45 protein-coding genes, 1 tRNA gene and 1 other RNA gene (2 of these 47 only partly in view) are annotated in these 57,671 nt (G+C 68.2%); 17 read left to right on the forward strand and 30 right to left on the reverse strand.

Annotated elements, in window-relative coordinates:
* The 5 genes from G510_RS15155 to ffs all read right to left on the reverse strand — a co-directional run.
* Positions 1 to 41 carry the 5' portion of a glycoside hydrolase family 65 protein gene (locus G510_RS15155; RefSeq protein WP_084644166.1) on the reverse strand. Its footprint begins 2,437 nt before the window's first position, so the window shows 41 of its 2,478 coding nt (coding positions 1-41); it begins with the start codon at positions 39 to 41; its stop codon lies off the left edge, out of view.
* Complete coding sequence (locus G510_RS0102790; RefSeq protein ID WP_036321708.1) at positions 38 to 778, reverse strand: HAD family hydrolase; 741 nt, start codon at positions 776 to 778, stop codon at positions 38 to 40. Before G510_RS0102790 ends, G510_RS15155 begins: the two co-directional genes overlap by 4 nt.
* Positions 779 to 836: 58 nt before the next feature.
* Positions 837 to 2,039 carry an acetate/propionate family kinase gene (locus tag G510_RS0102795; RefSeq protein WP_029152363.1) on the reverse strand — a complete coding sequence of 401 codons (1,203 nt, stop codon included), beginning with the start codon at positions 2,037 to 2,039 and terminating at the stop codon, positions 837 to 839.
* Positions 2,040 to 2,041: 2 nt separating this feature from the next.
* On the reverse strand, positions 2,042 to 4,147 hold the full coding sequence (gene pta, locus G510_RS0102800; protein WP_029152364.1) for a phosphate acetyltransferase: 2,106 nt from the start codon (positions 4,145 to 4,147) through the stop codon (positions 2,042 to 2,044).
* A gap of 48 nt (positions 4,148 to 4,195) precedes the next feature.
* An RNA gene (gene ffs / locus G510_RS17775) (signal recognition particle sRNA small type) lies at positions 4,196 to 4,292 on the reverse strand.
* A 50-nt stretch (positions 4,293 to 4,342) separates the two neighbouring features.
* Here ffs and G510_RS0102805 point away from each other — a divergent pair.
* Genes G510_RS0102805 through G510_RS0102815 form a run of 3 tightly spaced genes read left to right on the forward strand, consistent with a single transcriptional unit; the run spans position 4,343 to position 8,623 of the window.
* On the forward strand, positions 4,343 to 5,314 hold the full coding sequence (locus G510_RS0102805) for an AAA family ATPase (RefSeq protein WP_029152365.1): 972 nt from the start codon (positions 4,343 to 4,345) through the stop codon (positions 5,312 to 5,314).
* 7 nt (positions 5,315 to 5,321) lie between these two features.
* Positions 5,322 to 6,425 carry a DUF58 domain-containing protein gene (locus G510_RS17385; RefSeq protein ID WP_029152366.1) on the forward strand — a complete coding sequence of 368 codons (1,104 nt, stop codon included), beginning with the start codon at positions 5,322 to 5,324 and terminating at the stop codon, positions 6,423 to 6,425.
* A complete protein-coding gene (locus G510_RS0102815) occupies positions 6,422 to 8,623 on the forward strand; it encodes a transglutaminase TgpA family protein (protein ID WP_029152367.1) in 2,202 nt (733 codons plus the stop codon). Before G510_RS17385 ends, G510_RS0102815 begins: the two co-directional genes overlap by 4 nt.
* Before the next feature lie 36 nt (positions 8,624 to 8,659).
* On the opposite strand, the gene G510_RS0102820 is transcribed toward G510_RS0102815, so the two are convergent.
* From G510_RS0102820 to G510_RS0102830, 3 genes are all read right to left on the reverse strand, one after another.
* Positions 8,660 to 8,751 (reverse strand) — tRNA-Ser (locus G510_RS0102820).
* Positions 8,752 to 8,801: 50 nt separating this feature from the next.
* Positions 8,802 to 9,074 carry a DUF7218 family protein gene (locus G510_RS0102825; RefSeq protein ID WP_029152368.1) on the reverse strand — a complete coding sequence of 91 codons (273 nt, stop codon included), beginning with the start codon at positions 9,072 to 9,074 and terminating at the stop codon, positions 8,802 to 8,804.
* Between the two features lie 178 nt (positions 9,075 to 9,252).
* Positions 9,253 to 10,488 carry a PQQ-binding-like beta-propeller repeat protein gene (locus tag G510_RS0102830; protein WP_157560386.1) on the reverse strand — a complete coding sequence of 412 codons (1,236 nt, stop codon included), beginning with the start codon at positions 10,486 to 10,488 and terminating at the stop codon, positions 9,253 to 9,255.
* Between the two features lie 77 nt (positions 10,489 to 10,565).
* On the opposite strand from G510_RS0102830, the gene G510_RS0102835 reads away from it, so the two are divergent.
* A complete protein-coding gene (locus tag G510_RS0102835) occupies positions 10,566 to 11,555 on the forward strand; it encodes an aldo/keto reductase (RefSeq protein WP_029152370.1) in 990 nt (329 codons plus the stop codon).
* Between the two features lie 62 nt (positions 11,556 to 11,617).
* On the opposite strand, the gene G510_RS15165 is transcribed toward G510_RS0102835, so the two are convergent.
* Positions 11,618 to 13,201: an SPFH domain-containing protein gene (locus G510_RS15165; protein WP_245563216.1), complete on the reverse strand. Its 1,584-nt coding sequence runs from the start codon at positions 13,199 to 13,201 to the stop codon at positions 11,618 to 11,620.
* Between the two features lie 148 nt (positions 13,202 to 13,349).
* Between G510_RS15165 and G510_RS0102845 the strand changes: the two genes are divergently transcribed.
* From G510_RS0102845 to G510_RS0102855, 3 genes are all read left to right on the forward strand, one after another.
* Positions 13,350 to 13,715 carry a YrdB family protein gene (locus tag G510_RS0102845; RefSeq protein ID WP_029152371.1) on the forward strand — a complete coding sequence of 122 codons (366 nt, stop codon included), beginning with the start codon at positions 13,350 to 13,352 and terminating at the stop codon, positions 13,713 to 13,715.
* 138 nt (positions 13,716 to 13,853) lie between these two features.
* Positions 13,854 to 15,377, forward strand: a complete 1,524-nt coding sequence (locus G510_RS0102850) for a L,D-transpeptidase family protein (RefSeq protein WP_036321709.1) — start codon at positions 13,854 to 13,856, stop codon at positions 15,375 to 15,377.
* A 51-nt stretch (positions 15,378 to 15,428) separates the two neighbouring features.
* Positions 15,429 to 15,881: a GNAT family N-acetyltransferase gene (locus G510_RS0102855; RefSeq protein WP_029152373.1), complete on the forward strand. Its 453-nt coding sequence runs from the start codon at positions 15,429 to 15,431 to the stop codon at positions 15,879 to 15,881.
* Between the two features lie 109 nt (positions 15,882 to 15,990).
* On the opposite strand, the gene G510_RS0102860 is transcribed toward G510_RS0102855, so the two are convergent.
* From G510_RS0102860 to G510_RS18165, 13 genes are all read right to left on the reverse strand, one after another.
* Positions 15,991 to 17,805 (reverse strand): ABC transporter ATP-binding protein, encoded by a 1,815-nt coding sequence (locus G510_RS0102860; RefSeq protein ID WP_029152374.1) that lies wholly within the window; start codon positions 17,803 to 17,805, stop codon positions 15,991 to 15,993.
* Positions 17,802 to 19,649, reverse strand: coding sequence for an ABC transporter ATP-binding protein (locus G510_RS0102865; protein WP_029152375.1), 1,848 nt, complete (start codon positions 19,647 to 19,649; stop codon positions 17,802 to 17,804). Before G510_RS0102865 ends, G510_RS0102860 begins: the two co-directional genes overlap by 4 nt.
* Before the next feature lie 86 nt (positions 19,650 to 19,735).
* Positions 19,736 to 21,343 (reverse strand): bifunctional phosphoribosylaminoimidazolecarboxamide formyltransferase/IMP cyclohydrolase, encoded by a 1,608-nt coding sequence (purH, locus tag G510_RS0102870; protein ID WP_029152376.1) that lies wholly within the window; start codon positions 21,341 to 21,343, stop codon positions 19,736 to 19,738.
* A 29-nt stretch (positions 21,344 to 21,372) separates the two neighbouring features.
* Positions 21,373 to 21,951, reverse strand: coding sequence for a phosphoribosylglycinamide formyltransferase (gene purN / locus G510_RS0102875; protein WP_029152377.1), 579 nt, complete (start codon positions 21,949 to 21,951; stop codon positions 21,373 to 21,375).
* Positions 21,952 to 21,960: 9 nt separating this feature from the next.
* Complete coding sequence (locus G510_RS0102880) at positions 21,961 to 23,232, reverse strand: cell division protein PerM (RefSeq protein ID WP_029152378.1); 1,272 nt, start codon at positions 23,230 to 23,232, stop codon at positions 21,961 to 21,963.
* Positions 23,233 to 23,349: 117 nt separating this feature from the next.
* A complete protein-coding gene (locus G510_RS0102885; RefSeq protein WP_029152379.1) occupies positions 23,350 to 26,292 on the reverse strand; it encodes an immunoglobulin-like domain-containing protein in 2,943 nt (980 codons plus the stop codon).
* Positions 26,293 to 26,331: 39 nt separating this feature from the next.
* The gene (locus tag G510_RS17390) at positions 26,332 to 29,826 is read right to left on the reverse strand and encodes a family 43 glycosylhydrolase (protein WP_051216232.1); all 3,495 of its coding nucleotides are present in this window, start codon (positions 29,824 to 29,826) and stop codon (positions 26,332 to 26,334) included.
* A gap of 77 nt (positions 29,827 to 29,903) precedes the next feature.
* Complete coding sequence (locus G510_RS15175) at positions 29,904 to 31,625, reverse strand: Ig-like domain-containing protein (RefSeq protein ID WP_211219141.1); 1,722 nt, start codon at positions 31,623 to 31,625, stop codon at positions 29,904 to 29,906.
* Between the two features lie 86 nt (positions 31,626 to 31,711).
* On the reverse strand, positions 31,712 to 32,806 hold the full coding sequence (locus G510_RS15180) for a WxL protein peptidoglycan domain-containing protein (RefSeq protein WP_051216236.1): 1,095 nt from the start codon (positions 32,804 to 32,806) through the stop codon (positions 31,712 to 31,714).
* Between the two features lie 68 nt (positions 32,807 to 32,874).
* Entirely contained in the window at positions 32,875 to 33,519 is a 645-nt protein-coding gene (locus G510_RS0102905) for a hypothetical protein (protein WP_036321794.1), read from the reverse strand.
* Positions 33,520 to 34,001: 482 nt separating this feature from the next.
* Positions 34,002 to 34,904, reverse strand: coding sequence for a succinate--CoA ligase subunit alpha (gene sucD, locus G510_RS0102910; RefSeq protein WP_029152381.1), 903 nt, complete (start codon positions 34,902 to 34,904; stop codon positions 34,002 to 34,004).
* A 17-nt stretch (positions 34,905 to 34,921) separates the two neighbouring features.
* The gene (gene sucC / locus G510_RS0102915) at positions 34,922 to 36,088 is read right to left on the reverse strand and encodes an ADP-forming succinate--CoA ligase subunit beta (protein WP_029152382.1); all 1,167 of its coding nucleotides are present in this window, start codon (positions 36,086 to 36,088) and stop codon (positions 34,922 to 34,924) included.
* Between the two features lie 168 nt (positions 36,089 to 36,256).
* A complete protein-coding gene (locus G510_RS18165) occupies positions 36,257 to 36,430 on the reverse strand; it encodes a hypothetical protein (RefSeq protein WP_157560387.1) in 174 nt (57 codons plus the stop codon).
* 142 nt (positions 36,431 to 36,572) lie between these two features.
* On the opposite strand from G510_RS18165, the gene G510_RS0102925 reads away from it, so the two are divergent.
* Positions 36,573 to 37,802, forward strand: a complete 1,230-nt coding sequence (locus G510_RS0102925) for an acyl-CoA dehydrogenase family protein (protein ID WP_029152383.1) — start codon at positions 36,573 to 36,575, stop codon at positions 37,800 to 37,802.
* 84 nt (positions 37,803 to 37,886) lie between these two features.
* Here G510_RS0102925 and G510_RS0102930 read toward each other — a convergent pair whose 3' ends face one another.
* Positions 37,887 to 39,056 carry an SseB family protein gene (locus G510_RS0102930; RefSeq protein ID WP_029152384.1) on the reverse strand — a complete coding sequence of 390 codons (1,170 nt, stop codon included), beginning with the start codon at positions 39,054 to 39,056 and terminating at the stop codon, positions 37,887 to 37,889.
* 44 nt (positions 39,057 to 39,100) lie between these two features.
* On the reverse strand, positions 39,101 to 41,482 hold the full coding sequence (locus G510_RS0102935) for an ATP-dependent helicase (protein WP_029152385.1): 2,382 nt from the start codon (positions 41,480 to 41,482) through the stop codon (positions 39,101 to 39,103).
* Positions 41,483 to 41,580: 98 nt separating this feature from the next.
* On the opposite strand from G510_RS0102935, the gene G510_RS15185 reads away from it, so the two are divergent.
* Entirely contained in the window at positions 41,581 to 42,300 is a 720-nt protein-coding gene (locus G510_RS15185) for a GntR family transcriptional regulator (protein WP_051216238.1), read from the forward strand.
* Here G510_RS15185 and G510_RS0102945 read toward each other — a convergent pair.
* Positions 42,297 to 43,250, reverse strand: a complete 954-nt coding sequence (locus G510_RS0102945) for a glycerophosphodiester phosphodiesterase family protein (protein WP_036321796.1) — start codon at positions 43,248 to 43,250, stop codon at positions 42,297 to 42,299. The genes G510_RS15185 and G510_RS0102945 overlap by 4 nt on opposite strands.
* Before the next feature lie 111 nt (positions 43,251 to 43,361).
* On the opposite strand from G510_RS0102945, the gene G510_RS0102950 reads away from it, so the two are divergent.
* Positions 43,362 to 44,261: a Bax inhibitor-1/YccA family protein gene (locus G510_RS0102950; RefSeq protein WP_029152387.1), complete on the forward strand. Its 900-nt coding sequence runs from the start codon at positions 43,362 to 43,364 to the stop codon at positions 44,259 to 44,261.
* A gap of 238 nt (positions 44,262 to 44,499) precedes the next feature.
* On the opposite strand, the gene guaA is transcribed toward G510_RS0102950, so the two are convergent.
* A complete protein-coding gene (gene guaA, locus G510_RS0102955; RefSeq protein WP_029152388.1) occupies positions 44,500 to 46,080 on the reverse strand; it encodes a glutamine-hydrolyzing GMP synthase in 1,581 nt (526 codons plus the stop codon).
* The gene (locus G510_RS0102960; RefSeq protein WP_029152389.1) at positions 46,077 to 46,625 is read right to left on the reverse strand and encodes a DUF3817 domain-containing protein; all 549 of its coding nucleotides are present in this window, start codon (positions 46,623 to 46,625) and stop codon (positions 46,077 to 46,079) included. Before G510_RS0102960 ends, guaA begins: the two co-directional genes overlap by 4 nt.
* 214 nt (positions 46,626 to 46,839) lie before the next feature.
* On the opposite strand from G510_RS0102960, the gene G510_RS0102965 reads away from it, so the two are divergent.
* From G510_RS0102965 to G510_RS0102990, 6 genes are read left to right on the forward strand one after another with little or no spacing between them, the layout of a single operon-like run.
* Positions 46,840 to 48,519: an ABC transporter substrate-binding protein gene (locus G510_RS0102965; protein WP_051216240.1), complete on the forward strand. Its 1,680-nt coding sequence runs from the start codon at positions 46,840 to 46,842 to the stop codon at positions 48,517 to 48,519.
* The gene (locus G510_RS0102970) at positions 48,516 to 49,493 is read left to right on the forward strand and encodes an ABC transporter permease (RefSeq protein WP_051216242.1); all 978 of its coding nucleotides are present in this window, start codon (positions 48,516 to 48,518) and stop codon (positions 49,491 to 49,493) included. Before G510_RS0102965 ends, G510_RS0102970 begins: the two co-directional genes overlap by 4 nt.
* Positions 49,490 to 50,344 (forward strand): ABC transporter permease, encoded by an 855-nt coding sequence (locus tag G510_RS0102975; RefSeq protein ID WP_029152392.1) that lies wholly within the window; start codon positions 49,490 to 49,492, stop codon positions 50,342 to 50,344. The genes G510_RS0102970 and G510_RS0102975 overlap by 4 nt, the downstream gene beginning before the upstream one ends.
* Complete coding sequence (locus G510_RS0102980; RefSeq protein ID WP_029152393.1) at positions 50,344 to 52,017, forward strand: dipeptide ABC transporter ATP-binding protein; 1,674 nt, start codon at positions 50,344 to 50,346, stop codon at positions 52,015 to 52,017. The genes G510_RS0102975 and G510_RS0102980 overlap by 1 nt, the downstream gene beginning before the upstream one ends.
* Positions 52,018 to 52,046: 29 nt before the next feature.
* On the forward strand, positions 52,047 to 53,318 hold the full coding sequence (locus tag G510_RS0102985; protein ID WP_211219142.1) for an NtaA/DmoA family FMN-dependent monooxygenase: 1,272 nt from the start codon (positions 52,047 to 52,049) through the stop codon (positions 53,316 to 53,318).
* A 37-nt stretch (positions 53,319 to 53,355) separates the two neighbouring features.
* Entirely contained in the window at positions 53,356 to 53,862 is a 507-nt protein-coding gene (locus tag G510_RS0102990) for an aminoacyl-tRNA deacylase (RefSeq protein WP_029152395.1), read from the forward strand.
* Positions 53,863 to 53,893: 31 nt separating this feature from the next.
* Here G510_RS0102990 and G510_RS0102995 read toward each other — a convergent pair whose 3' ends face one another.
* The 3 genes from G510_RS0102995 to G510_RS15190 are packed head-to-tail and all read right to left on the reverse strand — an operon-like array spanning position 53,894 to position 56,975.
* Positions 53,894 to 54,556 (reverse strand): DUF6320 domain-containing protein, encoded by a 663-nt coding sequence (locus G510_RS0102995; protein WP_029152396.1) that lies wholly within the window; start codon positions 54,554 to 54,556, stop codon positions 53,894 to 53,896.
* Positions 54,553 to 55,965, reverse strand: a complete 1,413-nt coding sequence (locus G510_RS0103000) for a hypothetical protein (RefSeq protein ID WP_029152397.1) — start codon at positions 55,963 to 55,965, stop codon at positions 54,553 to 54,555. The genes G510_RS0102995 and G510_RS0103000 overlap by 4 nt, the downstream gene beginning before the upstream one ends.
* Positions 55,962 to 56,975 carry an alpha/beta hydrolase gene (locus G510_RS15190; RefSeq protein WP_084644169.1) on the reverse strand — a complete coding sequence of 338 codons (1,014 nt, stop codon included), beginning with the start codon at positions 56,973 to 56,975 and terminating at the stop codon, positions 55,962 to 55,964. Before G510_RS15190 ends, G510_RS0103000 begins: the two co-directional genes overlap by 4 nt.
* A gap of 182 nt (positions 56,976 to 57,157) precedes the next feature.
* Between G510_RS15190 and G510_RS0103010 the strand changes: the two genes are divergently transcribed.
* Positions 57,158 to 57,671 carry the 5' portion of an ArsR family transcriptional regulator gene (locus tag G510_RS0103010; protein ID WP_029152398.1) on the forward strand. It continues 38 nt past the right edge of the window, so only the first 514 of its 552 coding nucleotides appear in the window; its start codon is at positions 57,158 to 57,160; the stop codon falls past the right edge of the window.

The raw sequence follows: 57,671 nt of genomic DNA on the forward strand, positions 1-57,671 counted from the left end.
AGCCTCCACGGGTCGATCGGGAAGCGTTCGCGATCCATCATTCGGCGTTCTCCACAAGGTCGATGAGGTCAGTGACAATAAGGTCGGCTCCGGCGGCGAGCAGCGCTTCGTGCCCCGCGCCCCGGTCGACGCCGATCACGAGGCCGAACCCGCCCGCGACGCCGGCCTCGACGCCCGCGAGGGCGTCTTCGATGACGACGGTTCGCGCGGGGACGACGCCGAGTTCGCGCGCGCCCTCGAGGAAGACGTCGGGCGCGGGCTTGGAGGGAAGGTGGCGCTCCTCGGCGACGACGCCGTCGACGACCACGCGGAACCGGTCGCGGATGCCGGCGGCATCGAGCACGGGGCGGGCATTCTTCGAGCTCGACACGACCGCCACCGGCATCTGCGTCGCTTCGAGCGCGGCCATCAGGGCCAGGGATCCGTCGTACGGTGCGATGCCGTCGCGCGCCAGAACCCGCATGAACACGTCGTTCTTGCGGTTTCCGATGCCGCAGACGGTCGACTCGGACGGGTCGTCCATCGGCGTCCCCCACGGCACTTCCACGTCGCGGCTGCGCAGCAGTCCGGCGACGCCGTCGTAGCGCTTCTTGCCGTCGACATAGGTGTAGTAGTCGTCGTCGGTGTACGGCGGTGAGATCGACCACGCGGCGAACAGCTCGTCGAACATCGTCTGCCACGCGTGCATGTGCACCTCGGCCGTCGGCGTCAGCACGCCGTCGAGGTCGAACAGCACCGCGTCGAATCCGGCCAAGCGCGGATCGGGGCGGCGATTCATGTCAGTCTCCGATCAACAGGTCGGGGGCGATGGTACCCGCCAGCATATGTGCGACTCGTCACGGGACGCGAGCAGACGCGACGGCCAGGGTCTGACGCGCGATCTCGACCTCTTCGTCGGTCGGAACCACGAGCACCGCGACGCGCGAGTCGTCGGTCGAGATGCGGGTGATCGCGCCGCGTCGCACCGACGAATTGCGGTCCGGATCCACGCGGACGCCCGCGAACTCCAGCCCGCGCAGCGCGCTCGCGCGAATGTGCGCGACGTTCTCGCCGATGCCCGCCGTGAAGCTGACGACGTCGGCCCCGCCGAGCTGCGCGAGATACGCCCCCGCGTACGCGCGCAGCCGATGCGTGTACACGTCGATCGCGAGCTGCGCACGGTCATCGCCGGCCTCGGCGCGCGAGGTGAGATCGCGCATGTCGTTCGCCCCCGCGAGCCCCACGAGGCCGCTCTTCTTGTTCAGCAGGTCGTCGATCTCGTCGGTCGAGAGCTGCGCGCGGCGCTGCAGGTGCAGCAGGATCGCCGGATCGAGGTCGCCCGTACGGGTGCCCATCACGAGCCCCTCGAGCGGGGTGAACCCCATGGAGGTCTCGACGGACCTGCCGCCGTCGATCGCCGTCACCGACGCGCCGTTGCCGAGGTGGAACACGATCTGCTTCAGGCCTGTAAGCGGGCGCTCGAGGTGCGCGGCCGCGGCCTCGCTGACGAACTTGTGGCTCGTGCCGTGGAACCCGTAGCGGCGGATCCGGTGCTTGTCGGCCGTCTCGCGGTCGAGCGCGTACGTATATGCCTCCGGCGGCATGCTCTGGTGGAACGCGGTGTCGAAGACGGCCACGTGCGGGATCGATTCGAACGCGGCGCGCGCGGCGCGGATCCCCTGCAGCGCACCGGGGTTGTGCAGCGGCGCGAGAACCGCGAGCTCGTCGATGTTGATCTCGACGAGGGGCGTGATCACGGTCGCCTCGAAGAAGCGCGCGCCGCCGTGCACGACGCGGTGCCCCACGGCGGTCGGAGGGTGCTCCTCCAGCGACGGCCCATGCGCAGCGAACGCCTCGAGCATGACGCCGAATCCCGCGGTGTGATCTCGGATCTCGGCCGTCGTCTCGGTGGTCCCGCCGGCCGTCACGTGCTCGGCGCGACCGCGTTCCTCCCCGATGCGCTCGACGAGCCCCGAGGCGAGCACCTCCTCGCCGTCCATCTCGATCAGCTGGTACTTGAACGACGACGATCCGCTGTTGACGACGAGCACGACGGCCACGGTCACTCCCCCTGTGCTTGGATCGCCGTGATGGCGACGGTGTTGACGATGTCGCCGACGAGGGCGCCCCGCGACAGGTCGTTGATCGGCTTGTTCAGCCCCTGCAGCACCGGACCGATCGCGACGGCGCCGGCCGAACGCTGCACCGCCTTGTAGGTGTTGTTACCGGTATTGAGGTCGGGGAAGATGAACACGGTCGCCTTGCCCGCGACGGCTGAATCGGGCATCTTCGCGCGGGCGACGGCCGCGTCCGCCGCGGCGTCGTACTGAATGGGCCCCTCGAGCGGCAGCTCCGGCGAGCGCTCCCTCGCGAGCGCCGTTGCCTCCCGTACCTTCTCGACGTCGGCGCCGGTGCCCGAGGTTCCGGTCGAGTACGACAGCATCGCGACGCGCGGTTCGATGCCGAACCGGCGCGCGGTCTCCGCCGACGAGATCGCGATGTCGGCGAGCTGCTCGCTCGTCGGATCCGGGATCACGGCGCAGTCGCCGTAGACGAGCACGCGGTCGGCGAGCGCCATGAGGAAAACGCTCGAGACGACCGAGACATCGGGCCGCGTCTTGATGATCTCGAACGACGGTCGGATCGTGTGCGCCGTGGTGTGCGCAGCGCCGGAGACCATGCCGTCGGCATCGCCCATGTGCACCATCATGGTGCCGAAGTACGACGGATCCGTTACGAGGTCGGCCGCCTTGTCGTACGTCATGCCCTTGTGGGCGCGCAGGCGCGCGTACTCGGTCGCGAAGCGGTCGACATAGACCGCGTCGAACGGGCTCAGCACGTGCGCGCCCGAGATGTCGAGGCCGAGCTCGATCGCGCGCGAGCGCACCTCGAACGATTCGCCGAGGATCGTCAACTCGGCCACCCCCCGCTCGAGCAGGATCGCGGCGGCCTTGAGGATGCGGTCGTCATCGCCCTCGGGCAGCACGATGTGGCGCCGGTTCTCGCGAGCGGCGTCGAGCAGCTGGTACTCGAACATGAGCGGCGTGACCACGTGCGCCCGCGCGACGCCGATGACCCGCGTGAGTTCCGAGATGTCGACGTTCTGCTCGAACAGGCTGAGGGCGCGCGTATAGCGCTGCGGGCTCGACGCCGCGAGCCTCCCGCGGGTGCCGACCACGCGCACGGCCGTCGAGTAGGTGTCGCCCGAGCAGCGGATGATCGGGATCCGCGAGGCGAGCCCCTCGATCAGCTTCAGGAGGACGTCCGGGATGTCGAAGTCGCCGTTCAGCACGATGCCTGCGAGCGACGGGAAGGTTCCCGACGAGTTCGCCGTGAGGGTCGCGAGCAGCGCGTCGGACCGGTCGGCGGGGATGATCACGACGTGCCCCTCGCCGAGGCGCGGGAGGATGTTGACCATCGACATCGCGGCGACCGTCACGCCGAGCGCCTCGCGGGCGAGCAGCGCGTCGTCGCCCTTCACGACCTCGCCGTCGACGGATCGGAGGATGTCGGCCATCGTCGGCGCCACGAGCAGGCGGTCCTCGGGGATCGCCCAGACCGGGCTGCCCGGCGTGCGTTCGCGCACGGCGTCGACGATCTCGCGGGCGCGCGACGCGTCGGCCCGATTGACGATCGTGGCGGCGAGTTCGGCGTTTGCCCGGCCGAGTTCGGCGACCGCGAGCGAGGCCAGCTGTTCCATGTCCCGCGGCGAGCGCGCCGCGGCGGATCCGAGCTCGGGGACGTGCCCCTGCGGCTTGCGCCCGCCGAGCACGAGCAGGACGGGTGTGCCGAGATTCGCCGCGATGCGCGCGTTGTAGGCGAGCTCGGCAGGGCTTCCGACATCGGTGTAGTCGCTGCCGAGCACGACGACCGCATCGCAGCGATCCTCGACGCGTTTGAAGCGCGCGACGATCTCGGCGAGCGCCCCTTCAGGGTCCGCGCGCACGTCGTCGTAGGTCACGCCGATGCAGTCGGCGTAGTCGAGGTCGGTGCCGTCATGATCGAGCAGCATCTCGAGCACATAGTCGGGCTCGGTCACAGACCGTGCGATCGTGCGGAAGACGCCGACGCGCGGAGATACACGACTCAGGGAATCGAGCACACCGAGCGCGATCGTCGACTTGCCGGAATGGCCCTCGGCCGACGTGATGTAGATGCTTCTCGCCACATGTCCAGCCTAGGACGCGCACCGACGCGCGTGTCCGGTTCGCGCCCACAAAAAGACTCTCCGCGCACCCGACAGAGCCCGGTTACCCTTGCTACGTTTCCGTCCTGGGGGAGTTGGCCTGGGTGTCGTCACGCGGAGAGCCGTGGCCAGTTTATCAGCCTCGCGAGGCCCTCCGCGTCGGTAGTGTGTGTCGTGATGGCTGAGCCGACGATCACCCCCGAAGAATTCCGCGAGACGACCACGCGGATCAGCGATGCGGTGCGCCGTGTGATCGACGGCAAGGATCACGCGATCCGCTCCGCGATCGTCGTGCTGCTCGCCGAGGGGCACCTGCTGGTCGAGGATGTTCCGGGCGTGGGCAAGACGATGCTCGCGCGCACCCTGGCCGCCGCGATCGACGCCGATATGCGGCGGATCCAGTTCACCCCCGATCTGCTGCCGGGCGATGTCACGGGCGTGTCGGTGTTCAGCCCCTCCTCGCGCACCTTCGAGTTCACTCGCGGCGCCGTATTCGCGAACGTCGTCATCGCCGACGAGATCAACCGTTCCTCCCCCAAGACCCAGTCGGCGCTGCTCGAGGCGATGGAGGAGCGTCAGGTCTCGGTCGACGGCCGCACGCATCCGCTGCCGGATCCGTTCCTCGTGATCGCCACGCAGAACCCCCTCGAGATGGACGGCACCTACGCCCTGCCCGAGGCGCAGCTCGACCGGTTCATGATGCGCATCTCGATGGGTTACCCCGACGCGGATGCAGAGGCGCTCATGCTGCGCCAGCGCGACACGGAGAACCCGCTCGAACGGATCCGCCCGGTCGTGTCGCTCGAGGGCGTCGCGCGCCTGATCGACTTCGCCCACCGGGTGCATGTGTCACCGCTCATCGAGCAGTACGCGGTCGCGCTCGCTCGCGAGACGCGGTCGCACGCGGATCTGCGCCTCGGAGCGAGCCCCCGTGCGACGCTGCAGCTCGTGCGCGCGGCGAAGGCCTGGGCCGCGCTGCAGGGCCGCGACTATGTCATCCCCGACGATGTGTCGGGCCTGGTGCGATCGGTGTTCGGCCACCGCCTGATCCCCCAGCGCCACGCCGCCGCAGGCCGTCGCCAGGCCGATCCGGTGCCCCACATCCTCGACCAGATCGTCGAATCGGTCGCCGTTCCCGTCGCGGTCTGACGCAGCCATGCGCGGAAGGATCCTCCCCACGCGTCGCGGCATCGGCCTGCTCGTCGTCGGCATCGCGCTCGTCGTCACGGGATCGGCGCTCGACCGCGTGGAGCTGACCTACGTCGGGCTCGTGCTCGGCGGCATCGTCGTCGCCTCGGCCGCGGTGGTCGCGCTGGCGCCGTCGCCCGGGCGCGTGACGCGCTCGGGGCACGACGACCTCGTCGCGGTCGGCGATCCGCTTCGCGTCGCGACCGCGTTCACGGGCGGATCCGTCGCCTTCATCGACGATGCGGCAGACGCCGTCTCCCCCGGGCTCGCGCAGGAGCGCGACGACGACGCGGATCCGCGCAGCGCGGTGTCGTGGGTGACGCCGACGCGGAGGGGCGCGCACCGGATCGGCCCGCTGCGGATCGAGCTGCTCTCGTCGTTCGGCGCCGTTCGGGCGCGGCGCCACATCGGCGGGGTCGATGAGATCCTCGCCGTGCCGCCGGTCGTGCCGCTGGCCTCCATCAGGGCGCGCGGCATCGACGAAGGCGATCATCCGGCGAAGTACGACCGCACGGGGCACGGCACCGACAACCTCATCCCGCGCCCGTACGTCGCCGGCGATTCGATGCGGCGCGTACACTGGCGGGCCTCCGCACACCACGGCGACCTCATGGTGCGCGAGGAGGAGCGCGACCAGTCGCGGACGGCCGCGGTCCTGGTCGACTTGGATCCGGCGGTGTGGGCCGACGAAAACGCGTTCGACGTCGCCATGACGGCCTGCGTCTCGGTCGTCGCGCGGCTCCTCTCCGACGGCTTCCTCGTCGATGTCACGGCGGCCGACGGGTCGAGCATCGCCACGGTGTCCTCCCGGCAGAGCTTCGACGACCTGCTGCGGGCGTGCGCCGTGCTCGAACCGCTCGGGCAGGGGCGCGGGCTGGCCGCGCTGCCCGCCGACGCGGGCGTCGTCGTCGCGATCGGATCCGCGGCCCCACCGCCGAAATCACCGGCGCCGCATCTCCTCCTCACCGCACCGGGCGGATCCGCGCCGCCCGCGGCGGGGTGGCGCAGCGCACCCCTCGAGGACGATGTCGCCGCGACCTGGGCGTTCGCCATCGACGGGCGCGCGCGGTGACGCGCCTCAGCGCGCGGGCGGGCGCCGGGCTGGCCGCGTTCTTCGCCGTCATGACGGCGCTGCTCCCGCTGACCACGCTCCTCCTGCCGTCCTGGTTGTTGCCCGCCGGGGCGGCGGTGCTCGCGATGGGTGTTCTGGGCGCGATCGGGCGCCGGTTCCACCCCGCGCTGGCCCTCGCGGCGCAGCTCGTCGCTCTGGCGGTCGTGACCTGGTGGGCGTTCTTCCCACAGGTGCTCATCGGCGGTCTGGTGCCCTCGGCCGAAGGCTGGCTGCTGCCCGACGTGATCTGGGCCGCCGGCGACGAGCTGATGACGGGGATCGCGCCGATGGGCGTCGGCCAGCCCCTCGCCTTCGTGCTCATCGTGGCGTCGGCTCTGATCGCGATGTTCGTCGACCAGGTCGCCGTCGCGCTGCGCATGCCGATCGTCGCGGCCCTCCCCCTCGTGTGCGTGTTCATCGCGCCGCAGCTCGCCGTTCCCCGCGGCGATCACCTCGTGTTCGCGATCCCCTTCGTCCTCGCCCTCCTGGCGCTCATCGCGCTCGGCGGATCCTCGAAGCGCCAGTCCGAGCGCGACCGCACGGGCGCCGGCGCGATGACCCTCGTGACCGCCGTCATCGTCGCCGTCGTGGCCGTCGCCGTCGCGCCCCTCGTTCCGGTGATGCCCTCGGCCGATTCGGGGATCCTCGCCCGCGGGTCGTCCGTCGACGTGTCGATCGATCTCGGTAACGATCTGCGATCGGCGTCGACCGATGAGGTGCTGCGGGTGCGCACGGAGCAGAACAGGGCGCCGTATCTGCGCCTCGCCACGAACACCCTGTTCGACGAGGACGGGTGGCACATCGACGGCGGCCCGTCCGCGCCCCTCGAGGACGGCTTCGGCGAGGTGACGCCCTCGGGGCTCGTCGGCGAGATCGAATCCGAGCGGGCGCTCACCTGGGTCAGTGACGTGACTCTCGACGCGCAGTACCTGCCGATCCCCGCGAACGCGATCGAGGTGCGAGGCTCGGGCGGCGGGTGGTTGGCGATGCTCGACAACCGCACCGTGCGATCCACGTCCGAGTCGTCCGAGGACACCCGATACGTCACCATGGCCGAGATCCTGTCACCGTCGCGCGAGCAGCTCGACGCCTCGCCATGGGTCTCCTCGAGCCAGCAGGCGACCGCCGAGCTGCCGGGCGCATCGCTGCGCGTCGAGGGTTCTGTCATCAACGGCGCGATCGGCGATGCGGCGCGCGAGGTCACCGTCGACGACAGGACCCCGTACGAGGCCGCGCTCAGCCTCCAATCGTGGCTGCGCGGGCCCGACTTCGAGTACTCGCTGGAGACGCCGGTCGAGGAGGGCTTCGACGGCAGCGACGCCGAAGCCACCGAACAGTTCCTCATCACCCGCGAGGGGTACTGCGTGCACTTCGCGTCGACGTTCGCGCTCATGGCGCGCTCCGTCGGGATCCCGACGCGCGTAGCGATCGGCTATCTGCCCGGCACGACCACGAGCGAGCGGATCGGCGACCTGCCGGTCTATTCGGTCACCGCCGATCGCCTGCACGCGTGGCCCGAGGTGTACCTCGTCGGCGTCGGCTGGACGCCGTTCGAGCCGACCCCGAGCATCGCGCAGGCCCAGAGCGTGGTGGCGTCCGAGGGAGCCTCGGCCACGGGCGGCGATGAGCCCGAGGTCGAGCGATCGCAGGCTCCGCTCGCCGAAGAGACCCCCACGCCGACGCCGACTGCCTCAGCCGACGCCGAGAACGGCGGGGGCGCGGACGACGCGGGCTCCTCGTCAGTCGCCCTGTGGATCCTGATCGCCGTCGGCGTCGTCGTCGCTGCGGCGCTGATCGTGTCGGTTCCGGCGCTCGTGCGATTCGCGCTGCGGTCGGCACGCATGCGCGCGGCCGCGCGCGGCGACGTCGCGTCCGCCTGGCGGGAGCTGCGCGCGCTCGCGAGCGACGCGGGAATCTCCTTCGAGCCGTCCGACTCACCGCGCGCGATCGGCGCCGTGCTCATCGGATCGGGCGCGGATCCGACCGCGGTGGGCACGCTCACGTCCGCGGTCGAGCAGGCCTCGTTCGCCGCGTCGCCGGCGGCTGCGGGCGATCTCGCGGGTCCGCTGCGCACCGTCTCGGCGGGGATCCGCTCCGACCGAACCGCGACGCGCATCCTCCGAGCGATGCTGCCGCGATCGCTCTGGACGCGGAAATGACGAGAGCCCGACGAAGACGTCGGGCTCTCGAACAATTGGCGGTGCCTAGGGGATTTGAACCCCTGATGCGAGTTACCCCGCATACACGGATTCCAGCCGTGCTCCTTAGGCCGCTCGGACAAGGCACCGTAGACGATTCTACGTCATTCGGTGCCGTGCTCATGACCTTCAGGCGCCGTCAGTGGTTGCGCAGCGTCGTGATCAGCTCTTTCTTTCGCTTACCGGAATAGCCCGTCAGCCCGAGCTCCTTGGCGCGCCGCCGCAGCTCCGGAACTGTCCAGTCTTCGTAGTCGCCCGACTCGCCGCCCTTGCGCCCCACCTCGGATCGACCCTTCTTCGTGCCGCCCGTCGCATTCGAGATGCGCGCCGCCTTCTCCTTCGAGGCGCCGTCGGAGCGCAGCGTCTCGTACAGTTCCGGATCCTTCAGGGATGACTCGCGATCGCGTGGAATGGTGTTCCCCTTCTCTCGATCTCGTGCTGGTACAGGTGACGTCCACGATGCCGCCGACTGACGGGTTCGGCAAGGCCCTGCGCCGTACCTGCGGAGAAATCCGTCTGCATCGGAGGGAGTCGCGGCGGATTCTCCGTAGTTGCGGCGAATCTCCGTAGTTGCGAATCGGTGACGCGGGTCAGGCGCCGCCCCACAGGTGCACGGCGCCGTCGTCTTCGACGGTGACGACGGATCCGTCGCGCGCGCCCGCGAACGCGCCGGGCAGCGGATCCGTGCGCGCCGCGCCCGTGCGGTCGTACGCCGCCACCTGTGCGCTCGAGGCGAGCCACACGTAGCCCGCGTCGTCGATCGCCACGACGTCGTCGGCGACGACCTGCTCGGTCCCGGGCCAGGATCGCTCGTCCCCGCCGGTGTAGGTCACGAGGGCCTGATCAGCCGGGTTCAGCCACGCGACGAAGTCCGCGCCCGCCACGGGCGCCGACAGGATCGCCCCAGCGTCGACGGGTGCGCCGGTCGACGACTCGAACAGCGCGGCCTCGGGGGTCCACGCGGCAACGAGGCCGCCGACCCCGCCGATCCACTCCCCCGACGCGTCGCCCGCCGACCACGCCTCCTCACCGGTCGATGCAATAAGTCCCACGAGGGATCCATGGTCGTCGCCGGGACTCTCCGTGCGGACCGCCGTGACGACGTCGCCGGCGACCGACGAGAGCACGACGCCGCGCTCGCCCCACCGCACCTCGCCCGAGGACGCATCCAACGCGACGGCGACGCTCACGCGCTCGCCCTGCGTGGTCTGCGCCTCGACGTTCGCGATGACGGTCTCGGGCGAGGCATCGACGACATCCGCGTGCACGCTGATGCCGTCGACGTCGTCGCCCAGGTGCGGCGAGAGGTCCGCGGTCCAGGCGACGGACCCGTCGGCCGCATTGACCGCGACAAGGCCCGAGCGGTACGGGGTCGACGCGGTCGCGTTGCTGAAGAGCGGGGCGACGTACAGATCACCCCCGCGCTGGAGCGCGCCCGCGGCGAACTCCACGCGCCCCGCCCCGAACCCCGCATCGAGCACGAGCTGCGCTGCCTCGCCGGTCGTGATGTCCCAGGCGAGCTCTCCCGAGGCCGTGTCGTAAGCGTCGAGCATGATGACGTTGACGTCACCGGGTCGCGTGGCGAGCAGGCGGCCCGCCGCGATGCCCTCGACCGCCGACCGGTCCGCTTCCGCGAACGTCGGGTCTCCCGCGAGCGGCACCTCCTCGAGCGGAAGCTCGGGCAGCGGCTCGCCGGAGTAGACGTCCGCGGCCTCCGGTTCGGGCGACGGCGACACGGGATCCGCGTCTGATGAGACGCACCCCGCCATGCCGAGCGTGACCGCGGCAACAACCGCGCCGGCCCAGAGCGCTTTCCCGATTCTCACGTCGATCACAGTAACTCACGCCGCACAACTGCGCGCCATTAGGCTGGGTCTCAGTCGTAAGAACGCGAGGAGCAACTGTGGAACAACGGATCCTGGGACGAACGGGCCACGAGGTGTCGGTCGTCGGGCTCGGCACGTGGCAGCTCGGCGCCGATTGGGGCAATGTCAACGAGCTCGACGCGCTCGATGTGATCGACGCGGCCGTCGACCACGGTGTGACGTTCTTCGACACCGCCGACGTCTACGGAGACGGACGCAGTGAGCAGCGCATCGCGGCCTGGCGCCGCGCGAACCCGTCGTGGGACGGCACCGTCGCGACCAAGATGATCCGTCGTGCGCCGGATCCGTCGCTGCGGTACGCGTCGATCGAGAACTTCCGCGATTGGACCGACCGGTCGCGCCGCAACCTCGGCGTCGACACCCTCGACCTCGTGCAGCTGCACTGCCCGACCGACGACGTGTTCGCCTCGGACAGCGTCTTCGACGACCTCGACACCCTCATCGACGAGGGTGCGATCGCGGCGTACGGGGTCAGCGTCGAGACGTGCGCACAGGCGCTGTCGGCGATCGCTCGCCCGAACGTCGCGACGGTGCAGATCGTGTTCAATGCGTTCCGCCAGAAGCCGCTCGAGCACGTCCTTCCGGCGGCCCGGCAGGCCGGCGTCGGGATCATCGCGCGCGTTCCGCTCGCAAGCGGGCTGCTCTCGGGGCGCTTCACGAAGAAGACGACCTTCGCCGACGACGACCACCGCTCGTTCAACCGCGACGGCTCAGCGTTCGACGTCGGCGAGACCTTCGCGGGCGTCGACTTCGCGACCGGCGTCGAGGCCGCGGCCGACTTCGCGGCGCTGGCGCGCGAGCACGACATCGACCCGGCCCAGGCGGCGCTCGCCTGGATCATCCAGCAGGAGGGCGTGTCGAGCGTGATCCCCGGCGCGCGCAACGAACAGCAGGCGCGCGGCAACGCCGAGTCGGCCGAGGTCGGGCGGCTTCCGAAGGCGCTCACGAAGGCCATCACCGCGCTGTACGACGAGAAGATCCGCCCGCAGGTCCACGACCGCTGGTGATCGAGAAAGCGGGAGGCCCGGCTTCATCTGAAACCGAGCCTCCCGCTTTGTGCTGAGCCGCATCACTCCTCGTCGGGCGCCTGCTCCTGACGTTCCTGGGGCTCCTGGCGAGCGTCGCGGCGAAGCGTCTCCGCGATGTTCGGTGCGGCCTCCTGCTGACGGCCGTTCGCGATCCCGTGGCCGATCGCCTGGCCCTGCAGCATGGCCGACAGGTCGATGCCCGTCGCCTCGCGCACGGTGTCGAACATGGTGCGCATGCCCATCGCGGCTTCGCCGGCCATGTGCGCGGAGGCACCGCCCTCGCCGGAGCCCGAGAGCACCGTGACGTTTCCGACGTTCGAGTAGCCCTTCGCGAACTCGGTCATCATGGGCACGAGCACGTCGAGCGAGCGCTGCGCGAGGACCGCTTCCTGGTTCAGCTTGAGCGCCTCGGCCTCGGCCTCGATCGCCGATGCCCTGGCCTCACCGGCGAGACGGATCGCGTCCGCCTCGGCCTGCGCACGTGCGCGCTTCGCGTCGGCCTCAGCCTCGGCCTGCACACGGATCGCCTCCGCCTCGCGCTCTGCCTTCTGCGCGTCGGCCTCCGCCGCCTTGATGCGGGCGTACGCGTCGGCGTCGGCAGCCTGACGCTGCTCGTAGAGTCCGATATCGGCCTCGCGGCGCTGCACATCGGCGGCCGCCTCGGCGTCCTTGACCGCCGCGTACGCACGCGCGTCGGCTTTCTTCTCCTCCTCGTACGCCGCGGCATCCGCCACGCGCTTGACGTCGGCATCCAGCTGAGCCTGCTTGTTGTCGGCCTGCTGCATCAGAACGCCCTGCTCGGCGCGCGCACGCGCGAGCGCCTCGGCCTGCTCGGCCTCGGCACGCGCCTCGCCGACGTCGGCGGCGGCCGCCGCCTCATTCTTGTCATACGCCGTCTGCTCGATCAGCGTCTCCTCGCCCGTGGCGATCTCGCGCGCCTTGATCTGGCGGTTCGCATCGATCCGCGCGATCTCGGCTTGGCGCTTCACCTTCGAGACCTCCTCCGCACCGAGCGCGTCGATGTAGCCGTTCTCGTCGGTGATGCCCTGGATCTGGAAGCTGTCGAGCACAAGACCCTGCTCGGCCAGGTCGCTCTTGATCAGCGTGGCGATCTGATCGCTCAGCTCCTGCCGATCGCGCATGAGCTGCTCAACGGTGAGCGTCGCGACCACGCCGCGCAGCGCACCCTCGAGCTGTTCCGTCGTGAAGACCTCGATCGCCTTGTCCTGCGACACGAATCGCTCGGCGGCGCGCGCGATGGCCTCGCGCTCGGATCCGACCTTGACGAGCGCGACGCCCGTCACATCGACCGTGACGCCCTGGATCGACTGCGCCGTCGGCTGCACCATGATCTGGCGGGCGCGGAGCGACAGCGTCTCCGCGCGCTGGGTAATCGGGTTCACGATCGCGCCCCCGCCGCGGATCACCGTGACCGCCGTCGTCGGGCCGTCGCCCTTCTTCGACCTGCGTCCCACGATCACCAGCGCCTCATCGGCGCGCGCGACCTTGTACCACGCGCGCATGAGCAGCGTGACGATCAGGGCGATGATCGCGACGACGACGAGCAGGATGATGATCCCGATGACGATGCCGACACCGCCGATGGCAGCGAAGAATCCGCTCACGTTGATCCCTTCTTCGCGCCGACGCGAGAGATCCTCGTTGGGGAGGCCGTCGGCGAATGTGATTCCAGCCTATTGAAATGAGGCGCTCGGCGCACTCACAGAACCCGGCACCGGGAGGCATCCAGGACGAACGGCCTAAACTTGCCGCATGGCTTCTGCGACCGAACCCGCCGGCGTCGGCCGGCGCATCTCCACCCTGGACGCGCTCCGCTTTCTCAGCGAGCTCCTGGCGTTCGCGGCACTCGCGTTCTGGGGCTTTCTGGCGTGGGACACCCCATGGAACTTCGTGTGGGGCTTCGGTGCCCCGCTGCTCGCGATCTTCGCGTGGGCTCTCTTCCTCTCCCCCAAGGCTGTCTTCCACCTGCCGCGCTTCGTGCGCGCCGTGATCGAGCTGCTGGTCTTCGTCAGCGCCACGCTCGCGCTCTGGGGCCTGGGACTGCCGTGGGCCGGCGTCGTCGTCGGCGTCTTCTGCATCGTGGTCGGCGTGCTCGTCGGCCGTCGCGAGCTGCGCTGACAGCAGGGACTCACCACTCCCTCAGCGGATCGTGAATGGTTCGTGATCAATTCGACACCCGGGCGCGTCCCTCGACCTTTACGATATGGAAGAGGTGCGTGAAAATACCGCGCTCAGGGGGAGAAGACGATGACCGACGTGGCGACGAGACCTACGGATTCGCCGGACGATTCGGCCGCGAGCGAGCCTCGCGTCGAGTGGACGATCACCGAGCCGAAGAAGCGGTCCCCCAAGAAGTATTGGCTGGGCATCGGCATCCCCGTCGTCGCAGTCGCACTCGTCGGTGGGCTGGCGTTCGTCGGCACGACCTTCACGGCTCCCGGTGTGTCGGCCCTCGGCACCGATCTCAGCACGATGAGCGTCGCCGACGTCGAGCAGGCGATCTCGGACGGCGTCGCGAACTCCACCATCACGGTCGCCGTCGACGGCGAGACCAAGACGTTCTCTGGCGAGGATCTCGGCCTGTCCGTCGATTCCGGCGCCGCGTCTCAGACGGTGAAGGACTCGTATCGCCTCTGGCAGATCGGCGATTGGAACCCCGGCGCGATTGACGCCGACCTCACGGTCGACGAGGCCGTCACGAGCTCCGCGCTGTCCGAGGCCTTCGCCGACAAGTACGTCGACCCGATCAACGCGAAGATCGAGTTCGTCGACGGCTCGTACACGGTCGTTCCGGATGAGCAGGGCCGCGGAATCGACGCGACAAGCCTCGCCGAGTCGGTCGCCGACCAGCTCGCGAACGCCAACCCGATCCAGGCCCTCGCCTCGGGCGAGCAGGTGCTCGCCGCGAGCGCCTCGCCGAGCATCTCGGTGAACGCCGAGATCACTGAGATCGAGGCGCTTCTGACCGCCGACGAGGCGAAGCAGACGGCGACGAAGCTCAACACCGCGATCGGCGAGGTCATCTTCACGCTCGACGGCGACACCGTCAACTCCGTGTCGTCCGACAAGGTCGCCTCGTGGCTCGACGTCTCGGTCTCCGAAGGCGGCGACGTCGAGGTCGCCGCCGATGCCGGCAGCATCCAGTCGTACGCCGATTCCCTCCCCGCCGAGGTGAACCGCGAGCCCGTCGAGAGCGATGTGATCGTCGACGGCGCCGGAAACGTGTTGAAGACCGAGAAGGAAGGCCAGGACGGCTACAAGGTGTCCTCGACCGACGGCGCGGGCGAAGAGATCGCCGCGCAGCTCGGCGCGCTGGAGGCGGCCGCGTTCGCCCTGCCCGGCGAGAAGGTCGCCCACGACTCGACCGAACGGTTCCACCGTGCGGTCGTCTCGAAGAGCGATGGCCACACCTACTTCTACGAGTCGGTCAACGGCGGCGATGAGAAGCTCGTCAACTCCATGCCGATGGCGCTCGGAAAGCCCGGTCACGATACGCAGGTCGGCGAGTACTCGGTCTACGGACAGCTGACCATCCAGAACATGGGTTCCTGCGATGCCGAGGGCAACTATGTGCCCGGAGGCAAGTTCGACTACTGCACGGCCAACGTTCCGTGGGTGACGTACTTCAACGGTGACCAGGGCTTCCACGGCACCTACTGGCACAACAACTTCGGCGCCGGTGCGTACATGAGCCACGGCTGCGTGAACCTGCGCGAGAGCGACGCCGAATGGGTGTACCGCTTCCTGCAGGTCGGCTCGCCGGTCTCCGTGCGCGCGTGATTCATACTCCCAACAGTTCCCCCGGTCTGCGGAGTGCTCTACGCTGATGGCATGAGCGAACTCCACGTCGAAGAGCTGTCGGCCGGCACGATCGTTGCGGCGAACAGCCTGAGCCTCAAGCCCGGTCAGGAAGAGTTCATCGCCCCCACCACGTACGCGGTGGAGATGGGCGTTGCCGATCCGCAGAAGACGTGGCAGAGGGTGGTGCTCGAGGGCGAACAGGTCGTCGCGTTCATCCGCGCGTACTTCGATCCCGACGCGTCGAGCGACTACCTGCGCGCCGCGCTGTGGCGGATCAACGTCGACGCCGAGGCTCAGGGCCGCGGCGCGGGCCGCATCGCGGTGTTGGCCGTGATCGAGGAGGCCCGAGTCCGCGGCTTCGAGCGCCTCACCGTCGTGTACGAGGCCGGCGAACTCGGTCCGGAGGCTTTCTTCCGCCGTGTCGGCTTCGCTCCCGTCGGCGAATCGGAGTACGGTGAAGTAGTCGCCGAGATCATTCTCTGACTCGACGCTCGAACTGGCGGCGGAGCTCTTCTCTCCTCCCCCGAATGGAACTTCGTCGCCATCTTCAGACATGTGGCCCCGCACGGTGACGCGCGGGGCCACATTCCGTTCAGACCAGCGATTCCTGCCAGGCCCGGTGCAGCTGAGCGAACTTCCCGGTGCCCTTCTTCAGGGTCTCCGGATCGTCGTCCTCGATGATCTCACCGTGCTCCATCACGAGCACGCGGTCGGCGATCTCCACCGTCGACAGGCGGTGCGCGATGATGATCGCCGTGCGATCCGCGAGCAGCGTCTGCAGCGCCGACTGGATCGCGCGCTCTGACGGGATGTCGAGTGAGGCGGTCGCCTCATCGAGGATCAGGACCGCCGGATCCGCGAGGAACGCTCGCGCGAACGAGACCAGCTGTCGCTGCCCCGCGGACACTCGGCCGCCGCGCTTGTTGACGTCGGTGTCGTATCCGTCGGGCAACTGCTCGATGAACTCGTGCGCGCCCACGGCCTTCGCCGCCGCGACGATCTCCTCGACCGACGCGTCCGGCCGTCCGAGGGCGATGTTATCGGCGACGGATCCGCTGAACAGATACGCCTCCTGCGTGACCATCACGATCGCCCGCCGCATATCGTCCTGCGACAGGTCGCGCAGGTCGATGTCGTCGAGCATCACCCGTCCGCTCGTCGGATCGTAGAACCGCGACACGAGCTTCGCGAGCGTCGATTTCCCGGCGCCCGTCGTCCCGACGAGCGCGATCGTCTGCCCCGCGGGGATGTCGAGCCGGAAGTCCGGCAGGATCGTCTTCCCCTCGCCGTAGCCGAACGTGACGTCATCGAACAGGAGGTGCCCGTGCGAGTGGGCGAGCGGCACCGGCGTCGCCGCGTCGGGAACCGACAGCCCCTCTTCCAGCACGCCAGAGACCTTCTCGAGCGCGGCGGACGCCGACTGGAAGGAGTTGACGAACATCGCCACCTCCTGCAGGGGCGTGAAGAAATTGCGCACGTACAGCACCGCGCTCAGCAGCAGGCCGACCGAGAACTCGCCCCATGTGATCCGCACGCCGCCCCAGAGCACCACGAGGCCGATCGCGATCGCCGAGATCGCCATGAGCACGGGTTCGAACGTGCCGAACAACCGGATCACTTTCATGTTCGCTTCGCGGTAGTCCCACGACAGCTTGCCGAACGATTTTTCGTTGCGCGGCTCGGTGCGGAACGCCTTGCCGGCGCGGATCCCCGTCATCGTCTCGACGAACTTCACGATGACCTGCGCGCTGATCACGCGCGTGCCCCGATACGCGCGCTGGCTCGCGCCGTAGAACCAGCGCAGGAGGAACGCGATCGGCACGAACGTCAGCACTATGATGACGCCGGAGTTCCAGTCGACGAGGATCAGCGCGATGAGCGTGAACACGCCGTACAGCACGCCGTTCACGAGCTGCGTGAGTCCGCCGTTGAGCAGCTCGCGGATCGTGTCGAGGTCGCTCGTCTGGCGGGAGATGATGCGCCCCGACGTGTACGTCTCGTAGAATTCGAGGCTGAGGCGCTGCGTGTGGCGGAAGACGCGCGTGCGCAGGTCGAGCAGCACCGTCTGCGTGACCTTCGCGGCGAGGATGTCGTACCACGCGAGCAGCGCGGCGCCGAGGATCGCGGTGACCGCGTAGGCGCCGGCGATGAGCCAGGTCGGCCCCCAGTCGTCGTTGTCGAGCACCGCCGGAAGCGCGGAGTTGACGCCGAGGCCGAGCAGCGCCGGCCCGAGCACGCGCACCGCCGTCTGCGCGATGACGACGATCGCCGTGACCACGACGCGCCATTTCATCGGGGCGAGCAGGCTTCCGAGCAGGCGCAGCGACCGCTGACGAATCGCCCTACTCTCCTCCTTGTTGTAGTTCAGGCGGTCCTCGCCCGACACTCCCTGCACCGACGAGCTCATCGGTCGGCCTCCTGGTCTTCGAATGTGCGGGCGGGATCCACGCGGTGGGCGCTGTCCTCGCGGTCTTCGTACTCGAGGCTCGACAGCACCGAGCGATAACGCGCGGATCGGGCCATCAGGGCGCTGTGCGCGCCCACCTCCACGATGCGGCCGTTCTCCAGCAGCGCGACGCGGTCGGCGAGCGCGACGGTCGAGGGTCGGTGCGCCACGATCAGCGTGGTCGTGCCCTCGAGCACCCGCCCCAGTCCGACCTGCACCTTCTCTTCGGTGTTCACGTCCAGGGCCGACAGCGGGTCGTCCATGACGAGCACCCGCGGCCGGGCGGCGACCGCGCGGGCCAGCGCGAGTCGCTGCCGCTGTCCGCCCGAGAGGCTCATCCCCTCCTCGCCGATCATCGTGTCGACACCGTCGGGCAGGTCGTCGACGAACGCCGCCTGCGCGACATCGAGTGCCTCGCGCATAACGAGATCCGCCTCCACCGAGACGACGTCGAGGTCGTCGCGGCCGAGCAGGACGTTCTCACGCACGGAGGCCGAGAACAGCGTCGCGTCCTCGAACGCGTTCGCAATGTGCGTGCGCACGTCGACGAGGCGCATGTCGCGCACGTCGACGCCGTCGAGGGTCACGGATCCCTCCGTGACGTCGTAGAGGCGCGTGGGCAGGGTCGTGAGCGTCGTCTTGCCGGATCCGGTGAGGCCGACGAGCGCCATCGTCTCGCCCGGCTCGAGCGAGAGATCGACGCCGTCGAGCAGGTCGCGCTCGTGGTCGCGCGCGTCCTGATAACGGAAGTGCACGCCCGTGAACGCGAGCGCGCCGCGCGGGTTCTCGATCTCGACCGGCGAGGCCGGGTCCGTGATCGTGTCGACGGTGTCGAACACCTCGAACACGCGGTCTGTCGACGTGCGCGCGTCGAGCAGGAACGAGAACAAGAATCCGATCGACTCGATCGGCCAGCGCAGGATCGTCGCCATCGCGAAGAACGCGAACAGCTGCGCGACGTCGATCTGCCCGTCGGCGGTCAGCCAGATGCCGAGCGCCAGGCACACGGCGAACGCGAGCTCGGGCATCAGGACGAGCACGAAGTCGACGCGCGCGATCGCGCCCGCCTTGTGCATCTCCGTGCCGCGAAGCGTCTCAGCCTGCGCGCGGAAGTTCTTGAGCGCGTGCGGGCCGCGGCCGAACGCCTTCAGCACGCGGATTCCGTGCACGCTCTGCTCGACGCTCGTGGCGAGGTCGCCCTGCTGATCCTGACTCATGCGCGTGAGCCGGCCATACGTGCGCTCGAACTTGAGTCCCGAGATCCACAGCGGGACGCCGGAGACGACGAAGATCGTGCCGAGCAGCCAGTGCCACTGGAACAGCAGCACGGATCCGATGATGACCGTCAGCAGGTTCACGACGAGCATGATCAAGCCGAATGCGAGCCAGCGGCGGATCACGTTAAGGTCCTGCATCATGCGGCTGAGCAGCTGCCCGCCCTGCCAGCGGTCGTGGAACTCGATCGGCAGCTTCTGCAGCCGGTTGTAGAAGGTCTGGCGCAGGTTGTACTCGATCGCCGTCGCAGGGGCGAGCACCAGCCAGCGGCGCAGCCAGACGAGCCCTGCCTCGACGAGGCCCAGGCCGAGGACGGCGAGCGCGCCCCAGACCACGGCGGTCGTCGCACCCGACGAGAGCGGGCCTCCGACGATCCACTCGAGAGCGGTCGGAATCAGGAGCGCGACGATCGACGCGCCCAGCGCTGAGACCCCGCCCAGGGCGAGCCGGGGCAGGTCCTTCTTCGCGAACGGAATCAGGCGCGCGAGCGCGCGGTGGACGGGCAGATGCGTGCGTGGGGAGTCGGACATGATGCCTTTTGATCGGACGAGGCGCAGAAAACGCGACAGCCTTTCAGCTTATACCAAGCTGAAAGGCTGTCGCGTGCGGATGAGACTCAGTGGAAGAAGTGGCGCTCCCCTGTGAAGTACATCGCCACGCCGCGGGCCTTCGCGAGCGCGATGGTCTCCTCGTCGCGCACGGACCCGCCCGGCTGGATGATGACCTTCACGCCCGCGTCCATCAGGACCTCGGGCCCATCTGAGAACGGGAAGAATGCGTCGGACGCCGCGATGGCTCCCTTAACTCGGTCGCCCGCGCGCTCGACGGCCAGACGGCACGAGTCGACCCGGTTGACCTGCCCCATGCCGATGCCGACCGTCGCGCTGCCCTTGGCGAGCACGATCGCGTTCGACTTCACGGCGCGGCAGCTCTTCCACGCGAACACGAGGTCGGCGAGCGGCACATCGGGCTCCTCGCCCGCAACGAGCTGCCAGTTCTTCGCGACGGACTCGAAGTCGTCGTCCGGGAACAGGTCCGCGTCCTGCAGCAGGAGGCCGCCCGAGACGAGGCGCACGTCCATGCGCTCCTGCTGCCAGTTGGTGGGCAGCTTCAGTAGGCGCAGGTTCTTCTTCGCCTTGAACACCTCGAGCGCCTCCGGCTCGAAGTCGGGAGCGACGATGACCTCGGTGAAGATGTCGCGCAGGTTCTCGGCCATCTTCAGCGTGACCGGGCGGTTCGCCGCGATCACGCCGCCGAACGCCGACAGAGGGTCGCACTCGTGCGCGCGCAGGTGCGCGCTCGCAATGGGGTCGAGCGCCTTCGGATCCGCGATCGCGAGCCCGCAGGGGTTCGCGTGCTTCATGATGGCGACCGCCGGCAGCACCATGTCGTACGCGGCGCGCAGCGCGGCATCCGCGTCGGTGTAGTTGTTGAACGACATCGGCTTGCCGTGCAGCTGCTCGGCCTGGGCGATGCCGTGGCCGCCGACGCGCGTGTAGATCGACGCTCGCTGGTGCGAGTTCTCGCCGTAACGCAGGTCTTCGAACTTCTCCGCCTGAATCGTCAGGTGAGCCGGCAGCGTCTCCGTGCCCTGCATCGTCTCCTCGGCGAACCACTGCGCGACCGCCGTGTCATACGACGCGGTGTGTGCGAACGCGCGCGCCGCGAGCTCCTTGCGATCCTGGAGCGTCGTGCCGCCCTTCTTAACCGATTCGATGAGCGACGGGTACGACGACGGATCCACGACGACGGCGACGCTGGCGTGGTTCTTGGCCGATGCGCGCACCATCGCGGGGCCGCCGATGTCGATCTGCTCGACGACGTCGTCGCCCTGGGCGCCGGAGGCCACCGTCTCGACGAACGGGTAGAGGTTCACCACGACGAGCTCGAACGGCGCGATGTCGAACTCCGCGAGCTGCGACTCGTGCGCCTCGAGGCGCCGGTCGGCGAGGAGACCGCCGTGCACCTTCGGGTGCAGCGTCTTGACGCGACCGTCGAGCATCTCGGGCACGCCCGTCACCTCGGCGACGTCGGTGACCTCGTGTCCGGCGGAGCGGATCCGTGCGGCCGTCGATCCGGTCGACACGATCTCGACCCCAGCCTCGGCAAGCGTCGCGGCGAGCGGAAGCAGGTCGGTCTTGTCACTGACCGAGATGAGCGCTCGCTTGATCGGGACGACGTCGAGGTGGCGGTAGAGCGAGGGGTCGTGGCTCGGGCCGGCCATGGTGTCTCCTTGGGTGTGTGGGGTGAGGACTAGGAAATGGCGAGGTCGCCCGCGGCGAATCGGCGCACGACATCGATGAGCAGGCGCCGTTCGACGGGCTTGATGCGGTCGTGCAGTGTGCTCTCGGTGTCGCCGGGTTCGATCTCGACGCGCTCCTGCGCGAGGATCGGCCCCGTGTCGACGCCGCCGTCGACCTGGATCACGCTCGCCCCGGTTCGGGTTGCGCCCGATGCCAGCGCGTCGCGGACGCCGTGCGCGCCCGGGAACTCGGGGAGGTAGGCGGGGTGGGTGTTGATGATGCGCGGGGCGAACTCCGCGACCACGTTGTCGGGCAGCAGGCGCATGAGCCCGCTCAGCACGATGAGGTCGGGATCCCACGCACGCAGCTGCACCGCGAGCTCCTCGCCCCACGCGGCGCGCGTCGGGTAGGAGGTGTAGGGAACCGAGAACGACGGGATCCCAAAATCATCCGCGTGCGCGAGCCCGGCGGCGTCGCGGTCGGCACCGACGGCGACGACGTGCGCCGGATAGTCGGCTTCTGCTGCCGCTTCGAGAAAGGCGCGCAGGTTCGAGCCCGCCCCGGAGATCAAAACGGCAACATTCAGCACCGGGCCAGTCTACGTGCCTGCCGCGACCTCATTCGAATCATCCTCGGCGACGTCCGCCCAGGCGAGCGGGCGCCGCATCGGGGTCAGTAGCAGGATGGCAGCGCCGAGCAGCGCCTCGAGCCCGACCGCGAGCGCGACGGGACCGGCGTCGGCCCCGACGTCCGCGAGTCGGCCGGGGCCCATGGAACCCCCGGAGACCGCCGCGATGAGGGCCGCGACGGCGCCGGAGAACACGGCGATTCCGACGGCGATCGCGACCCGCGGCCCGTAGTGCTCGTGGCCCTCGCCGTCGTACGACCAGTCCTCGGCGTAGCTGCGCCGCGCGATCCACCCGGCGAGCGCGCCCAGCGCGACCGGGACGAGGGCGACGAGCAGAAACCACCCGGATCCGCCCTCGGGCAGAATGCCGAAGACGGGGATGCCCGGCACGACGCCGAGGGACGTGCCCGACGGCGAGATCGCCGTGTCGGTGCCGAGCGCGAAGCCTGGGCCCGCGATCCAGCTGACGCCCCAGCTGAGCATCGTCGGAAGATATGCGAGCTGCGCGAGCGTGAGGGTCGTCGCGCCGACGACATCGGCGTGCGTGCGCTCGAACAGCGTGACGACCTCGCCTCCGCCCAGCGCCACGAGAATCGTGAACAGCACGGCGGATGCGCACACCAGGCCCACGATCACAACGGAGGTGCCGCGCGCGATGAGCGTGGGAACGTCGCGCCAGGCCGGGCCCCAGGAGTCGACGACGTCCTGGATCCTATCGATGACCCCGCCGTCGCCGTCGTTCCAGCCGGCCATGATGGCTCCGGCAACCGCGCCGACGGCGTACACCGCGGACGGCAGCAGGATCGCCTGCCACGCGGCGGTGATCGCAACGGGGTTGTCGCTCGTGAGCTGCACGCCCGTCGCGACGAGCGCGAAGACGACGATCCCGGTCGGAACCGCGATGAGAGGGGCGCCGGACTGCACGGCCCGGCGACCGGAGCGCGCGGCGAAGAACAGCGTGAACGCCGCGAAGAGCAGCGGCGCGACGCTCAGCCAGAACGCCGATCCGGCGTCCGGGATCCCGAGCGTCGCGGCGTGGTCCGTCGCGTCGATGCGCACCGGAACGAGGTGTCCGAGCTGCCAGACGCGCGTGGTGGCGGGCCACAGCGCGCCCCACGCGTTGGTGTCGCCGAACACGGCGATCCACACGATCGTGAACGGCGCGAGCACCGCGACGAGGCCTGCGGCCGCCGCGACCAGCGCATCGACGGCGGCGAGGGCCGCGACCAGGACTCGTTGCATAGCTCCTCGAGGTTACCGTCCGGCTCCCGGGGATCCGGTGACCCCACCCCGCCCATGTCCCACTTGGTGCGGGCATCCGGCTGTCAGAGCAGCACCAAGTGGGACACCGTGGATCGCCTAGCCGCAGGCTGACGCGGGGTAGGGCGTCGTCGTTTCAACAGAATCGACCGTTGCCGTTGCCTCTCCTGCCGGGATCCTCGCAGCGCGGGTCGAGAATGCCTCCGTGACGGACGCGCCCGCGGCGATCGCGATCCCTGTCCGCTCTCCGAAGGGTGTAGAGAGGTTCACCGTCACCGCCTGGTCCCCCGTATTCACGGCGGTGACAGCCAGAACTGTCTTCCCCACCACGCAGCGCGTCGCGGTCGTCACGTCGAGCGCGCCGCCGATCGCCACCGGATCCGCATCGGAGCCCGCCACCAGGCCATCGCGATACCCGTCGTACGTCGCACCCACCTCGACGACACCGTCCGGCACGTCGACCGATGCCGTCCCGTCCGACAGGGCGACCGTCTCGCTCCAACCAGATCCGGAGAACGTCACCGTACCGACGATGTCGCCGCTGTCAACGGCCGTGACGTCGGCCGTTGCGGTGCGCCCCTCGACCGAGAGCCACGTCTCCGAACCGACCGCCGAAACGTCGGTCCAGCTGTGCATCGCATCAAGGATCTGCTGGGGCGCACTCACGAACGAACCGTGTCGCGGGCTAGCGGGAAGCCCATCGGATCGCGCTTCCCACCCGGGACGCAGCGACAGACGATCGTCCGCGCTGCTCGACGCGATCGCGTCTGCGCTCGTCACGAACGCCCGGTACCCGCCGGCGCTGTAGTTGTCGACGAGGAAGACGTATCCGTCGCCCGATGCGGTGTTGTTCGGATCCCCCTCGTTGAGCTTCGCGATCTGCGGGCCCTCGCCGTGATTCCCTGTGACGGGCGTCGTCATGGCCGTGTCGATCAGCTGCCAGGTCTGTTCCGGGTCGGCGTTCCAGTTCGACTCGGTCGTCGGGGCCGTGAGCACCTTCGAGCGCTCGAGGAAGATGTCCTTCCCCCGCTCGAGGCCATCGGCCGCGCCGCCGTCCTCGTTCTTCGAGAATCGGTAGTAGTAGTCGCCGATCTTCTGAATCGTCGAGTCGATTCGGGCGTAGCCCGTGTCCTGCCAGGTCGCCGGCGGCGACGAGAACGTGACGAAGTCCCGCGTCACGACCGCGAACATCCGGGCGTAACCGGGACCGGTGGTGTGGTCGACGTCGTCGTACAGGCGGGAAGCGAAGAACAGCACGTACGACTGCAGCTCGTCGTCCCAGTACGCCTCGGGCGCCCACGTCATCCCGGCCTCCGGCTGGTTCACCGTGATGCCGCCGTTGCCGTCGCCGTTCGTGCGGGTCCATTCGACGAGGTCGGTCGACTCCCACACGTTCACCTTGAGGCTGCCGTTGCTCTGGGCCTCGCCCCAGCCCGTGCCGCAGCCGATGCAGAGGTCGGTCGCGATCATGTAGTACGTGTCGCCGTCATGCGACCGCAGGATGTACGGATCCCTGTGGCCGGTCGTATCAGCCGCGTTATCGACGATCGGCTCACCGCCGGCGACCTCCTCGAACGTGAAGAAATCGTTCTCCGTCGTGGCGGCGCCGTAGATGCGTTCGTCACTGTCCGACCGGAAGTATGCGGCGGCGTACCCGGCGTCCGGCGCCGTGCGGCGCTGCTCAGCGACGGTCACCGCGAACTCGCGCGTCTCGGTCTGCTCGCCGAGCATCGCCGTGGCCGTCAGGGTCACATCGACGTCGCCCGCGCCGTACGCGGGCCGGGTCACGATACCGCCGCCGGCATATGGATCAGCCATGCCGACCTCCGGCGCGACGTAGTCGGGATCCGTTCCGGTCACGACGTCCGGATCCGAAGACTCCCACGCGATCTCAGCGCCCTCCGACGCCCCGGCGATGACCAGCGGAAGGTTCTCAGTCGTTGTCGAGGCGAGCTCGATCGTGTCGAGGTCCGCCGACAGCGAGGGTGCGAGCACGACCACGTCGAACGTCAGGGTGGATCCTGATGCGGTCTGCGCCGTGAGCGTCACGGTGGTATCGGCCCGGATCGCTCGCGACACGATGCCATCGAGCCCGACGACCGACTCATCGGATGACGACCACGACAGCGTGACGCCGTTGAGCTCGCCGGGAAGGTGGAGCGGCTTCGTCACGCGCTCGAGGTCTGGGTTCTCGCCGAGCATGGCCGATTCGATGTCGAGGCCCAGGAGGGCCTCTTTCGCCTGCTGCTTCTCGTCGTCTGTCGGCTGCGCGGCCCGCAGTTCGCTAACTGTGAGGGCTTCGTCCCAGAACTTCACATCGGTCACGTCGGCGTCGAGCAGCGGATCACCCACGTACAGCGACCGCCCGAGGTAACCGAGCACGTCGCCCGACGGCACGATATCGCTCATCTGGTACGAATGGACGGTCGATGAGATCTGCTCGCCGTCGACGTACAGCGCCAGTTCGTCGCCCGACCCGACCACGGTGATGGTGGCGAACCCGCTGCCGATGCCGCCGCCCGCGGGCAACCGGATCTCGCCGTTGTCGTCGCCGGATTTCACCCTGATGCCCGAGAGCACCTGGTTCGCATAGCCGCCCTGGCCGCTCATCGGGCTCACGAAGACATAGTTGCCCAGGTCCGTGGTGTTCCACGCGCCGACCCCGTCCCCGATCACCCACCCGAAATCGTTGCGCGGCGCGTTGCTCGACACGGTGAACTCGACGGTGAAGTCGTTGTCGTCGCTGGTGACGAGCCCCTGCGGCAGCGTCGCGAAGGCGTCGCCCGAGAAGCGGATCACATCGTCGCCCGCGGCGTCGACGAAACTCGCCTCGGTCGTTCCGGTCAGCGCTGCATCGCGGCCGTGCCCCGACACGTCGAGGAGTACGTCTTCGCTGTGCGACATGTCGTAGTGGGCGGTCGGAGCCGGCACGTCAGCGGCGTAGGCGATGGATGCGCCGAGGCCGCCCAGCGGGATGGCGAGGACGCACGCCAGCCCCGCGCCGATCGCGCGGGTGCCGCGCCTGGGTGATCGAGTAGTCATTGTCCTGCGTTCCTTCGCGTTGGGGGATCCGGTGCGGGGTCAGCGGCAGGTCGCCGCGGGGTACTGCTCCGTCGTCGTCTCGTCGCCCGAGGTCACGACGACCTCGCCGGAGCCGATCTCGGCCTGGCGCGTGGAGAACGTCGTCGTCACGCTCTCGCCCGCGCCGACCGTCACGCCGCTGCGTTCTCCGAACGGCGTCGTCACCGACACGACGGACGGATCATCGGCGCTGCCCGTTACCGTCACGGCGAGCACGTTCTTGCCGATGACGCAGCGCGTCACCGCTTCGACGTCCACCGCGGTGCGAGCGGTCACCTCGACGGTCACGGTCACGCGTTCGTCAGCGAGCTCTTCGCCCGGCTCCATGTCCATGACGGGCATGCCTTCGGCGTCGAAGTGCACGCGGCGCACGAACATGTCACGTCCGGTGAGGCCGTTGTTGTCCGTTCGCGCGTGGAAGACGTAGATCAGGTTGCCGTCCTCGTCCTCCGACCACATGCCGTGACCCGTGCCGAGCTGCCAATCGCCGTCGTACTGGCCCGACTTCTGCAGCGGGTAGTTCAGTTTCTGCCACGAGTCGGGGTCCGTCAGGTCGGTGCCGCTCGCCTCGGCCGTCGCGAGGCCCGTCGTGTACGTGTTGCCGACGCTCGATCCGGAGTAGATCATGAGCAGCTTGCCGTCGCGCGTGTGGATGTTCGGGCCCTCGGCGCAGACGTTGTCCCACGCGTATTCGGGTTCGATGACCATCACCGGGTCGCTCGTGAGGTTCGTCGGATCCGTCGGATCGACCTTCGCGATCCAGGTCGCGCACACTTGCTGCCAGGCGTAGTAGGCCTGGCCGTCGGCATCGGTGAAGTACGTCATGTCGAGCGAGATGCCGCTGACGGCGTTCAGGTCGGATCCGTCGGCGCGCGTCACGTGCGCAGGGGCCGACCAGTTGGACGGATCCATCGGGTCGAGGTCGTTGCCGTTGTCGTCCTGCTCGAGCTGCATGATCGACGCGCGGCCGGACATGTAGTCCGGCGAGGATCCGTAGCAGGGCATGAACAGGATCGAGAGCCGGCCGTCGACCTCGTGCAGCTCGGGCGCCCAGAAGCACCCGGTCATGGTGTTCCCGTCCGCGTCGAGATCGCCGCGGTCCAGCAGGTGCACCTCGGTCGGATCCGCGTCATCGGCCAGCCCGAGAAGAGTGTCCGCCGAGCGCAGCGGCATGAACGCCGCACCGCCCTGGTGGACGTTGTCGAGGTTCGGGTCGTTGGTCGCGATCATGAGATAGCGCGTCTCGCCGTCAGTCTCGTACTTGTAGGCGGACGGGTCCGCCCGCTCGTCCGCGAACGGCGTCGGGTACTCGGCGCGCTTGACGGTCGTCGTGGCCTCATAGGTTCCGGGCGTCGTGGTGTCCACGGCGCTGAGATCCCACTCGTTCAGGGGCAGATCGCGCGCGGATCCGTCGGAATAGTCGAGCTCGACGGCGTCCGGCAGGTCGTCCTGAGAAAGCTCGGCGCCGGTCGCCGTTGCGACGGTCTCGAACGCCGTGTAGCCGGTGTTGTCGATGCGGCCGAAGCGCTGTCGCAGGCCGTCCGCCGATGCCTGGGGCACGGTGATCTCGACGCCCGTTCCGACGTTCGCGATTCCCGTGTCGCTCACGACGGTCGTGCCGGTGACGCGGCCGCTCGCCGATTCGCCGGTCTCGTCCTGCCCGACGGCGGCGATCAGGTCGCCGAACGACTGGTGACGCTCAGCGCCCGAATCGGTCGTCCACGAGACGCGGAACACCTCATCGGCCGAGTCGTACACGGCCGATGGGCTGTTCACGCCACCGGCTTCGTCGAGCTGCAGCAGACCGATCTCGTCATAGCTGCGCAGGTCGTCGGACGTGGCCACGAGCACCGAATCGGCCTGGCTGCCGTCGGATCCGCCGCCGCGCGCGATGCGGGTGGCAACGATGCCGTATCCGCCGTCGGGCAGCGCGAACACGGCGGGATCCTTCAGGCTCCGAATGAGCGCGGAGCTGGGCCCGCCTGCGGGCATCGGCGCCGACGTCTTCGGGAAGAAGATGCCGTAGTTCTCGTTCAGCGGCGCCCAGCCGTCGTCCGCGGCGAGCGCGAGATGCATGCTGTAGGCGACATCTTCGTTGTTCGCCTCCTGCTCGCCGGTCGGGGCGCGGTGGTAAGCCACCAGCTGCGACGCCTGGTCCTGCGGGATCACCGTCACCGCGAATGTCTTCGCGGCGGTGACGTCGGGCGCGCTCGTGCGCGCGATCTCGACCGTCACCGTGGCCTGGACCGGCTCGTCGCCATTCAGAATCAGCCTTCCGTTGACGAGCGTGGCACCGGTCGCTTCGACGGCCTCGACCGTGAGCCCCTCGGGCGCCTCCGGAAGAGCGGCGCCGTCGGCGAGCACGCCGGCGACGGCATACTGCTCGGCGGCCTGCGCGACGCGTTCCTCGGCCGTCCTGCTCGAGGGCAGCACGTCAACGACGTGCTCGGCGCTCGCCGAGACGCCGCGGATCGTCGCGGTCGCGGTGAGCGTCACCGAAACGGGATCGGAGCCCTGATCGGGCTGGACCACGTGGCCGTCACTGCCGATCACTGGCTCGTCGCTGCTTGACCAGGTCACCTCGCCGCCCGCGGTCGGCAGCGCGACATAGTCGCCGTCGACGTTCTCCGGAAGCGACGCGAGACCCTCGACGATGCCCTGCGCGTGCGCGAGGATCTCGTCGTGGTTGAGCTCGGCGTCGTCCGTGCTGGCGGCCGCGATCTCGTCGTCGCTCAGGGCACGGTCGTATACGCGGAATGCCGACACTTCGCCGGCGAGCAGCGCATCCGGCCAGGGCGAGCGCCCGATGGTGTTCATCGACTGGTCTGCGATCGAGGACGGCACCAGGTCGGTGTCGGTCCGCCCGGCAAGCTCGCCGTCAACGTAGAACGACAGCGTTCCCGCGTCGCCGTCGAGCGCCGTGGTGAGCGAGTACCAGCGGTCGGCTTCGAGGCTCTCCGACGCCTGAGCGCTGCGCTCTCCCCCGTTGGATCCGGTGGTGATCGCCGTGCGCGGCGCGTCCCGCACGGAGGCGAAGAAGTAGCTGTCGGTGTCGCCGTCGGCACCGATGTTCCACAGGAAGTTGTAGGCGTCCTTCATCGACTCGTCGATCTTGACCTCGGTGGTGATGGTCGCCGAGTCCGCGCTCGCGAGCAGATCGTCCGGCAGGCGCACCCAGTTGCCGTCGCTGTTCTTCGATCCGCCCGTGAGTTCGAGCGAGCTCCCGGTCCACTGGGAGTCGTCGGCGTGCTGCACGGTCGCGGGCGCTCCGCCGCCGGCATCGGCCACGTCGGCGCCCGTCGTCTGCGTGAAGAGGTAGTCGGCCAGCGGGGCGTCGCCCTCAGCCGCCTGCGCGGCCTGCCCCAGGGCGGGGATCAGCATACCGGCGGCAACCGCGCAGGTCGCCCCCAGAGCCGCGCGCCTGCGCGCCGCTGCGCGCTGTCTCACCGTGCGCGGGATCCGTGCGGCATTGATCGTGCGTGGTGTGTTCGTCATGCTGCACTCCTTCGTGCGGGGGTCTCATGCGTGTGGGGGAACGTGGGGGCGGTGCATGACGCACCGCCCCCACGTAGTCAGCCGCAGCTGGCGGCGGGATACGCCGCGGAGGCCCGCGCGTTCCCGGACTCGGCCACGACCGTGCCGGCCGCGATCTCTGGGCTCCGCGTCGAGAACGTCTGCGACGCGGTGTCGCCGGCGTCGATCGCCAGATCCGCCTTCGAGCCGTACGGCGTCGTCACGGAGACCGTGGCCCGCTCGTCGCCGGTGTTGGTCACCTTTGTCACGAGCACGTTCTTGCCGACCACGCAGCGCGTCGACGCGGTGATCGCGAGGTTCGACGTCGCCTCGGTCACGGTCACCGTCGCCTCGACCGGCTGGCGCGAATCGTCCTGCGCGGTGCCCGAAACGGTGAATGTTCCCGCCTCGGCATATGCGGATTCCGGGATCTGATCCCACACGACATCCGCTTCCTCGACGTCGCCGGATGCCTTCTCGAGGCTGACGACGTCGGGAAGAACCGGCGCCTGTCCGGCCTCGGCGGTCACGTCGATCGCGTCGCCGGCGACCACGGCGAGCTCCGGCGCGTACGCTTCGAGCACGGCCTCGTACTGGTCGCGCGTGACCGGCAGGACCGTGCCGTGGCGCGGCATTCCTCCGTCGGTGTTCTGTGGGAACTGCGACTCGGGCATCTCGTCACCGACGACCTGCCAGGACGAGGCGTCGGTGATGTCGTGGGTCGCCATCGGTACATAGTGGTTGGGGCCGCCGTGGTAGTTCGGCTGGTCGGCGAACAGGTAGTACTCGTACCCGTTGACGTCGCCCTCGTTCGCAGCGAACAGCGAGGGCCCCTCGCTGTGGGTGAAGGTGCCGCCGTAGCCGTTGGGCTGGCCGGATCCGATTTCGGTTCCGAGCTCGACCCATTCGTCCGCGGTACCGGTCGTTCCGGGGTAGCTGCCCGTGACAGTGGCGAGCAGGTCGGACGAGCGCTCCTGGCGCAGCGTCATCGAGTTCTCGTCCTTGTACACGCGGTAGTAATCGCCCTCGTGCTTCGCGACCGTGACGTCGATGGATCCCGCGCCGGCCTGGCCGCGGCGATCGACATCGATCCACACCTGCGGATCCGAGAACGTCACGAAGTCGTCGGTCGTGGCGTACATCATGCGGTTGTAGCTCGGCGTCGCGCGGTCGGCGGGATCCGTCGTCTCGTACAGGTTCGATGCCCAGTACATGACGAACGTCTCGCGCTCGTCGTCCCAGTACGCCTCAGGAGCCCAGGTGTTGCCCGCATAGTCGGTGCTCACCGTGATGTGTCGCTGATCCGACCAGTTCACGAGGTCGTTCGATTCCCACACCTCCACGGCGAGGGATCCGTGCGTCTGCGCGCCGGCGAAACTGCCCTCGCGTCCGTCGATCTTCAGATCGGTAGCGATCATGTAGAACGTGTCGCCATCCGGGGAGCGCAGGAGGAACGGGTCGCGCAGGCCCTGCTCGCCGAGCTCTGACGTGAACAGCGGCTCGCCGCCGTTCAGGGTGTTCCAATCGAGCGCGTCGTTGCCCTTGGACGCTGCGAGGCTGATCTTCTCGCCGCCGACGCCCTCGCCGGTGAAGAATGCCCAGACATACGCCTCTTCCGTCACGTTCGTTGAGCCTTCCGACTGATCGACGTCGTTGATGGTGGAGATCTGTTCCGGACGCTCGGCTGCTGTGGCCGAGGCCATCGTGATCGGCGTCGCGGCGAGCGCGAGCGCCAATCCGCAGGCGAACACTCCGCCTGCTCGGCGGTGACTTCGTCGCATGTCGTGCATAGTCTTCTTCCTCGTTCTTCGTTGACTTACCGCGGTGTGCGGCGGAAGCGAGTGGCGCAGCCGCACCACCCGTGAGGTCAGTTCTCCATGGCGTTGAGCCGACCGGGCGCGGAGATCCGGTGGGCGAATCCATCGGTGTCGGCAGCCTGGCGCCGTCCCTCGTCGCGGGCCTGTTGCAGCATCGCGTCCATGCGGCGCCGACCGCGACGGCGGTTCCAGGTCAACGCGATGATGATCAGGCCGAGAGCGACGATGACGAGCAACTGCGGCCAGGGCATCGCCCAGACACCGAGGTCCATGGCAACCTCGGCCGTGTCCGGCGCCGTGCCGTCGAGAGCGGCGGCCTTGGGCGTGATGACCAACTCGCCCGTCGCATAGAACGTGGGCCATGTGCCGTCGATGGTCACGGAGACCTCGCGGGTGTCCCCCGGCAGAAGATCCCCGATGGGCTCGCCCTCGGACGGGAACGCGATCTCTCCGGTTCCTGCCGTGGCGATGCCCGTCGCTGTGAGACGGGTATTGCCGGCGTTGACGATCTCGAACGTGGCCGTGACACCGCCGGGGCGGAACGGGTTCCACGTGCCGTGGTACTCGGTGGACACGTTCGATACCTCGAGTGATGGGGAGAGCTCGCCCTTCACGCGCGTGACCACCTTGACGCCGACGCGGCTCTCGACGCCGAGGCTCGTGCCGTCTCCCGAGGCCTGCGAGGTGACGATCGATGCCGCCACCCCCGCCGGATGATCGCCGGGTTCGGCGAGGTCGGGAACGGTGATCGTCAGCGGCACGACGACGGTCTCGCCCGGCTCGACGGTCACCTCGTCGGCGATATCGATCCACGTGCCCGCATCGACCGATTCGTCGTCGGACGCGAGCATGTCGAACCGGCCGGTGCGCGTCGTGAATCCGTCAGCCGCAGACAGGCCGAAGGTGGCCGTCTCCTCGCCGAGGTTCTGCACCGCGATCCGGTCGGTCGTCGTCTCCCCGGGCTCGAGCGCGTGCTGGATCGAGAAGCGCTCGTCGCTGCCCGCTTCGTCGGCGGGGGTCACCGACCACCGCGTCGACGCCGAATCCGACTCGTCGGCCGTTGCAGCCACCGGCGCGATCAGAGCGCCGGCAAGGCCCAGAGCTGCGGCGAACGCGAGGCGGCGGGTCACGAGGGTACGGATCACAGTTCTCCCAGGCAGGTCGTGCGGGCGGGTTGACGGCCGGGGGCTGCGCGCCCCCGGCCGTCACGGGCTCAGTAGGTGTCTTCGAACAGCGACAGCGTCACGGTCGACGAGTACGAGCCGCCCTCGACGTCGTTTGGCGTCTTGAGTGTCAGATCAGCGTTCGCCGTCCACGATCCGTTGGCAGCGGTGGCCTCGGCTGAATCGAGTGCGAGCTGCAGGAGCTCCTCGCCCGCGAGGCCGACGTTGTTCGGGGCCGACGGATTCGTGCTCTCGTCGAGCGAGGTCGGCACCTCTTCACCCGGCGCGACTTCTCCGTTGCCTTCGGTGACGAGGGCAGGGGCCCAGCCGAGGTGGTCGGGCGTGATCGGCGCCTGCCCCTCCGCACCGACGAATTCGCTTGCCTGGCCGGTGACGTACCAGAACTGTCCCTCCGGCACCTCGGATCGCGTGTCGGTGACGGTCACGTCAGGCAGAGCGCCCGTGAACTCGCGGTAGTCGGCCGATGCGCCCTCCACCTCAGTAAGGGTCTCGCTGTCCGCCGCGACGCTGAGCGAGAGCGCACCCGCCGCCTGTTCCTCGATCGTGACGTTGACGTCCACGCCGTCGGTGCCGACCTCGTCCGCGACGGCAGCTGCGCCGACGCCCACGAGCACGAGTCCGCCCATCACACCTGCGGCGGTGCGCACGAAGCGGGGCCTGTTGTTTCGGATCATCGTTGTCTCCATTCCTCGGCGTCGTAGCCGATTCGTTCGGCGGCGATCAGCCGCCGCTGTGCGCCCGAACAGGCGCGCGTGGTGCCGCCTGATCGGATGTTCGGACGTCGTATATCTGTCGGAACTCGACAGAGGCAAGGAGTCATGCGATGTTGCAAGAAACCGCGGGTGGTGCATGCGGGGCGCCTTTGCCTGGTGTCATTCCGCCGTCTGACCGACGTCTTCACCTCAGAACCCTAGCGTGCTATGTTACCGGGAACAAGCACGAAACTCCGCGGCACTGAAGACGGCGGCGCTCGGCGCAAGCGTGCCGTCGAACCCCGCACCGCGGCCTGTGCGCGGCGCCGACAGCGCAGCGCCACCCTCGACCGACCGCGCCCCACCTGGTGCGGGAAAGAGAGTGGGAAAGCAGCACCGAGTGAGACACGGTGGCAACAGAAAGGCGGCCCCGGCGCAGTGCCGGGGCCGCCTTCGACGTACTGTTACAGCGACTTCAGGATCTCGCGCATGAGCTCGGCCGTCTCGCTCGGCGTCTTGCCGACCTTGACGCCCGCGGCCTCGAGGGCCTCCTTCTTCGCGGCCGCCGTGCCCGCCGAGCCGGAGACGATCGCGCCGGCGTGGCCCATCGTCTTGCCCTCGGGCGCCGTGAAGCCCGCGACGTAGCCGACAACGGGCTTCGTGACGTGTGCCTTGATGTACTCGGCCGCGCGCTCTTCGGCGTCGCCGCCGATCTCGCCGATCATCACGATCGCCGTCGTCTCGGGGTCGTTCTCGAACGCCTCGAGCGCGTCAATGTGCGTCGTGCCGATGACCGGGTCGCCGCCGATACCGATGGCGGTCGAGAAGCCGAAGTCGTTCAGCTCGAACATCATCTGGTAGGTGAGCGTGCCCGACTTCGACACGAGACCGATCGGCCCCTTGCCTGTGATGTTCGCGGGCGTGATGCCCGCGAGCGCCTCGCCCGGCGTGATGATGCCGGGGCAGTTCGGGCCGATGATGCGCGTCTTGTTGCCCTTCGACTTCGCGTAGGCCCAGGCCTCAGCCGCGTCGCCGACCGGCACGCCCTCGGTGATCACGACGAGCAGCGGGATCTCGGCGTCGATAGCCTCGATCATTGCGTCCTTCGTGAACTTCGGCGGAACGAAGGCGACCGACACGTTGGCGCCCTCCTTCTCGATCGCCTCGGCGACCGAGCCGAAAACGGGCAGCTCGACGTCGCCCGTGCCCGGCTTCTCGTGAGTGACCGTCGTCCCGGCCTTGCGCGCGTTCACGCCGCCGACGACGTCGGTGCCCGCCTTGAGCATCAGCGCGGTGTGCTTGGAGCCCTCGCCGCCCGTAATGCCCTGGACGATGACCTTCGAATCCTTGTTGAGGTAGATCGACATCTCTTCTAGTCCTTATCTCAGGCGTTGGCCAGCTCGGCGGCCTTGTCGGCGCCTTCGTCCATACCGGCGGCGAGGGTGACGAGCGGGTGGTTCGCCTTCGCGAGGATCGCGCGCCCCTCCTCGACCTGGTTGCCGTCGAGGCGCACGACGAGCGGCTTGGACGCCGCATCGCCGAGAATCTCGAGGGCCTTCACGATGCCCTCGGCAACAGCCACACAGCTGGTGATGCCGCCGAAGACGTTGACGAACACGCTCTTGACCTGCTCGTCGCCGAGGATGACATCGAGGCCCGAGGCCATGACCTGCGCGTTCGCGCCGCCGCCGATGTCGAGGAAGTTCGCGGGCTTCACGCCGCCGTGATTCTCGCCCGCGTACGCGGTGACGTCGAGCGTCGACATCACGAGACCGGCACCGTTTCCGATGATTCCGACCTGGCCGTCGAGCTTGACGTAGTTCAGACCGGCAGCCTTCGCCTTCGCCTCGAGAGGATCAGCAGCACCCTTGTCCTCGAGCTCTTCGTGCTCGGGGTGGCGCACCTCGCTCGCGTTCTCGTCGAGCGAGACCTTGCCGTCGAGCGCGATCACGTCGCCCTCGCCCGTGAGCACGAGCGGGTTGACCTCGACCAGCGTCGCGTCCTCGCCCTTGTAGACGTCGTAGAGCTTCACGAAGACGTTCGCGACCTTGGAGACGAGCTCCTCGGGGAAGTTCGCGGCCTTGGCGATCTCGATCGCCTTCGCCTCGTCGATGCCCGTCAGCGGGTCGACTTCAATGCGCGCGAGCGCCTCGGGCTTCTCGACGGCGAGCTGTTCGATCTCCATGCCGCCCTCGACGCTCGACATCGCGAGGTACGAGCGGTTCGACCGGTCGAGCAGGACCGAGAAGTAGAACTCGCGGTCGATGTTCGCACCGGCGGCGACCATGACGCGCTTGACGACGTGTCCCTTGATATCGAGACCGAGGATCGCCTGTGCCGCCTGGTACGCCTCATCGGGGCTCTTCGCGACCTTGACGCCGCCCGCCTTGCCGCGACCGCCGACCTTGACCTGGGCCTTGACGACGACCACGCCACCGAGCTTCTCTGCTGCTGCCTTCACCTCCTCGGGGGTGTCGGCGACGATACCGGCGAGCACCGGCACCTCGTACTTCTCAAAAAGGTCTCGAGCCTGGTACTCGTACAGATCCACGTTGCTTTTCCTTCGGTGGGCCACGGGAAAGAAACAGCCGCACTTCGCAAGACGACTGTCTCGATGTCGAGATATCTCGACCTCCCTCAGCTTACTACCGCGGCACGTGTGCTCGAAAACGACGATGCCCCTCGGATCCGGTGGATCTGAGGGGCATCGTCGATTCGATCAGTTGTGGTGCTTCGTGCGCCACTGACTGCGGTACATCGGGATCGCCATCGATACGCACACCGCGATGATGCCCGCCGCGAAGACGACGCCCTGGAACGACGTCACCATGTACGCGACGCCGAAAAGGAACAGCCCGCCGAGGAACAGCAGCAGAGAAATGATGAACATCATGTGGAACGGTCCTTCCGAAAGTCTGGTCTCCAGCCTACCCGAGTCGGACTCGTGCACACGCACACCTCTCGGGCCCGCGTCATTCTGTCGGAACTCGACAATCTGGTGGCCGCCCCGCGCCTCACCGCAATAGCGTGGCCGCATGGACACCCACCTGCCCGGCGAGCGCACGCCGTCCTATTCCGTCACCACCCCGCTCGACACCGACTATTACGCGCTGTTCGAGGACATCTCAGACCGCGATCGCGATGCCTGGCACCGCGCGCGGGCCGTCGTCGACGAGGTGGCAGACGAGCTGCTCACCGCGTGGGAGACGGCGGAGTACCCCCACGAGCGTGTGCTCGAGTCGCTCGGTCGCCATGACGTGATGTCCGATGGCGTCGACCACGAGGGAATCACGCGGCTCTCGCCCCTCGCGGCCGGACTCGTCGTGATGGAGCTCTCCCGCGGCGACGGATCCCTCGGCACCATCCAGGCCGTCCAGGGCGGCCTCGCGCTGCGCACGCTCGCCCTGTACGGCAGCGACGAGCAGAAGGACCAGTGGCTCGACAAGCTCGACCGCGGCGAGGTTCCCGGATCCTTCGCGCTCACCGAGCCGGATCACGGCAGCGACTCGACGGGGCTCGAGACGCGCGCCGCGAGCGACGGATCCGAATGGGTGCTGCACGGCGCGAAGAAGTGGATCGGAAACGGCGCGTCCGGCGGCATCACGTTCGTCTGGGCGCGCATCGATGACGACACCGATCCGGATCACGGCAAGGTCGGCTGCTTCCTCGTGCCGCAGGACGCACCGGGATACGTCGGCGAGGTCATCGAAGGCAAGGCCTCGCTGCGCGCGATCCACCAGGCCCGCATCGCCCTCGATGGGGTGCGGATCCCGCTCGACGCGCGGCTGCCGGGCGCGCACTCGTTCGCCGACACGTCGCGCGTGCTCTACGCCACGCGATCCGGCGTCGCGTGGTCGGCGCTCGGCCACGCGACCGCCTGCTACGAGGCGGCGCTGCAGTACGCGGGCGAGCGGATCCAGTTCGGCAAGCCGCTCGCCGGCTTCCAGCTCGTGCAGGAGAAGCTGACGCGCATGCTCTCGCAGCTCACGACGATGCAGCTCTACTGCCGCCGCATCGCCGACCTCGAAGCGCGCGGGGCGCTGCGGCCGACGCAGGCATCCCTCGCGAAGTACACGTGCACGCGCACCGCCCGGGACATCGCCCGCGACGCGCGCGACATGCTCGGCGGCAACGGGATCCTGCTCGAGAACCGCGTCATTCAGCACCTGGTCGACATCGAGGCGATCCACACATACGAGGGCACGGAGTCGGTGCAGGCCCTGCTGATCGGCCGCGACATCACCGGCATCGGCGCGTTCGTGTAACGGCGGTCGAGAGCCCCGTCCCGGAGTGCCGGGTGGTCGTTTTCGGCGCCCATAACGACCACCCGGCACTCCGGGACGGAGGAATCAGCTCGCGGCGTCGTCCTCAGCCTCGCCGGCGAGGGCGAGGACCGGCTCGAGCTCCTCGCGCGTGAGCGTGATGAGGGGGCCGGCGGGATCCAGGAGGATGCCGCCGACGGCCGGGTTGTCGACGAGGACCTTCGCGACCTTGGCAACGCTGAAGGGCAGCGCGCGCTCCTGACGACCCTGCGCGACGACCTCGAGCGGGTGCGAGTACACCTGCAGGAGGCGCGTGCCGTTCGCGAGGCGCGCCTCGGCGATGCCCATCTTCTCCTCGTCCTGGGGCGACGGCGCGACCGCGACCCACAGGGGCGGGCGCTCCGCAAGGATCCCGGCGATCTTCTTCGGGGTCTCCGTGTCGCGCGGCTGCGCGAGCGCCGTCTTGACGCGCAGCGTGGGATCGGCCTGACCCTTCGCCCGCTCGAGCACCTCGCGCGGCAGAACGATGCGGTTCTGCCCCGACGCGTTGTCGATGATGAGCCCATCGAAGTCGTTGTCGATCATGTGGCCGAGGATCATCGGCACCGGCTGCGCGACCGCCGACGTCTGCGTGTTGCTATCGACCTGCACCGCATCGCGCAGCGCCTTGCCCGAGCTGAACACGAGCATGTACGTCTTCTCGGCACTGCGTGCGACGCCGAACTGCAGCGTTGCGCGGCCGTCCTCCTGCACCTGCTCGCGCACGTCGCCCGTGACGCGGAGGAACAGGTGGCCCTGCATCACCTGGCGCGCGACGCCGAGCAGCTGCTGCGGCGTCGGCTTCTCGGGCAGCGAGGCGAGCGCGTCGCGCACAAGCGTGTTGTCACGCAGGCCCTTGACCGACTCGAGGTTGTTCGGCGGCGCGGCCGGGGCGAGCGGCAGTTCGCGCGGCGGAACGGGGCGACCGGATCCGGACGGCACCTGCTCGCGCGGCGCCGGGGTGCCGTGGGGTCCGTTCGCGACGTTCTCGGCCGCCTTCGCCTGCTGTTCCTTGCGCTCCTCCGGCGAGACGACCTCGGGGCCCGATGTGGCCCCGACGCCCGTGAACGCCGAGAACGAGATGTTCACCTCGGGCGCCGGCGGTTCGTCCGACGGAGGCTCGGCCTCGGGCTCGACCGTCGTTGCCTCGACCTCAGCAGGCTCGACGGCCTGCTCATCGGAGCGGTCGGATTTCTTCTTCCTTGAGAACAGACCCATGGCACCAGCCTACGTGCGACGCGGCGACCCGTCGCTCCGCGGTGTCAGAGCTTTTCGATCGGAGCAACCTTGATCAGCAGTTTCTTCGCGCCGACGGAATCGAACCGCACGTGAGCGATGCGCTTCGCGCCCTGCCCCGTCACGACGTCCACGGTGCCCTCGCCGAAGTCGTCGTGTTTGATGCGGTCGCCGCCGGCCAGCTCGAGGTCGCCGTTGTCGCGGACCTTGCCCGTGACGAGGTTCGTGAAATCGCCGAGCGCCGCCTTCTTGCCCTTCGGCTCGAGCGGCTTGACGCCCCACCGGTTCTCCCGCTGCCGTGGCGCGTTCAGCGCGCGCGACTGCGTGCCGCCGCGGCCGTTGACGTCGCCCGGCGCCTGGCGCCAGTCGATGAGATCCGCCGGAATCTCCTGCAGGAACCGGCTCGGCATCGCGACCGAGACCTCGCCGAACTGCGCGCGCGTCATCGCGAGCGAGAGATAGAGCCGCTGCCGCGCGCGCGTAATCCCCACGTAGAACAGGCGGCGCTCCTCCTGAGGACCGCCGGGCTCGCCCGCCGCGATGCGGTGCGGGATCAGGTCTTCTTCCACGCCCGTCAGGAAGACGGTGTCGTATTCGAGACCCTTCGCCGTATGCAGAGTCATCAGCGACACGGTGCCCGTCGCGTCGTCGAGCTCATCGCTGTCGGCGACGAGGGCGACTTCGGTCAGGAAATCGATGATGGTGCCCTCGGGGTTGTTCCGCGCGAACTCGCGCGTGACTGCCACGAGCTCATCGAGGTTCTCGACGCGCGCCTCATCCTGCGGATCCCGCGAGCGGCGCAGCGCGTCGAGGTACCCCGACTTGTTCAGCAGTACCTGCAGTCCCTGCGCGACCGCAGTCGGCGGCGCATCGCCCTCCTCGGGAAGGAGGATCGCGGTCGCCTCGCGCAGCACCTCGTCGAGGTGCCCGAGCGCCGACTGCAGCTTCGGCCCGAGGCCGATCTCCTTCGCGTGCGCGAGGGCGTCGCGGAACGACAGCCCGTTGTCGGCGGCGAAGGCGGCGATGTTCGTCTCGGTCACCGCGCCGATTCCGCGCTTCGGCTTGTTCAGGATGCGCCGCACCGCCATCTCGTCGGCCGGGTTGACGACCGAGACGAGATAAGCGAGCGCATCCTTGATCTCGGCGCGGTCGTAGAACTTCGTGCCGCCCATGATGCGGTACGGGATCGCCGAGCGGATGAAGATCTCCTCGAGCGCGCGCGACTGCGAGTTCGTGCGGTAGAACACCGCCATTCCGCTGTAGTCGACGCCCTTCAGCCGCAGCGCGTCGATCTCGTCGGCGACGAACTGCGCCTCGTCGTGCTGCGAGTAGCCGGTGAAGCCGATGACCGAGTCGCCGGATCCCTGATCCGTCCACAGCTTCTTGTCCTTGCGATCGAAGTTGTTGCGGATCACCGCGTTCGCGGCGTCGAGGATGTTCTGGCTCGAGCGATAGTTCTGTTCGAGCAGCACGACCTTCGCACCGGAGAAGTCGCGCTCGAACTCGGTGATGTTGCGGATGTCGGCACCGCGAAACGCGTAGATCGACTGGTCGGAGTCACCGACGACCGTGAGCGAGGCGCCCTCGGGAGTCGTCTCGGGCATCAGCGCGATCATGCCGTCGCCGACGTCGACAGACTCGCCCTCCTCGGGCTTCGTCAGCTCGCGGATCAGCTGGTACTGCGCGTGGTTCGTGTCCTGGTACTCGTCGACGAGCACGTGCCGGAAACGGCGACGATAGGTGTCGGCGACGTGCGGGAACGCGCGGAACAGGTAGACCGTCTGCGCGAGGAGGTCATCGAAGTCGAACGCGTTCGCTGTGCGCAGCCGCTTCGTGTAGTCGCGGAAGATCTCGACGAAGATGCGCTCCGCCGGATCGGACATGTTCGCCTGCCGCGAGTACGCGTCGGCGTCCTGCAGCTCGTTCTTGAGCTTCGAGATGCGGTTCTGCACCGTCGCGGGCGTCAGGCCGTAGGCGTCGGCCTCGTGATCCTTGACAAGGCGCTTGAGGAGCGCCCGCACGTCGCCCGAGTCGTAGATCGTGAACGCCTTCGTGAACCCGAACTGATCGGCCTCTCGGCGCAGAATTCTGACGCAGGCCGAGTGGAACGTCGAGATCCACATGCCCTTCGCCTGCTCGCCCACGAGCTCTTCGACGCGCTCGCGCATCTCCCCCGCGGCCTTATTGGTGAAGGTGATCGCGAGGATCTGGCTCGGCCATGCCTCGCGCGATCGAAGCAGCGAAGCGACCCGATGCGTCAGCACCCGGGTCTTGCCGGATCCTGCGCCCGCGACGATCAGAAGGGCCGGCCCGCGGTACTCGACCGCCTCGCGCTGTTGCGGGTTGAGACCGTCGAGCAACGGGTCGCGATCGGCAGGAACCAGGGGGACATCAGATTGGTGAGGCATATCCCGTCCTACTTTATGGGAGACCCCTGACAATCAGGCCGTCGTATCACTTCAGGGCGCACATTTCAGCTCCCGCAAGTATCATCTCGACAACGAACATGTGGGGGTATTCCGTGAACCTAGAGGGCATCAAGGTCCAGGCGCAGACGAAGCGCCTCGCCGACGTCGTGTACGAAAAGCTGTGCGACGCCATCGTAGACGGAACATTCGCCCCCGGCGAGCGCGTGCGCGACGGCGAGCTCGCAGACCAGCTCTCCGTCTCGCGCATGCCCGTCCGTGAAGCGCTGCAGCGCCTCGAGCGCCAGGGCCTGATCGAGATGGTCGCGAGCCGCTTCACGCGCGTCACCGACGTCACCCCGGAGCTTCCCGCGCAGTCGGCAGAGTTCCTGGGATACCAGCTCGGTCTCTCGTTGCGGGCGGCGCTTCCGGCACTCGACGAGGCACAGCGCGCGCACGCCGCCGCGCTGACGCGCAAAATCTCGGCGGTCATCGGCGATGACCCGACCGCGGCGTTCGTCGCGACGGGCGATCTCATCACCTACGTGGGCGAGCAGAGCGAGAACACGCTGTTCGAGTCGGTCGTGTCCGACGCGTGGCTGCAGCTCGCCCGGAACCTGCGGGGGGCCTTCCCCGTCACGAAGCCGGTGGCCGAACTGCGCGCCGACTTTGAGAACGTCGCGACGCTGATCGAACAGGGCGACGCGATCGGTGCCGAGATCGGCATCCGCAATGTCTTCCTGCTGCTTCCGGATCAGCCCGGCCCCGCGGCCGCGGTCGAGGGTCTCTGGGCCGACCTCGAGGAATCGCGCGAGAGCTAACCGAACACCTCGCGGGCGAGATCCGGGTGGTCGGCGAACACTCCCGTCACGCCTGACCGCCGGATCTCGTCCCATTCTGCGCGCCACTCGCCGAACGCCGAACGCCCGCCCGGGGTCCGGAACCGGCGCGCGAGAAAGGCGTTCTCGGGGCGACAGGTCCACGTGAAAAGGTCCAGCCCGGCGTCGATCGCCCGCGCCGCGAACTCCGTGTCGCCTGCGAGCAGCAGATTCTTGTGCACGCTGATCCCGTCGAAGCGGTCCGCGAGACCCGCGACGTCGTTCAGCTGGTCTCGGTAGGTGGGCGCGCCGGATCCGTGCGCGAGCACCAGATCGAGCGCCGCTCCCGTCTGCTCCAGCAGGTACACGAAGCGCGCGCGGATCCCCCGCTCGCGAACCGCGCGCAGCGCCGATTCTTCGAACGATTCGATGATGAGGGATCCCGACCGTTCGGGGTCCTGCCACCCCGCGGCGATCAGCTCGTCGCCCACGAGCGGTGCGAGATCGAGCCCGATCGATGCGAAATACGGCGCGTGCTTGATCTCGACGACGACGCCGACGCCGTTCGTGCGGGCGATATCCAGCACGTCCCGCAGCCTCAGCATCGGCTCGGCGGCGTCGTACTGCACGTTGCCGGGACGGATCTGCGGGATCCGCTCGCGGCAGAACAGCGTGGCGAGCTCATCCCAGGTGAAGTCCTCCGTGAACCACCCGGTGACCTCGTGGCCGGCGAACGACTTCGTGGTGCGCCGATGCGCGAACTCGGGCCGATCGGCGATATCGGTCGTGCCCGAGATCTCGTTCTCGTGGCGCACGACGAGCACGCCGTCGCTCGTGGCGACGACATCGGGCTCGATGAAGGCGGCACCCTGGTCTATCGCGACCTCGTACGAGGATCTCGTGTGTTCCGGGCGGTATCCGGGCGCTCCGCGATGGCCGATGATGACGGGCATCGTCACAGCGTACGGCGCCAGGAACGGATCCGCATGAACACAGCGCAGGCATAGCAATTCGCCATTACGCTGGGGGCACAGCCCCCTTCGATCAGGAGTGTGACCGTCACCATGGCCAGCACCGGATTCAACAACCCGTACTTCACCAACGAGCGTCCGCCCGCGCAGGGCGGCTACACGACCCCCCTCGCGCCGCAGGCACGCCAGCAGGCACCGTCCGTCGGCGAGCAAGCCCACATCGAGGGCATGTACGCCGCACCGGCCGCCGGTGCCAACGAGACCGGCCGCATGACGTATGAGGACACGATCGCGAAGACCGCGGCCCTGTTCGCCATCATGCTGGTCGTCGGCGCCGTCAGCTGGTTCTTCACCCTCGGCGGGCACTTCGCGCCTGACCAGATTCGTGACTTGAGCGCAGCCAATTTCATCCCGACGGTGGTCGGAGCGATTGGCACCCTCGTCATCAGCTTGGTGTACGCGTTCCGCCGCAAGTCGATGCCCGGCGCCGGCCTTGCGATCGCATACGCAGTGGCTGAGGGGCTCTTCGTCGGCGGCATCTCGGCGCTGTTCGAGGCTATGTTCGCCGGAATCGTGTTCCAGGCTGCGCTCGCCTCGATCGCCGTGATCGGAACCACGCTCGCTCTGTTCGCGAGCGGCAAGATTCGCGCCTCCGCGAAGATGACGAAGATCGTGCTCGTCGCGATGATCGGTTACGCCGTCTTCTCGCTCTTGAACGTCGGCCTGATGTGGTTCGGCGTGCTGCCCGAGAATCTCACCTTCGGCATCCGTTCGATCGAGATCATGGGCATTCCGCTCGGCGTGATCATCGGCATCGCCGTTGTGCTCATGGGCGCCTACATGCTGGTGATGGACTTCGATGCCGTGCAGCGCGGCGTGCGCAACGGCGCCCCCGCGAAGCTCGCCTGGACCGCGGCCTACGGCATCATGGCGACCGTCGTGTTCATCTACATCGAGATCCTCCGCATGATCGCGATCCTGCGCAGCAACTGACTCTCGTACGACGAAACGCCCGCTCCTCGGAGCGGGCGTTTCGTCGTTGGTGCGGACGCTATTCGCGGAAAAGAGCCACAACTTCGGATCCTGATGACGATCTGGTCCGTCGTTGTGGCTCTTCTCCGCTCGGACGGATCAGCTGATCAGCGAGCGGGAGCTGACTCCGTCACTCCCACTCGTCCGCTGACGCGGCCGAGTGCCACACAGCGCCCTCAGCGAGCGGGAGCTGACTCCGTCACTCCCACTCGATCGTCGCCGGGGGCTTCGACGTGACGTCGAGGGTCACACGGTTGACGTCCGCGACCTCGTTCGTGATGCGGTTCGAGATCTTCGCCAGCGTCTCGTAAGGAAGACGGGTCCAGTCGGCCGTCATGGCATCTTCACTCGACACCGGGCGCAGCACGATGGGGTGGCCGTAGGTGCGGCCGTCGCCCTGCACGCCGACACTGCGGACGTCCGCAAGCAGCACGACCGGGCACTGCCAGATCTCCTGGTCGAGGCCGGCTGCCGTGAGCTCCTCGCGCGCGATGGCATCGGCCTCGCGCAGCGTCGCCAGACGATCCTTCGTCACTTCGCCGATGATGCGGATCCCGAGGCCCGGCCCGGGGAACGGCTGGCGGCCGACGATCGCCTCGGGAATGCCGAGCTCGCGGCCGATCTGACGCACCTCGTCCTTGAACAGGGTGCGCAACGGCTCGATCAAGCCGAAGTCGAGGTCATCGGGCAGCCCGCCCACGTTGTGGTGGCTCTTGATGTTCGCGGTGCCGCTGCCGCCGCCCGACTCGACGACGTCGGGGTACAGCGTGCCTTGCACGAGGAACTTGATCGGGGCGCCGTCGTCCTTCTTCGCCTCTTCGACGAGCTCGAGCTGCACCTTCTCGAACGCGCGGATGAACTCGCGGCCGATGATCTTGCGCTTCGTCTCGGGATCCGTGACGCCCTCGAGGTGACCGAGGAACGTGTCGGCCGCATCGACGGTGATGAGACGCACGCCCGTCGAGGCGACATAGTCCTGTTCGACCTGCTCGCGCTCGCCCTTGCGGAGGAGCCCGTGGTCGACGAACACGGCGGTCAGCTGGTCACCGATCGCGCGGTGCACGAGCGCGGTCGACACGGCCGAGTCGACGCCGCCGGACAGCGCGGAGATGACGCGCGCGGATCCGACCTGCTCGCGGATCTTCGCGATCTGCTCTTCGATGACGGATCCGCTGTTCCAGTCGGCAGGAAGGCCGACGGCCTTGTGCAGGAAGTTCTCGATGATCGTCTGACCGTGGTCGGAGTGCTTCACCTCGGGGTGCCACTGCACGCCGTAGAAGCAGGCCTCCGCGTTGCCGAACGCGGCGACGGGCGTCGCAAGCGTCGTCGCGAGCACATCGAAGCCCTCGGGAGCCGTCGCGACTGAGTCACCATGACTCATCCACACGTTCTGATCGGCCGGGGTGCCCGCAAGCAGCGTTCCCCCATCGCCGACGACGGTCGCATCGGTCGCGCCGTATTCGCGCCGACCGGTCTTCGCAACCTCGCCGCCGAGCGCCTTCGCCATCACCTGGAATCCGTAGCAGATGCCGAGCGTCGGAATGCCGAGATCGAAGATCGACGTGTCGAAGTCAGGGGCACCCTCGGCGTAGACCGAGCTCGGCCCGCCCGACAGGATGATCGCGACGGGGTTCTTCGCCTTCACCTCATCGGCCGTGACGCTGTGCGCCACCAGCTCGCTGAACACGCCGGCCTCGCGCACGCGGCGCGCGATCAGCTGGGCGTACTGGGCGCCGAAGTCGACGACCAGAACGGGTCGCTGTGCGGTGTCGGAACTCACGGGGCGGTCTCCTGGATGGGATCGGTGGTGGTGGTCTGCTGGGCTTTCGCCGCGCGCTTCGCGGCCGCGTTGGTCTCGCGCTCGGCGAGGTAGGTCTTCACGTCGCGCGCGACGACGAGCTCCATGATGAACGAGAGGAGCGGGATCACGCCTCCGCCCGCGAGGAGGAGGAAGCGCCCGAACCGCCAGCGCATGAGGCTCCACATGCGGAAGCACGCGAACAGGTACACGACGTAGAACCAGCCGTGCGCGATGAGGATCGCGAGCGACAGGTTGATGCCGTCGCCGGTCGAGACGATCTCGCATCCCCGGACCCACGGCGTCAGCATCGACGTCGGCGTACATCCCGGGCCGGGAATCGCGGTCGCGAAGTGCAGGAATCCGCCCGATCCGCCGGCGAACAGCTCGACGTGCAGCGGCGTGTACTTCAGCACCATCTCGGCGACGAGCAGAAGCAGGCCGATACCGGTGATCACGCTCGTGATCTGGTAGAAGAGCAGTGCCCTGCGGATCTGGGGAAAGGTCTTGAGGCGGGGCTGAGCCATACCGCACATCCTATCGAGAACCGCCTGGGGGATTCGCGGACGCTGTTCGGCGCTCCACGATGTCACAGTCGCACACGCGGCGTTACAAGACGTCACAGTCACACATGCGGCGTCACACCCGCTCATACGACGTAATGCGCGTTGCGACGATCGGCGGCTGTACCGCTACCGTCGACCCACGGCACACGCCGTCTCCGCCGTCGGAAGGACCGCCATGTCACGCCGCCCCATCACACGCATCCTGCTCGGCTCAGTCGCCGCGGCGTCGATGATGGGCATGCTCGCAGCATGCGCCTCCGGCGCCGGTCCGGCCGACGATCGCGACACGACCTCGAGCGCTGTGGCGCCTCCGACCGACACTTCGCAGGCCGCGCAAGGCGGCACGCTCACCCTCTCCAGCTCACAGGACCCGCTGTGCTTGGACGGGCACCAGGTCTCCAGCGCCGCGCTCCAGATGCTCGGCCGCATCGTGTACGACAATCTCGTGAGCCTCGACGAGAACGGTGACCCATCGCCCTGGCTCGCCGAATCGTGGGACGTGTCGGACGATGGCACCGTCTACACATTCCATCTTCGAGAAGGCGTGACGTTCAGCGACGGCGCGCCCCTCAACGCGGCGGCGGTAGTCGCGAACTTCGACCACATGAGAGATCCCGCGACGAAGTCTCCGCTCGCCGCCGCGTACATCGACCCGATCGCGTCGACGGAGATCATCGACGATCTCACACTCGAGGTTTCGCTTGAGTACTCGTACAGCCCGTTCCTCAACGTGCTTGCACAGAGCTGGCTCGGACTGCTCTCGCCGGAGCAGATCGCCGAGAGCCCCGATGAGACCTGCCTCGATCCCATCGGATCCGGCCCGTTCGTCGTCGATGCATATACTCCCGGCGAGGGCGTGACATTCGATCGACGCGAAGACTATGACTGGTCCGCGGACTACCTGAACCATGATGGCGCGGCGTACATCGATCGCATCGAGATCAGCTTCGTCGCTGAGCCTTCGGTGCGCTTCACATCGCTTGCGAGCGGAGAGTTCGATGGCACGGACAACGTTGCGCCGCAGAACGCCGCCTCGGTCAAAGCGGACGAATCGATCGATTATTTCAACATCTCACGGCTCGGGAACCCGCAACGCATCACGCTGAACACATCACGTGCTCCATTCGATGACGTAGACGTTCGCCGCGCTGTGGCTGAGGGCATCGATGTCGAGGGCATCGTCGGTGCTGTCGGCTTCGGAGAGTACGACGTGCGCCACGCATACCTATCGCCGACGACCCAGTACTACAACGCCGACGCCGAGTCCGAATGGGTGCACGACCCTGAGCATGCCGCTGAACTGCTCGATGACGCCGGCTGGTCCGAACGCGACGCTGACGGTTATCGAACGAAGAACGGCGAGCGCCTGCACGCGGAATTCCCGATCGTCGATTCCGCAACGGCGACCGCGTTGAATGATCTCATCCAGTCGCAGTTCAAAGACCTCGGAATCGAAGTCGAACTGATCCAGTTGCCGCAGGCTGAGACCTCGGAACGCGTGCGCGCTGGCGATTTCGACGTCACAACCGGGGTATGGCATACGAACACCCCTGACGCGCTCTATGTCGTGTACAGCTCTGACGAGATCACCGACGATGCGCGCATCGGTCAGAACACCTCGCGCATCACCGACGAGGATCTCGATCAGGCTCTGCTGAAGGCGCGCCAGACGACCGATACGACCGAGCTCGCGCAGCTGTACGCCCACGCCCAGGAGCGCCTCGCAGAGCTCGTCCCGGCGATTCCGCTGTACGACTTCTACACTCCGTGGGCTGTGCGAGAGAACGTGCACGACGCGCTCGCCGATTCTTCTCACGGTGTGCCGCTGTTCACGATCGCGTGGCTCGACCAATGAGTGCGGTCGCAGACCTCATCACGAAGCGGCCATCCGCCACATCGAGGATCCTGAAGGCACTGCTCACGCGAGTCGCGAGCGGGACGTTCGTGCTGTGGGGCGCTGCGACGCTCACGTTCTTCGCCTTGCATGTCCCCAAAGGCGATCCCGCTATCACGCTGCTCGGAGGCGCCGAGGCGCAACCGACCCCGGAGGTGCTCGCGCAGGTGCGCGCAGAGTGGGGATTCGACGACCCGATCGCGGTGCAGTACCTGCTGTACATCGGACGACTGCTGAGGGGAGACCTCGGCACGAGCTACCAACAGCGGATGCCGGTGGTCGATGCGATCGGCCTGCAGATAGGACCCACCGCCGTATTAGCGTTCACCTCCGCGATCGTCGCGGTCGTCCTCGCGATCGTCATCTCGCTTCTGACCAGCGGTCGCGGAAGGCTCGTGCAGGGAGTGACCTCTACGACCTCGCTTGTTCTGGCGAGTATCCCTGGCTTCGTGCTCGGCATCATCCTGCTCTTCTTGTTCGCTGCGATCATCCCGGTCTTTCCGTCGTCGGGCACGCAGGGGCTCTCGCGGCTCATCCTTCCCGCGCTGACGCTCGCGCTGCCGATCGCCGCGTCGCTCACCCAGGTCCTGCGCGCCGAACTCGACGAAGTCCTCGAGCAGCCGTTCATCGTCACGGCACGCACTCGCGGGATGGGCCTCGCCGCGGTCAAACTGCGTCATGCATTGCGACACGCCCTCATCCCGGTCGCGACCATGACGGGGTTCATCGTTGCGAACCTCCTCGGCGGCGCAGTACTCGTCGAGACGGTGTTCAGCCGTCAGGGCATCGGCCGAATCGCCTTAGAGGCTGTGCAGAAACAAGACATGCCTCTCGTCATGGGCGTCGTGCTGCTCGCGGCACTCGCCTTCACCGTGATCAACGTCGTCGTCGACGTCGTCTATTCGTTCCTCGATCCGAGATTGACTACCGCATGACCGCCGCTATCCTCGACGCAACACCTGCACCCGTCAAGCGCACTCTGCGTGCGCGCGCGACGCTCGTCGCATCCGTCATCTTCCTCGCCCTGCTCGCTGTGTGCTGGGCAGCGCCCGGGTTCGTCGCACCGCACGATCCCCTCGCCGTCGATCTCGGCGCCGTTCTCGCGCCGCCGAGTCTCGCACATCCTCTCGGTACCGACGATGCGGGGCGCGACGTGCTCAGTCGTCTGATCCACGGCGCCGGAGCGTCACTCTCGATCGGGTTCGGAGCGACCCTCGTGGGTGTAGTCGGCGGCTGCGTGCTCGGTGTCATCGCCGGGCTCGGACCCCGCCTCCTCGACGGAGTCATCATGCGCGCCGTTGATTGCCTCGTCGCCATTCCCGACATCCTGCTCGCACTCATCGTCATCTCGCTCGCCGGCGGCGGCACGATGAACGTGCTCCTTGCCGTGGGGGTCGCAAGCATTCCGGGTTATGCGCGCATCATTCGTGCCCAGACGCACCAGGTGAAGGTCGCACCGTACATCGAGTCGGCACGCACGATGGGCGTGTCTTGGACGTTCGTCGCATGGCACCACGTGCTGCCGAATGCCTTTCGACCGCTCGTTCCTGTCGTCGCACTGCGCGTCGGCGGCGCAATCGGGGCGGGTGCTGGTCTCAGCTTTCTCGGGCTCGGGGCGCAGCCGCCGTCCGCGGAGTGGGGAGCGATGATCTCATCGGGCCGCAATTTTTTAGCGAACGACCCGTTCCTGGTCCTCTGGCCGGCCCTGGCCATCACCCTCACGGTGCTCGCGGTGAGCGTCGTATCCGTTGCACTAAAGCGCCATTTGGAAGGTCGGATCCGGTGATGTCCGCACCCGTTATCGACGTCTCTGGACTCAATGTCTCATTCCGGGACTCGGGTGGTTACCGCCGCGTCGTATCCGACGTTGAGTTCGCAGTGCACTCAGGTGAGTGCCTTGCACTCGTCGGCGAGTCCGGATCGGGTAAATCCGTCACTTCGCGATCTCTGGTCGGGCTCGCTGGCGACAACTCTCTCGTCGAGGCTGATCGACTCGAGATCGAAGGCGCCGACGTGCTCCGTAACACTGAGAGCCAATGGCGAGACATCCGGGGGTCTCGACTCGGCTTCGTGCTGCAGGACGCACTCGCGTCCCTCGACTCGCTTCGACACGTCGGCGCGGAAGTGGCAGAGCCTCTGCGCCTGCACACGGATCTCAGCTCACGCGAACGCGACGCGCGCGTTATCGAACTGCTTCGCGACGTCGGTGTTCCTGAGCCGGAGCTCCGTGCGCGGCAACGCCCGTTCGAGTTATCGGGAGGTTTGCGCCAACGCGCTCTGATCGCGTCGGCAATCGCCGCTGGCCCTAGGATCCTCATCGCCGATGAGCCGACGACGGCGCTCGATGCGACGATAGCGGCGCAGATCCTTCGCCTGCTCGAGACGCTGAAACGGACCTCCGGCGCGATGCTCATGATCAGCCACGATCTCTCGGTCGTCAGCCGCATCGCCGATCGTATTGCGGTGATGAAAGCTGGCGTGATCGTCGAGCAGGGCGACGCGGAACAGGTGCTGTTCGATCCGAAACACGATTATACCAAGCAGCTGCTGGCGGCGATCCCCTCCGAGGCGACGCGCGGCTCGCGCCTTTCCGACACGTCGCCGGCCGGCCGCACCTCTTCCCGCGCGACGAGCGCTCTCGAATCGCGCGCCTCGGCCGGGGCACCGCTCATTGAGGCCTTGGGATTATCGAAGACCTACCGCGGCCCAGACGGCCGGGAACGAGTCGTTCTGAAGGATATGAGCTTTGCAGTGCACCGCGGTGAGACGCTCGGCATTGTGGGCGAGTCCGGGTCCGGTAAGACCACCGCGGCGCGTTTGATCCTCGGCGCCGAGCTTCCTTCGAGCGGATCGGTGTTCCTCGGCGGCGTCGAGGTGGCGACGCTGTCACGGCGTCACCAGCGCGAATTGCGTCGAGGTGTGCAGGCAGTGCATCAGGATCCGCTCGGTTCGTTCGATCCGCGTTACACAGTGCGCAAAGTGCTGGATGAAGCACTCCGTGTTGCCCGAGTGCCGCGTGGCTCGCGCATGACTCGTTCCTTCGAGCTGCTCGACCTCGTGCGGTTGCTGCCAGCGACAATCGATCGTCGCCCGCTGGAGCTGTCGGGAGGACAGCGCCAGCGCGTCGCCATCGCCCGGGCGCTCGCGCTCGACCCGGCCGTGATCATCGCCGACGAGGCCGTATCGGCCCTCGACGTATCCGTGCAGGCGCAGATTCTCGACCTGCTCGGCGATGTGCAGGACGCTGCGGGCGTCGCACTTCTTTTCATCTCACACGACCTGGGGGTCATCCATCATGTCGCCGACCGCGTGCTCGTCATGAAGGACGGGTCCATCGTTGAATCGGGCGACGTCGAGCACGTCTTCACCTGCCCGTCCGCGCCTTACACGCGCACGCTGCTCGACGCGATCCCCCACATCGAAACTGCTAGAGCCTCGCGAATCGGAGCCTCATCATGACCCATCAGCCCCGCCATATGAGCATTGGCATGAATATTCTCGGCCTCGGCGGACATGCCGCCGCCGCGCATCTGAAGGAGGTTCCGCCGACCGCGACGACCGACGTCGACTACTTCGTGAACATCGCGAAGATCTCCGAGCGCGGTGCGATCGACGGCGTTTTCCTCGCCGATGGGCCCGCGTTCCAGGCGGGGGCCGCGTCGGCCGGGAAACTGGATCCGATCGTGCTGCTCACGGCCGTCGCGGCGGCCACGGAGAGAATCGGTGTCGTCGCAACCGCATCGACCTCATATAACCATCCGTACAATTTGGCACGGCGCATCGCGTCGCTCGATCACATCAGCGGCGGACGAGCGGGCTGGAACGCGGTGACCACAGCGGGGGACGCCGCCGCGCGCAACTTCGGCCAGGACGGCGCCGCTTTCCACTCGGACCGCTATCGCCGCGCCAACGAGTTCATCAGCGTCGTCGACAAGCTCTGGCGCAGCTGGTCACCCGTAGCGACGCACCTTGGCGAGAACGGCCTCGTCGATCGCGCTGACAACGCCGTAGCACCCATCGAGCACGTCGGGGAATTCTTCACGGTCGAAGGCGCTGGCACCCTCCCCCGCACGCCGCAGGGACGTCCGGTGGTCCTGCAGGCAGGCGCTTCCGAAGGCGGGCGCAATCTTGGCGCCAGACATGCCGACGCGATCTTCACGGCCCAGACCACCCTCGAAGACGCGATCCTCTTCGCCGAGGACATGAAGAGGCGCGCCACCGCGTTCGGACGAGACCCCGATCATCTCAAGATCCTGCCTGGACTCTCCACTGTGATCGGATCGACCGAGGAGGAGGCGCAGCGACGCTGGGACGACCTCGACAGCCACCTATCCTTCGATCAGGAGTTCGCACAGATCTCACAACGCCTCGGAGTCGACGTCCGCGAGCTCGACATCGACAAACCATTGCCATGGGAGTCCTTCCCCGCACCGAGCGATGCCGTTCGATCGAGTCACGGCTTCCTCGAAGCGCAGCTGAACCTCGCCCGCCGAGAGAATCTCACACCGCGCCAACTGACGAAACGCATTCGCAGCGGGCATCGTCTCGCGGTCGGCACGCCGGAGCAGATTGCCGACACGTTGGAGACGTGGTTTCGGTCCGGTACCGGCGACGGGTTCAACATCATGCCCGATGCTTTCCCCTCCGGCGCCGAAATCTTCGTCGACTACGTGGTCCCCGAACTTCGCCGCCGCGGGGTGTTCCGCCATGAATACAGCGGAACGACTCTGCGAGATCACCTGGGGTTACCGCGCGGCTGAAATTCGGCGCTGACCACGACGCGGATAGAATCCGAGGATGAGTGCGACCGACCCCACCGCTCGTGTTCGAGACGCGGCCCGAGCGCGCGGACTCGACATCGAGATCCGCGAATCGCCCCGTGCCGAATCGCTCGAGGAGGCGGCCGCCCTGCGCGGGATCACGCCCGCCGACATCGTCAAGACGCTCGTCGTGAAGGGCAAGGGCGATCAGTACTACTTCGCGCTGGTTCCCGGAGACCGCGCCATCAGTTGGGGCAAGCTGCGCGCCGCCGTCGGCGCGAACAAGCTGCGCCTGCCCGCGGCGGATCTCGCGCTCGCGGCGACCGGTTACGAGCGCGGCACGATCGTGCCGCTCGGATCCACGACCGCCTGGCCGGTCTACGCCGACGAGCGGATCCGCGGCAAGCGCGTGTCGATGGGCGCGGGCGCGCACGGCCACGCGCTCTACGTCGACGCGGATGCGCTGCTCGCGGCCTACGACGCGACGGTCGCCGACATCACGGATCCGATCGACGGCATTCGCGGGGAGCTTCCGCGCGAATAGCAGTGCCGCCGCGCTCCTGCCGACCCCAGCGTCAGAGATGCAGGCGCTTGGCGAGTTCGTGCCGGGTCTCGCGGAGGCTCGCGAGCTGCATCGCGAGGGCGACGAGGCTCAGCACCCCGCAGACGACCGAGACGGCGGGCTGCCGGACCCATCCGAGGGCGAGGAACACGACCGGCACGAGCCCGAGCACCGCGGTCATCCAGCTGTAGACGATGTGCTCCCCCACCTCGGTGCGCATGACGCGCACGGTGATGAGCACGGCAACGATCGAGCACGCGCACGTGGCGGGCACCGCATAGCTGAGCGCCCAGCCGTGCCAACCCGTGAGATAGTCCCAGTACGCGCTCACGCCGCCCAGCAGGATCACGAGGTATGCCGTTCCCTTGGCGACGTTGCGCCGCTTGCGCACCGCCATGATCACGACGAGCCACAGGGCGACGACACCCAGCCAGATCGACCGGAGCACGCCCACGCCGGCGTCGCCGCGGTTGAACAGCAGCTGCGCCGCGAGCGACACGAGGATCACGCCGAGCGACGCGAAGAACAGGATCCGCAGCACCCTTCGGCGCGAGAAGTCGAGCGGCACGGCGGGCAGCGGATCCGGCACGCTCGCGCCCGCCGTGGATGCGCCGCAGAGCGGGCAGCGCTCCCACGTTCCCTCGATCCCGACGGCGCATGCCTCGCATCGCCTCATGGCGTCTCCTCATCGTGCTGCGACCGAGCGGCCGTCAGCTCGTCTTCGGTCACCCGGGCCGCGGCAACCGTCACATCGATCCCCTCCGCACTCAGACGCCGGGCGAACTCGCGGATGTGTTCGGTCTCCGAGAACGGAGAGGTGAAGCTGATCGTGAGCGCCCCCGCGTGCGAGACGACGCAGAACTGAGGGCGCACCGCGGAGACGTGGAACAGCATGCGCGTCACGTGCGCGCCGGCGGGCTGCGGCAGCCGGATGTTGCCGAGGTTGGAGACCGCCACGGTGAGACCTCGGTTGCTCGCGCGATTGATCAGCCCCAGGAACACGTCTTTGAGCGGGCGCGGCACGATGCGCAGCGCGATCATCCGCTCGAATCGGATGAACCGGCGCACTCGCACTGCCAGAGCGTCCGGCGCCGTCTGCGGGCGGAACTGCGCGTCGAGGTTGCGGCAGACGGCGCCGAGGCCGTCGTCGCCCTGCCCATAGGTGTGCTCCAGGCGCACGGTCGTGAAGAAGTTGCGCGCCGACGTCGAGGGGAAGTACTGCCGCAGGTTGACCGGCACCGAGACGGCGAGCGTGCTGCTGTCGCCCGGTTCCTCCTGAGCGGCTCGCAGCGAGGCGAAGAACAGGGCCGTGAGGTACATCGTGAGCGACACGCCCTCGGCGCGAGCGAGGGCGAGCACATCGGCCGCGGGCATCGTCAGCTCCACCGCGCGCGTGCGGTTGTCGGGCGTGCGGGTCCCCTTCACCGTGTACGTCTTCTCGGTCGAGGCCCCCACGACGCGGCTGAGGCCGCGCGAGCGCTCCGCACTGCCCCGCCCCGCGGGCTCGCTCAGATCCTTCGTGCGGAAGTAGCGCGTGAAGCTGTCGGCCTCGAGCTCGTGCCTGGGGTCGGAAGCACTGCCATCCGAGTTCGCCCCCACGCTCTCCGGCCCGCCGTCGATGCGCGCGCCGCGGCGTTCGGGATCCCGATCGGGCGGCGGCTCGTCGGGGAAGCGCAGGCGCACGTAGGCGGTCACGAGATCGGTCAGGAACCACAGGGCGCCCGTGCCGTCGGAGAGCGCGTGGAACACCTCGAGGTTGATGCGGCGGCGGTGGAGCACGACCCGGAACAGCAGGGTGCGCACGTCGGCCTGGTAGATCGCCGCGCAGGTGTGCTGGGTCTCGTCGACGACCTCGGGCCGCAGGTCGCTGTCCTGCAGGTAGTACCAGAACACGCCACGTCGCAGCACGGCGCGGTAGAGCGGATACCGGTCGAACGTCGCGTCCAGCGCCGTCTGCAGCAGCTCCCGATCGACCTCGTGATCCATCTCGGCCGTCATGCGGAACACCTTGGGATCCGCGTCGCTGCGCGCCGCGAGGAACATGTTCGAGGCGTTGTCGAGACGCGCCCACGTGCGCCGGGTCACGCGAGATCCTCCTCGGAAGCCTCCTCGCGGATCGCCGAATGCGTCTCATCCATGGCGTCTTCGACCGACAGTCCGCCCGGCGCGGCGGGAGCGTCGAGGAAGGCGTTGATCACCTCGTACGCTTCGCGGAGCGCGCGCGAGAAGCGGGGAAGCGTGATGAACCCGTGGATCGCGCCGTCCACGCGGTGCATCCTCACGGGAGTGCCCGCCTCCGCCAGCGCCCGCCCGTACGCTTCGCCCTCGTCGCAGAGCAGGTCGAGCTCCGCGGTGATGAGCAGCGTCGCCGGCTGCCCCGTCAGGTCCTCGGCCAGGATCGGGGCGACGCGCATATCCTGCCGGCGTGCGGGATCGGGCACATAGAGATCCATGTAGTCCTGCACCTCGGTGTGCGTGAGCCGGTACCCCTGTCCGTGATCGCGCACCGATGCATAGGGAGAGGTCTGCGGATCGTGGTCCCAGTGGGTCACGGGATACAGCAGGATCTGCTTGTCGGGCAGCTCGTGCCCCTCGGCGTGCAACAGCAGCGAGACGACCGCAGCGAGGCTGCCGCCCGCGGAGTCGCCCACGAGGATGACCTGCGCCGGGCGCTCGATGCCCACCCGCTGCGGCTCCTCCAGCACGATGCGCGCCACCCGCAGGCAGTCGTCGAGACCCGCGGGGAACGGGTGCTCCGGCGCGAGGCGGTAGTCGACCGACGCCACGACGCATCCGGTGAGGTCGGCCATCGCGGCGCACGCCGGCGTATAGCTCTCGATGTCGCCCGTCACCCACCCTCCCCCATGGAAGAAGAGGAGGACCTCGTCGCGCCGCTGCTCGCGCGGCTGGAAGAACCGCAGGGGGATCTGGTGGCTGCCGTCCTCCGACACTATCTCACGGTCGAGCATGCGATAGCGCGGCACCGGCCGGGCGGCCAGCTGTCTCTGCAGACGGCGCACCTTCGGGTAGTCCTCGTGCATGTTCACCCGCGGTGCGGCGAACAGGCCGAGGAACGCGCTCAGCACCCGGTTCATGATCGGCCGCTCTGCGGACGCACCACGACACGGGCCCCGGCCCGGAAGCGGCCGGTGGAAGCGATGCGAGAAGAGGGACTGACCATGATCCGAGTGTAGGTGCGCCGGAGGGGACGAGCGGCGGCCGGCCGATTTATACAAGACAGCTTGTCGATATCTGCTGCCGCGCCTAGTTTCGGGGAATGGTCACCACCCGCACCCTCAGGGTCCTCTACCATCCCGATCGGCGCCGCATCCTCGATGTGCTCACCGCTCGCGGCGCCTCGCGCGTCGGAGACATCGCCTCCGCCCTCGATATGCAGGTGGGCAGCGTCAGCCACCATCTGCGCATGCTCGAATCGGAGGGATTCGTCGAGCGCGCCGACGACCTGCGCACCGACGGACGCACGAGCTGGTGGCGCTCGGTGCCGAGATCGTTCGCCTGGTCGGTCGACGACTTCGCCGACGACGGATCCGACGTTGCGCTCGCACGCGACCTCGAGCGCGCGAACTTCCAGTACCAGGCAGCGCGCCTCGCCGAGTGGAAGCGCCGCGCTCCCCGTGCGTCGCCCGAGTGGCGGCAGGCCGCATTCAGCTCCGACGCCGTCGACCGCGCCACCCCCGACGAGCTGAGGAGGCTGAGCGAGGCACTGGCGGCGACCGTTCTCGAATGGAGGCGGTCGATCGATGCCGACGACGGGCAGGAGCGCGAGGCCG

The sequence above is a fragment of the Microbacterium gubbeenense DSM 15944 genome (assembly GCF_000422745.1).
GTDB lineage: Bacteria > Actinomycetota > Actinomycetes > Actinomycetales > Microbacteriaceae > Microbacterium > Microbacterium gubbeenense.

Bases quoted from the DNA above. Each gene is read 5' to 3' on its own strand.
- G510_RS0102845 (WP_029152371.1), top strand. From the start codon at position 13,350: ATGGCTTCTGCGACCGAACCCGCCGGCGTCGGCCGGCGCATCTCCACC.
- G510_RS0102950 (WP_029152387.1), top strand. From the start codon at position 43,362: ATGGCCAGCACCGGATTCAACAACCCGTACTTCACCAACGAGCGTCCG.
- G510_RS15175 (WP_211219141.1), bottom strand. From the start codon at position 31,625: ATGCGACGAAGTCACCGCCGAGCAGGCGGAGTGTTCGCCTGCGGATTG.
- G510_RS17385 (WP_029152366.1), top strand. From the start codon at position 5,322: ATGCGCGGAAGGATCCTCCCCACGCGTCGCGGCATCGGCCTGCTCGTC.
- G510_RS15190 (WP_084644169.1), bottom strand. From the start codon at position 56,975: ATGAACCGGGTGCTGAGCGCGTTCCTCGGCCTGTTCGCCGCACCGCGG.
- purH (WP_029152376.1), bottom strand. From the start codon at position 21,343: ATGGCCGGCCCGAGCCACGACCCCTCGCTCTACCGCCACCTCGACGTC.
- G510_RS17390 (WP_051216232.1), bottom strand. From the start codon at position 29,826: ATGACGAACACACCACGCACGATCAATGCCGCACGGATCCCGCGCACG.
- G510_RS0102790 (WP_036321708.1), bottom strand. From the start codon at position 778: ATGAATCGCCGCCCCGATCCGCGCTTGGCCGGATTCGACGCGGTGCTG.
- G510_RS0102970 (WP_051216242.1), top strand. From the start codon at position 48,516: ATGAGTGCGGTCGCAGACCTCATCACGAAGCGGCCATCCGCCACATCG.
- G510_RS0102980 (WP_029152393.1), top strand. From the start codon at position 50,344: ATGTCCGCACCCGTTATCGACGTCTCTGGACTCAATGTCTCATTCCGG.
- G510_RS0102880 (WP_029152378.1), bottom strand. From the start codon at position 23,232: ATGCAACGAGTCCTGGTCGCGGCCCTCGCCGCCGTCGATGCGCTGGTC.
- G510_RS0102990 (WP_029152395.1), top strand. From the start codon at position 53,356: ATGAGTGCGACCGACCCCACCGCTCGTGTTCGAGACGCGGCCCGAGCG.
- G510_RS0102945 (WP_036321796.1), bottom strand. From the start codon at position 43,250: ATGCCCGTCATCATCGGCCATCGCGGAGCGCCCGGATACCGCCCGGAA.
- G510_RS0102975 (WP_029152392.1), top strand. From the start codon at position 49,490: ATGACCGCCGCTATCCTCGACGCAACACCTGCACCCGTCAAGCGCACT.
- G510_RS0102860 (WP_029152374.1), bottom strand. From the start codon at position 17,805: ATGAGCTCGTCGGTGCAGGGAGTGTCGGGCGAGGACCGCCTGAACTAC.
- G510_RS0102995 (WP_029152396.1), bottom strand. From the start codon at position 54,556: ATGAGGCGATGCGAGGCATGCGCCGTCGGGATCGAGGGAACGTGGGAG.
- G510_RS18165 (WP_157560387.1), bottom strand. From the start codon at position 36,430: ATGATGTTCATCATTTCTCTGCTGCTGTTCCTCGGCGGGCTGTTCCTT.
- G510_RS15185 (WP_051216238.1), top strand. From the start codon at position 41,581: ATGTGGGGGTATTCCGTGAACCTAGAGGGCATCAAGGTCCAGGCGCAG.
- G510_RS0102855 (WP_029152373.1), top strand. From the start codon at position 15,429: ATGAGCGAACTCCACGTCGAAGAGCTGTCGGCCGGCACGATCGTTGCG.
- G510_RS0102885 (WP_029152379.1), bottom strand. From the start codon at position 26,292: ATGACTACTCGATCACCCAGGCGCGGCACCCGCGCGATCGGCGCGGGG.
- G510_RS0102985 (WP_211219142.1), top strand. From the start codon at position 52,047: ATGAATATTCTCGGCCTCGGCGGACATGCCGCCGCCGCGCATCTGAAG.
- G510_RS0102965 (WP_051216240.1), top strand. From the start codon at position 46,840: ATGTCACGCCGCCCCATCACACGCATCCTGCTCGGCTCAGTCGCCGCG.
- G510_RS0102905 (WP_036321794.1), bottom strand. From the start codon at position 33,519: ATGATCCGAAACAACAGGCCCCGCTTCGTGCGCACCGCCGCAGGTGTG.
- G510_RS0102935 (WP_029152385.1), bottom strand. From the start codon at position 41,482: ATGCCTCACCAATCTGATGTCCCCCTGGTTCCTGCCGATCGCGACCCG.
- G510_RS0102930 (WP_029152384.1), bottom strand. From the start codon at position 39,056: ATGGGTCTGTTCTCAAGGAAGAAGAAATCCGACCGCTCCGATGAGCAG.
- sucD (WP_029152381.1), bottom strand. From the start codon at position 34,904: ATGTCGATCTACCTCAACAAGGATTCGAAGGTCATCGTCCAGGGCATT.
- G510_RS0102925 (WP_029152383.1), top strand. From the start codon at position 36,573: ATGGACACCCACCTGCCCGGCGAGCGCACGCCGTCCTATTCCGTCACC.
- G510_RS0102805 (WP_029152365.1), top strand. From the start codon at position 4,343: ATGGCTGAGCCGACGATCACCCCCGAAGAATTCCGCGAGACGACCACG.
- G510_RS0102865 (WP_029152375.1), bottom strand. From the start codon at position 19,649: ATGTCCGACTCCCCACGCACGCATCTGCCCGTCCACCGCGCGCTCGCG.
- G510_RS0102960 (WP_029152389.1), bottom strand. From the start codon at position 46,625: ATGGCTCAGCCCCGCCTCAAGACCTTTCCCCAGATCCGCAGGGCACTG.